Genomic DNA, 57,255 nt, shown 5'->3' with positions numbered 1-57,255 from the left:
CCGAAAATGATTTCCTGAATCCCGGTGGCACCGGTAGCGCGAACGCCTTCAACAGGGCCAGGGTCAATCGCTTCGACGGCTTCGGAAAACAGCTTGGCGAGCACGCCAGTGGTATGGACGAATAACGCCAGTACCCCGGCAAAAGGCCCGAGCCCAACGGCTACCACGAACAGCATGGCAAAGACCATTTCATTGATAGCGCGGCTGGCGTCCATCAATCTTCGAACCGGTTGGTATACCCACCAAGGCACCAGATTTTCAGACGATAAAATGGCGAATGGGATAGCCAGGATAATCGCCAGAAAGGTTCCCCAAACCGCGATCTGCACGGTTGTCACCATCTCGCTGACGTAAAAGCGCCAGGAGGTAAAATCGGGAGGAAAGAAATCACCTGCGAAAGTTGCCATGTTTTCTGCGTCGTTCCAGAGCGACGCAGGCCTCATCTCCGCGCCTTCCCAGGACCAGGCCATCACAGCCAGGAAAAGCCCCCAACCGAACAACTTGATCCAGCTATGGCGAGGCAGGTTGGCGGGTGCTTTTGTTGAGACTGAAGCCGTTTGCATAAGACAGATATCCGGTTGAATGTCGCCAGCAGGCGGACCGGAGGTTAGACCTCCGGCGTATTCACTCTTAGTTGGTTGCGGCCTGTTTTTCTTCGATCGCGGCTGCACGGCGGTTAAGTGCTTTGAGCTCGCTTTCGATAACGGCGATGCGGCGAGATTTTTCGTCGGCATCGAGATGCTCTTCCGCCTGCAGACTGGCTTTCTGTTTGAACAGGGCAAGCTGGCGAATCGGAATCAGCTGGTCGTTCGAGGAAACCTTGAACGGAGCCCACTGGAGGTCTGCCAGAACGGCCTTTTCAGACTCATTCTCAGTTCCATAGTTAAAAATGAAATTCCTGACTTTGCTCTTGACGTTCTCCGGGAGGTTCTTGCGCCAGACCAGTGGGTCGGCCGGGATCAGGGGCGATTTCCAGAGAATCTTCAACTGCTCAGCTTTCTGCGGGTGAGTTTCCTGAAGGCGTGAATAGCTCTCAGTGTTGAAGGTCGCAACGTCAACCTGCTTGCTCGCAACTGCCAGGGCATTGGTTTCATGGCTGGAGTTCAGAGTGCGTTTGAAAGCGCTCTTGGCGTCAACGCCATTGGCAGCAAACACGTAATAGCCTGGCACCAGGAAGCCGGATGTAGAGTTGGGATCACCGTTACCAAACGTGAGGTCCTTGGCGTTGGCGAGAACGTCCTCAACGGTGTTCAGGTCTTTGTTATCTCGATGGGTAATGAGCAGCGACCAGTAGCCCGGATTGCCGGTTACATCGACCGTTTGGGCAAAGATTTCGCCTCCGGCACGATCAACCGCTTCCATGGCTGACTTGTTGCCATACCAGGCCACGTCAACTTTATCGAACCGCATGGCCTGGATGATGCCGGCGTAATCGGGCGCAAAAAAAGCGTTTACTTCCATACCCAGCTGATCGGACATGTCGTCCAGGAACGGATTCCACATGGTCCTGAGGTTCTGGGAGGACTCCGTTGAAATAATGCCGAAGTTCAGGGTTTTCATTTCTTCGGCCTGAACGCCAGCGGCGGCGGTTAGCGATGCTGCGATAGTCAGGCCACAAATCCATTGTTTAATCATGATGTTCCTCGTTTCGTGGTTGGGTTAATCAGGACTTATTGCTACTGCGCCATGGCGAGGCCTTCCACGGGTGTGGCGAGCACACAACGGGGTTCAGGCAGGCTATGGTTATTGAAAGAGGTGGTGCCGTAGATGTTGTTCAGTAATGCGGGAGTCAGTTCACCAGCGGCGCCATCGTAGTGAACACGCCCTTGCTTCAGAGCAAGAATTCGATGGCAATAGCTGTGTGCATAATCGATCTGGTGCAAAGTCACCAGCACAGTCTTGCCGTCCTGCTGGTTGATATCTTCAAGAATATCCATGACGCACCGAGCAGACTCGGGGTCAAGCGAGGCGATGGGTTCATCCGCGAGAATGATATCCACCTGCTGAGTCAGAGCTCTTGCGATAGCAACCCGCTGCTGTTGACCGCCAGAAAGACAAGAGGCCCGCTTATGGGCGTGATCATCCATTCCGACCCGCCGCAGCGACTCCATCGCCAGCAATTTTTCCTGTTCGAAAAAAAGGCCAAGCGTGCCGCGCCAGACCGGCACTCTTCCCAGCAAACCCATCAGCACGTTGTCTAGCACACTGAGGCGATTCACCAGATTGAACTGCTGAAAGATGTAACCAATCCGGGCCCGTGTGTGCCTGGCACGCCGGCTCAGCTTTCCTGCAAGCTGCAAAGGCTCACCCAACACCTCGACACCGCCACCGGTCTGATCCCCTTTTACAAGCCCTGACACATGTCGCAGCAACGTTGACTTTCCGGAACCAGAAGGGCCAATAAGCCCCACCATTTCGCCTTGATCAACATTGATGCTGATATTGCTGAGTGCTGCGCCGTCTTTGCCGAAGGTCTTGCTCAGGTTATGGATGCGAATGACAGGCCCCATGACGTTCCCTCTGATTTGTGGTCATCTTGTATAGACATCCTGTCGATGTCAGATGACAGAGGGGAGTCACTGATGTGACGATTTTCTTAAAGTTATGTGGCAGGATCGGCCAGATTTATGTGAATAATGACCGTCTGATTTTCTTGCCGTTTATGCCAAACTCAGACGTCCAATAACGACAATACTCACAACAGAGCCTGTTCATATGAGCGAAGCCAAGACCCACTATCGGACCTGCAATATCTGCGAAGCCATGTGCGGCCTGGAAATCAAACACCAGGGCGGAGAGATACTGTCGATCAAGGGCGACAACAACGATCCGTTCAGTCGTGGTCATATTTGCCCCAAGGCGGTGGCCCTTCAGGATTTCTACAGGGATAAAGACCGCCTGAAAACACCCCTCAAGCGCACAGCAGATGGCTGGCAGGAGATCAGCTGGAACGAAGCCTTCGCCGAAATAGCCACCCGCTTCCGCGACGTTCAGCAGGCCCACGGCAAAGATGCGGTCGGCGTGTACCTTGGCAATCCCAACGCCCACAACTTCGGCAATGCCATCATGCTGCCGCGGTTTTTCAAGGCACTGGGTACCAACAATCGTTACAGCTCCGCATCCGCCGATCAGCTGCCCCACCATGTGGCCTCCAATTACATGCTCGGTGCCGGCATGCTCATTCCCATTCCGGACATCGACCACACAGATTTCATGCTGATCATCGGAGCCAACCCGATCGTCTCCAATGGCAGCCTGATGACGGCACCGGGCGTGGGCAAACGCCTGAAGGCGATTCAGCAACGGGGCGGCAAGGTGGTGGTGGTAGATCCCCGACGCACCGAGACCGCCAAGAAGGCCGATCGGCATCTGTTCATCCGCCCGGAAACAGACGCCCTGTTCATGCTCGCCCTGGTGCACACCCTGTTTGATGAGCAGCGCGTGAATCTTGGCCATCTCGAATCCCGTATTCACGGGCTGGATAGCTTGGCGGAGGCGGTGAAGCCTTATTCACCGGAAACCGTAGCCGATGCCTGCGGCATGGAAGCAACGGCCATCCGGGAGCTGGCACGCGAGATGGCCACAGCCAAAAGTGCTGTGTGCTACAGCCGGATGGGTGCCTCCACCCAGTCTTTTGGCGGCCTATGCCAGTGGCTGAATAATGTGCTGAATATTCTCACAGGAAATTTTGATCGCCGGGGCGGCGCTATGTTTCCCCAGCCTGTTTTCGATCTGGTGCGGGATAAAAAAGGCAAACCCAGCTCTTACGGCCGCTATGAGTCCCGGGTAAGAAAGCTGCCCTACTTTAACAACGAATTCCCGGTCGCCACCCTGGCCGATGAGATTCTGACACCCGGCGAAGGCCAGATTCGGGCCATGATTACCGTCGCCGGTAACCCCGTGCTCTCCGCCCCTGGCGGGATGCGTCTGGAAGAGGCGTTTGATGCGCTGGAGTTCATGGTGTCTGTGGACATCTACCTGAACGAAACCACCCGCCATGCGGACATCATTCTGCCGGCCACAACCGGCCTGGAAGTGCCCCATTTCGACGTATTCTTCAATTCCTTTGCGGTGCGGAACACAGCCAAGTTCTCCGAGCCCATGTTCGAGAAATCGCCCGATCAAAAACATGACTGGGAAATCCTTCGGGATCTCGCCCTGCACCTGACCGGGAGGGAAGACGACGGAGTGACGCCGGAGATGATGTTGGACGCCGGCCTGAAGCACGGTGCATACGGCGCGCAAGGCATGAGCCTGGACAAACTGAAAGACAATCCACACGGCTTGGATCTGGGGCCACTACAGCCTTGCCTGGAGCAACGAATTCAAACCGAAGACGGACTCATACGAATCGCGCCCCAACTGTATCTGGACGATCTGAAACGCCTGGACGAATCGGGATTTTCGAGCCGCGAACAGGATTGCGACTATCCGTTTTCCATGATCAGCCGCCGGCTGCCCCGCAGTCACAATACCTGGACCCAGAATTCCCATCGGTTAGTCAAAGGCAAAAACCCATGCACGGTTCAGATGAATACCGCTGATGCCCAAAAGCTGGGCCTTACCGACGGGCAGAATGCGCTGGTCGTCTCCTCCACCGGTAAAATTCAGCTGCCTGTGGAATTCAACGACGATATGTTTGAAGGGGTAATCAGCATCCCTCAGGGCTGGGGCCACAACCGGGCCAACACTGCCATGACCGTTGCGGAATCGCAGCCGGGTGTCAGCATGAACGACATCACTGACTCACAGCGCATTGATGCCTTGACCGGCAACGCGGCGTTTAACGGTACGCGGGTAGCTGTGCGGGTGGCTTAAGCCGCAATGGAAAAGGTGATCCATGTGAGACCATCTTTCTCAACGCCTTGTTAACTTTTCACAAATCAAGATTTCTGGTTAAAACCTCTGCGGATATAATAATCCGTTTTGTTCGATAAAGATCAGGGTCTTTTTCATTGTCAGCGTACCCTACTGGTTCTCCAGCGCCTGTATTTACGAACCAGGAATTTTCTGGCGTGCGATCAACCAATAGTTTTTTGAAATCAGCAGGTTTAATACCTAGTGCTTTAGCCGCTGCATTGTATGTACAGCGAATTTTGGATTTCTTCAGGTAATCTCGGATGATGATAATTTTATCTAGCATTAAAAGGTAATTCCTGGAAAGTTAACGCTTTTGTTTAGCGGCGCACATGTAGCGCAGCGAAATGGGCGTCCGGTGAAGGTGCCAAGGCCGCAGCGAAGCGGAGGTTTTGGTACCGATGATGGCTTTGTCACAACTCGTCTCGTCTCAGTGAAGCTGACTAAAGACTTTCGGGTGCTACTCGGCAATGCCGTATAATATCAAGGCCGGATCAGAGAATGCGCCTCCCCTATTTCCGCCCAATGAGTAATGCGTTGTTTATCCCCATCCCAGAAGTATTTCAAGTGCGGCCCTTGCACAGGAATGGACACAGTTTTCGGTTTAAACGCAGCGATACACTCACTGCCAGGATGTCGGACGCTATTATACAGCAGCCCATTCGATCCCTTGGTGCGCCAGCGGCGAGCAAACTTCTGGCTTAACGCGTAATCATCAGCGTCCGGATTATGCAGATCTGCGAACTCTGGCCCCCGGATGTCGTGCATCTCTAATGCCACGCAACCAACATAGGCTCTCATGGTGAGCTCGATGGATTCTTCATTGGCGGCCGCCATCTCACGCTCTTTGTGAAAAACGGTCTCCCGGATAGCAGCCTCAAGACTGCTGGCTGCATAGTAAGCTCCAAAGTGCCTGTCAGAAAAACGGCTTCCAAAGCCAATGTGCGTGAACGATGCCATCACCGGTGTACTGCCGGGCCCGCTGATCCGGTCGCCCGGTTGCACCAGTTCGATATCCCCAGCTTCGTCACGCAGCCGAGGATTTGTCATACCCTCAATCTCAAACGCCAGTTCATATTCGTCAGGTTCGAAGATGCGCTCGAAAAGGTCTATGGGCGGGTAATGGCTCGGAATGATGCGGTATGCCTCCCACTCAGGAAGGTGCAGCCGAGGGGTGGAGAACATTACCGCCCCCGCTTGGCGTCGAAATATTGGCGGGCCATCATCAGGTTCATCATTGAACCTTGCGTCATGAACTCCATGGCGGACTTGCCGCAAAACGGTACTTCAGACGTTTTCAGGCGGATTCTGCGATTGGCCCGTTCATGAGTTGGGTACAGCAACTGCACGGCCTTGTATATACCAAGGATGTAACTGATGCGCTCCATTGTATCATTGGAGAGCTTGGTGGGGTTGAGTTTTGCGTAATTATAGAGCGTTGTCCTGGATGGGCCACCAAGAAGCCTGCTGCGCTCTTCGGCACTACACCTCCACTCCTCCGTTACCCTGAAGAATCCCTTTAATGCCACGCGCCCTTTCTCAGCCTCGCGGTCACCTTCTGTGCTTCTACGCTCTACGACAGCCGTCATGGTGCACCTCTCAACATACTCTGTCCATATGTGATCAATATAGCATATATAGTACAGATGTTAACAGAGATGGCATTTCCAGTCGGGATGGCATCGCCCGCTTCCAAAGCTACCAATGCCTCGAAAAAATCATCCATCAGCGCGTTATTCAGAGCATTGCAAACCTCCGGACAATTAAGCCGAATCAGCGCTGCAGTCTCACGAAACTTAATCAATATATCGACTTATCTCATCATATATTACAAAGTAAATTATTATAAAAGAACCATAACTACTTGTAATAATTATTATTGAGATTAGGCCTTGAGATCACTCACTCGATTATTTAAAGCAACATGTTGACACATTATTTAAGTGAGGCGTATCTTCAAACGGAATGTAAAAGACCGGCTTCGTGCAGTCTGATACCAATAACAACAAATCGGACACAACAGGTGAATCAGATGGAAACAGGCATCTCGCTCAACCCGGAACGCCGTGCCGCCATGGTTCAAAGCGGCGCCTGGAACGATAAGCTAATCACCGACTACCTGGACGACGCGGTGGCAAACACGCCCGAGCGCGAAGCGATCATCGGTTACCAGGTCACCGAAGACTCCCGTATCGCACTCACCTACCGCGAGCTGAACGACCGGGTCACCCGCATGGCCGCCGGCCTCGCCGGTCTGGGTATCGGGAAAGGCGATGTGGTGGCCTGCCAGCTGCCCAACTGGTGGCAGACGACGGCCCTTCACCTGGCCTGCATGCGTATCGGCGCCATACTCAATCCGCTGATGTCCATTTTCCGCGAGCGGGAGTTGCGCTTCATGCTCCGCCTCGGCGAAGCCAGGCTCATGGTTATCCCCAAGGTGTTCCGGGGTTTCGATTACGAAGCCATGATGGACGGCCTGGTGGAGGAGCTGCCCAAACTGGAAACGCTGCTGGTGATTGGTGGCGAAGGCAATCGCAGTTTTGAGCAGCGCCTGATGGGTACCGCCTGGGAGGAGCAACAGGACACCGCAGCCCTGTTCCGCGAACGCAAACCCTCCGCGGATGATGTCATCCAGATTCTCTACACCTCCGGCACCACCGGCGAACCGAAGGGGGTGATGCACACCTCCAACACCCTGTTCTCCAACGTGCGCCCCTATGCCGACCGACTGCACCTGGGATCGGGCGATTCCGCGCTTATGGCCTCCCCCCTGGCGCACCAGACCGGCTTTCTCTACGGCATTATGATGCCCATCTACCTCGGCTCCACCGTGATTCTTCAGGACATCTGGGACGCCGAGTACGTGTGCAAAGTGATCGCCGCGGAGAAACCCGCCTTTACCATGGCGGCCACCCCATTTCTGGCTGACCTGGTCAAAACAGCCCCCAATCATGAGGGCGAACTCGATTCGCTGCGCATCTTCGTCTCTGCGGGTGCGCCAATTCCCAGCGCGGTGGTCGAGCAGGCCGGCAAGGTTCTTAAAGCGAAGATCATTTCTGCCTGGGGCATGACGGAAAACGGCGCGGTTACCATGACTTGCCCGGAAGATCCCCCCGAGCGTGCCAGCCAGTCAGACGGCAAGACCGTGCCCTGGATGGAAGTGAAAGTGACCGACTTTCAGGGCAACGACCTACCCACGGGCGAGGAGGGAAACCTGCTGGTCCGAGGTGCCAGCCTGTTTGTCGGCTACCTCAAACGCCCTGAACTCTATGGCGTGGATGAAGACGGCTGGTTCGGCACCGGTGACCTCGCCCGCATGGACAAGGACGGCTATATCCGTATCACCGGCCGCACCAAGGATGTCGTCATCCGTGGCGGTGAGAACATTCCCGTTGTTGAGGTGGAAAACCTGCTCTACAAGTTCCCCGGCATCGTCGATGTGGCTCTGGTGGGCTGCCCGGATGAGCGCATGGGCGAGCGCCTATGCGCCTACGTGACCCTCGACGATAACGCCACGGACGTCACCCTGGCCGAGGTTAAGAACTACCTAATTCAACAACAACTGTCCAGGAACTACCTGCCGGAATACCTGGAAGTGATCGAGGCCATGCCCCGCACTGCCTCCGGCAAGATCCAGAAATTCAAGCTGCGGGAACAGGCCAAAGAGGTTCATCTGGAACCAGCAAAGCGCAGCTGACCTTTGAGTCAGACACACAGGAGCAAAGAACTATGAAAGGTCTTAACGGAAAAACCGTCATCGTGACCGGCGGCGGAGGCGGTATTGGCCGCGCGGTCTGCCGGCGCTTTGCCGAGGAAGGCTGCCGGGTAGCGGTACTGGACCGTGACGAGAATGCAGCCCGGGAAACCGCAGACCTCATCTCCGGGGCCGGTGGCACAGCCAGAGCCTACACTGCGGACATAACCGATTACGCCGCCATCATCGACACCGTGGCAGCCATCGAAACCGACTTGGGCGTACCCACCGTGCTGGTAAACAACGCCGGCTTCGACCGCTTCATGCCATTCCTCAAGACCGAACCGGGCCTCTGGGACCAGCTGATTGCGGTCAACCTGACCGGTGCTCTGAACATGCACCATGTGGTGTTGCCGAAGATGGTGGCTGCCGGCGGCGGAAAAGTCATCAATGTGGCTTCCGACGCCGCCCGGGTCGGCTCCTCCGGTGAGTCGGTCTACGCCGCCTGCAAGGCTGGGTTGGTGGGCTTCAGCAAAACTGTCGCACGGGAACTGGCCACCAAGAACGTGTGCTTGAACGTGGTCTGCCCCGGCCCGACCGATACCGCCCTGCTAAAGGGCGTGGCAGAGAGTGCGCCCAACCCGGAGAAGCTGCTGGAAGCTTTCCGCAACGCCGTACCCATGAAGCGCCTGGCCCAGCCAGAAGACTACCCCGGCATCATCGCCCTGCTCGCCAGCGACGACGCCAATTTCATCACCGGCCAGGTCATCAGTGTGTCCGGTGGCCTGACCATGGCCGGCTAAACGCACGCTTTCACGACGACGGAGAAACCATCATGACTTACGAAGACATCCTCTACGACGAGACCGACGGCGTCGCCACCATCACCATCAATCGTCCGGATCGCTACAACGCGTTCCGCGGCCAGACCTGCATGGATCTGATTGATGCCTTTCACCGTGCCGGCTGGAACAAGGATATCGGCGTTATCGTATTCACCGGTGCCGGAGACAAGGCGTTCTGTACCGGTGGCGACCAGAGTGCCCACGATGGCCAGTACGATGGCCGCGGCCTGATCGGCCTGCCGGTGGAAGAACTGCAGCGACTGATCCGGGAAGTACCAAAGCCCGTGATCGCCCGGGTAAACGGCTTTGCCATTGGTGGCGGCCACGTGCTGCATGTGATCTGCGACCTGAGCATTGCCTCCGAAACCGCCATCTTCGGTCAGGTTGGTCCCAAGGTGGGATCTGTGGATCCCGGCTTCGGAACCGCTTACCTGGCACGGGTGGTTGGTGAAAAACGCGCCCGGGAAATCTGGTACCTGTGCCGGAAGTACAGCGCACAACAGGCGCTGGACTGGGGCCTGGTCAACGCGGTCGTACCGCCAGAGGAACTGGATCAGGAAGTGCGGAAATGGTGTGACGAAATCCTGGAGAAGAGCCCGACGGCCCTGACTATCGCCAAGCGCTCATTCAACGCAGACAGCGACAACATAGCCGGCATCGGCGCCCTCGGCATGCAGGCTCTCAACCTGTACTACGACACAGAGGAATCCAAAGAAGGCGTCAGGGCTTTCAATGAAAAGCGCAAGCCGGACTTCCGAAAATATTACAAGTAACGCTTCGATAGCCCGGAGAACACCATGAATTTCGCATTCGATGAAGAACAAAACGCGATCCGCGAGAATGTCGCCCGATTCAGTGCTGAAATTCTGGCTCCGGGCTATCGCAAACGAGATCAGGAAGGGGTGATCGAGCGCTCGGTCATACGACAGATGGGGGAGATAGGCCTGCTTGGGGGGGAACTTCCGGAAGAATTCGGTGGCAGTGGCCTGGATTGCGTCACCATCGGGCTGATCATTGAGGAGATCTCGAGGGGTGATTTCAACGTGGGTTACATCCCGCTGCTGGTCTCCCTGAACGGCCAGATCATTGCCAGCCATGCTGCGCCGGACCTGGCGAAGGAGTGGCTGCACGGCATGATCACTGGCCAGAAGGTAGCCTGCATTGCCCTGACCGAACCCCACGGCGGCTCAGACGCTGCCAACCTGCGTCTGAAAGCGGAGAGAAAAGGTGATGTGTTCGTGCTCAACGGCGAGAAGACCTCGATCTCCATGGCCGACCAGGCCGACGTGGGGGTCGTATTCGCCCGCACCGGCACTGTGGAGCAGCGGGCTTCGGGCATCAGCGCCTTCCTGATACCCATGGACACGCCGGGCATTACCACCACGCGGTTTGAGGATAATGGTCAGCGGGCCATCGGTCGCGGTTCGATCTTTTTCGACAACGTCGAAGTGCCCGCCAAGAATATGATGGGCGATGAAGGCAAAGGCTTCAAACAAGTGATGCAGGGTTTCGATTACAGCCGCGCGCTGATTGGCCTGCAGTGTCTGGCAGTGGCCCAGCAATCCCTGGATGAAACCTGGCAGTGGCTGACTGAGCGTACCGCCTTCGGCCAGAACCTGTCCGCCTTCCAGGGCCTGACCCATCCGTTGGCGGAATACCAGACCTACGTTCATGCCGCCCGCATGCAGTGTTACCATGCGCTCTGGCTCAAGGACAACGACCTGCCCCATAACGCGGAAGCCGCTATGAACAAGTGGTGGGGGCCCAAGCTCGCATTCGATGTGGTGAAACAGTGCCTGCTGGCCCATGGCCATACCGGCTGGGGCGAAGACCTTCCCTTTGCCCAGCGCCTGCGAGATGTTTTGGGCTTGCAGATAGGTGACGGCACCGCGCAAATCATGAAAAATATCATCGCACGCGAGTATTTACCCAAGTGATGCGCCCCGACTCCGCCGTGATACAGGGCGCAGTTGCCAGCGAGCTCTGTGCAGAGAGCGATGTTGACCATACAGGAGACCAGATGATCGTCAACGAATCCGGAGGCATACCTAACAGGCTGTTCTTCCGACTGTTTCAGACCGGGAACATTCTTCAACGACAGGTTCAGAACGAAATGGGCATCAGTGCCGTGCAATGGGCAGTATTAGGCGCCCTGTCACGGGAGGGCTATAATGAAGGCACATCGTTTAACCAGCTAAAGAATTATCTGCATGTCAGCCGGCAGAGTCTGGACGGGGTGCTCAAACGAATGGAGCGGGACTATCATGTGGTACGCGTCCCCGACCCTCAGGATCGGCGCGCCCGGTTGGTGGTGTTAACCGATTCGGGCCGGGAGTTCTGGGAGCAACTTCAGGGCGCCATTGCGGACTTCTATCAACAGGCTTTGCAAGGCTTTAGTTTTGATGACGGAGTCAGCCTGCTGCATCTGCTCAAAAAACTGCAACACGACATGACCAACATATCTTTACCCTTCGGGAGAAACCCGGACTGAGTTACTGAGCGATACCAGCAAATATGAGGCGACTCCCAATCTGTTATGCAACCGTTCTTTACGACTTTTTGGAGCACAGAAAAATTATATCAATCAAGTCGTTACACGGTTCAGCTCAACTGCTCCTGGATGTTACGGGTGGCGTTACTCAGATTGTCGAAAGGATGCATCGTACGATTGCGAGGGAAGTTAACCCGCTGAACCGGCTACGCGACATCGCGGGCGCACCGCCAGAGGAGCGGCGGGGCCGCACTTACCAGGTCATTCAGTCGACCACGTCTATGCTGCAGCACGGACTGCATCAGTCACTCGATAAATTCTCAACGGAAGAAGAGCCCTTACATTCCCCGCAAAGCGTGAAAGTCGCAGCTGCGTTGAACGGAGTATGCGGCGATCACCTGGAAGCCAGCAACAATCCTCTGGCGATTACCATGCATTTCTACAACAGCCATGGCGAGAAAGTTCTGCCTGGCTCAGAAAAGGTCGGTGCCATGATTCCGAATGCCAGCCCACGTATCGTGGTATTGGTTCACGGCTTATGCCTCTCACATGAGTACTGGAAAGGGCACAATGAAGGGAACCTGGGTACAGAACTGCAGCGTGCACATGGCTTCACTCCGCTGTATCTCAATTACAACACAGGCAGACACATTTCCTGCAATGGCAAGGAGTTGAGCAAGCAACTTCAGGCGTTAGTTGAAGCCTGGCCGATTGAAGTCGAGGAGCTGACCCTGATTGGCCATAGCATGGGTGGGCTCGTTATTCGCAGCGCCTGCTGGTACGGCACCGAACTCGGCCAGTCCTGGACGGGCCTGTTGAAAAATGCCCTTTACCTTGGCTCACCTCACCATGGCGCAGCCCTGGCCAAAGCCGGGAATCTGTTGACCTTCGTTATGAAGAAGTTCCGCTACGCCAGTCCGTTTGCTCTGGGCGAGCATACCAGCGCAGGCATCAAGGACCTGCGACATGGCAATTTGCTGGACGATGATTGGGAGGGCATTGATCAGGATGACTTCCACCCGGACTATCGCAAGCCGGTTCCACTGCGAGAAGGAACCCGACACTACTTCATAGCCGCAACTATCGGTAATAACGTATCGGATTTCAAAAGCATGATGGTGGGTGATCTCCTGGTCCGGCTGGATAGCGCCAAAGGGCAACACTCTGATGATTTGAGAAAGTTGTCCATACGCCCGGAAGACTGTCGCGTGTTCGCAAAGCTAAACCACCTGGACCTCCTCGACAACAAGGTGGTGCACGATCAGATACTGGAGTGGTTGGTCTGAATAACAGACCAATAACCCAAAGCAATCTCGGGAGCTACATCGTGCAGGCACCGTCTCACCCAACTTCCTTCTATGCAGCTTCCGCCAATGACACACGGATACGGCCGCCGCTGAAGGAGAATATCAAAACCGATATTTGCGTCATCGGTGCCGGTTACACCGGCATGTCGACCGCCCTGCATCTCGCCGAAAACGGCTATAAGGTTACTGTTCTTGAAGGCAGCCGGATTGGCTTCGGTGCATCCGGCCGCAACGGTGGCCAGATCGTTAACAGCTACAGCCGTGATGTGGATTTTATCGAGAAACACTACGGCAAGCACGTCGGCGCTGAAATGGGCCGAATGGCCTTCGAAGGTGGTCGTATCCTGCGTCGTTTTGTCAAGCAATACGATATTGAATGCGATCTCAAACCGGGCGGAATCTTTGCCGCCTGCAATGCCCGTCAGTTCTCCGAGCTTCAGGCAAAAAAAGCTCTATGGGAATCTCACGGCCACGAGGGACTGCAGCTACTGGACCGCGATCAACTCAACGTGTACGTAGGCTCCAAACGCTATGTCGGTGCCCTGCTGGACCATACCGGTGGTCATTTTCACCCTCTGAACCTGGTACTGGGAGAAGCGGCAGCTTTCGAATCGCTCGGCGGCACTATTTACGAGGGGGCGGCTGCCATCAGCATCCAGGAAGGCGCGAAGGCGATTGTTAAAACTGAATCCGGCAGTGTTACGGCGGACTATGTTGTGGTTGCCGGAAATGCCTACCTCAACGGGCTGATCCCGAAGCTCGAATCCAAGGCCATGCCGTGCGGGACTCAAATCATCACCACAGAGCCGCTTTCCGATGAGGTCCAGAAGCGATTGCTTCCAAAGGATAACTGCGTGGAAGACTGCAACTACCTGCTCGACTATTTTCGGCTGTCTGGCGATGGCCGTCTTATCTATGGCGGCGGTGTGACCTATGGCGCGCGCGAACCGGACAAAATCGAGTCTCTGATCGTGCCGAACATGCTTAAAACCTACCCGGAACTGAAGGGCGTCAAGATCGATTACGCCTGGACAGGCAACTTCCTTCTTACTCTGATGCGCCTGCCCCAGCTGGGCCGTATCGGCAGTAACGTGTTCTATGCCCAGGGTTACAGCGGTCATGGCGTGACCTGCTCGCACCTTGCCGGAAAGGTACTCAGCGATGCCATCCGCGGCCAGGCAGAACGTTTCGACGTGTTTGCAGGTCTGCCCCAGTACAGCTTCCCGGGCGGGCGCTTGCTCCGCATTCCGCTCACCGCCATGGGAGCCTGGTATTACAACATGCGCGATCAGCTCGGCGGGTGATCCAGATTCACAACAGCCCCAGGTAAGCTTCATATTCTACGTCGGTAATGCGCTCGTTAAGCAGACGCTGCTCCTGCCGTTTGGCAGCAGTGTAGACACGCTGAAATTCCTCACCGAGATACTCGCGCAGTACCGCGCTATTCTCGAAAGCGTCAGTCGCATCCTCCCATTTATTGGGCAACATCATAGACTCATCGATCTCCGAGTAGGCGTCGCCTTCAACCGGATCAGTCGGCCCAAGGCCGTTCTCAATGCCGTAAAGAGCACCTGCGAGCACCGATGCCAGAACCAGATAGGGATTGGCGTCGGCACCTGCCACCCGATGTTCAATTCTACGAGCAACGCAGGGACTCTCGGGTATCCGCAGCGCTACTGTCCGGTTCTCGTATCCCCAGCTCGCAAACATGGGAGCGTGAGCCCCAGGCATGAACCGACGGTAGGAATTCTGATTGGGCGCAAGAGTCAGCATGGTGTCGGGCATGGTTTTTAACATGCCCGCCACAGCCTGTTTCATTATGGTGCTGCCCTGCTCAGTGCCATCATCAAAAACATTCTGACCCGCTTCGTCCAGCAGGCTGAAATGAACATGAAAGCCGTTTCCACTCTGATCGGCATAGGGCTTGGCCATAAACGTTGCGGCATAACCATGATTCCGTGAAACGCCACGGACCAGCCGCTTGAACAGGATTGCCTGATCCGCAGCAGACATTGGATCGTCAACATGGTTGAGGTTAATCTCGAACTGGCCGGGGCCCATCTCCGCAACAATGGTATCCGCGTCGATGCCCTGGAGGTCGCAGGCTTCACGGATATCAGCAAAAAAAGCAGAAAACCCATCCATTTCCTCAACTGCGTAACCCTCGGTGTTGGAAAGCCGCCGCCCTCCGTCGGCCAGCAGCGGCGGAATCGGGCGTTGTGTAGTCTCAGACTCGCCATCCATCAGATAGAATTCCAGCTCGGTCGCCATCACCGGGCGCAGACCCCGGGCCCTGAACCTGTCTACAACGCGCTTGAGTACCTGCCGCGGGTCCGCCTCGAATGCTGAGCCGTCCGGATTAAACATCATCGCCAGGATCTGCTCACGGGGGCTTTCTGCCCAGGGCACGGGGATAGCTTTATCACTCACTGGCAGACAAACTCCATCGCTGTCCCCGGTTTCAAAAACCAGCCCGTTATCAAGAACGTCAGCCCCCCAGAAATCAAAGCCGACAACGGATCGAGGCAGTTTTACACCTTCCTTCATGACCTTTTCCATCGCGGTGGAGGGGATCCGTTTTCCACGTAAATTACCGTTCAGGTCGGTAATAAAGAAGTCGAACTCAGTGTTTCTATTAGCTGTCATATGCATCTCGTGAGATTACCGGCATGTCTATAAATGCCCGGAAAACAAACCCCTTAATAACAGCGATGTAGAGGGCTGCGCATTTTTTGCTATCCAAGCAGCAGGATAGCCTTGTGTCGGTTTCACAACCAGACCCGTGGATCCTTTTTCCAACATCAAACAACAATAAGGGCGCGGACCATAACATTCGTGTTCTGGCCCTCGTACCTGTGTTGCTGTCCTATGTAACTTTACTTTACGTCCGTCTAAACTAGGTTCATGAGACTACCAAAACACTCCTCACTGTTGTTCACAGGGCTGATAGCGCCATCCATCACAATGACAGCGTACGGCCAGCCGGCAGCCGATATAGTCGTTACGTCGCCCATTATTGAACGCGCGCTATACGAAACTCCCGCCGCCATGTCTGTGGTCGAGCAAGACTCTATTCGTGAGGGCCAGCCCCGGTTAAAACTGGATGAAACTCTGGGGCAAGTTCCAGGCGTCTTTCTGCAGAATCAGGAGAACTTCGCCCAGGGTGAGCGCATAGCCATCCGTGGATTTGGAGCGCGGGCACCTTTTGGGGTTCGCGGCATTACCATTATGGTTGATGGTATTCCCTTCACACTGCCGGATGGTCAGGCACAGCTGGACGCCATTGATCTGGACAGCGCCGAGCGCATTGAAGTTATCCGGGGGCCGGCCTCAGTTCTGTATGGTAACGCAGCGGGTGGAGTGATCAGCGTAACCACGGTGGATGGGCGCCGTAAGCCCGATGGAACATCGATTCGCGTCACTGGCGGAAGCGATAGCTTTGGCAAGGTCTCAGTGAGCAACAGCCAGAACAACGGCCTCTGGTCACACAGCGTAAGCGCTTCAGCACTTAACTATGACGGCTATCGCGATAATGCCAAGGTAGAAAAATACCTTTTCAATACCAAACTACGCCGGGAGCTTGGTAACGACCGTTCGCTGACGGCCATCATAAACCTGCTGGAGAACCCGCGCTCTCAAGATCCTGGCGCACTAACTGCTGAGCAGGTTGAAACCGACCGATCTCAGGCAGGGCGCTTTACCGAGGAATACAACACGGGGCAAACCGTCGATCAGCAAGTACTTGGTCTGCAATACCAGGATCTTTCTGCGGGGCCGGGTGAATTCCGCACCAAAACGTTCTACATGCGCCGGAACTTCGAGCAACAGCTGCCCTACCCAGGTGACAGCCGCATCGACTACGATCGGGACTATTTCGGGGCAAGCGCCGATTATCGTCAGTCTCTTGAGTTCGCCGGGCTTCCGTTTCGCTATGTCGCGGGAGTGGAGGCACGGGAGCAAAGGGATGATCGTACCCGCCGGGAAATGAGCTTCAACGGCGACCTGCAAGGCCTGACTGCAGACGAACTGCAAACGGCGACCGCTCTGGGCGCGTTTGCGCAAAGCGACCTGAATCTTACCAACCAGTTGATCTTATCCGTTGGCGGTCGTTTCGACCAAATTCGCATGAAGGTCGACGACGATTTTGCCTCGGATGGAGACCAGAGCGGGAACCGCACGTTCCGGGAATGGAGCGGTTCTGCAGGCTTGAGCTTTCATTATCTGGCATCTCACCAGGCATACGCCAATATTAGTACTGCATTCGAAACGCCCACCTTCTCGGAGTTTGCTAACCCATCAGGAGTGGGCGGGCTCAATCCGGAAACTGAACCACAAAAATCTCTCAATCATGAACTGGGACTGCGTGGTGAGTTAGATACCGGCATTGATTATGACCTCACACTGTTCTGGGTTGATGTGCGCGATGAATTGATTCCCTATGAATTGACCGGCCCGGATGACCGGACCTTCTATCGCAACGCCGGGGATACAACCCGCAAGGGTTTCGAGGCTGCCGCCGGTTGGCTTTTTTCACCGAGCTGGCGCGCAGAAACCGCACTCACGCTGGCCAGCTACACGTTTGATGAATACCGTTCGGGAGGCGACGTTTACGATGACAACCGGTTACCTGGCCTGCCTGAGCAAGTCTGGTCCAACCGCCTGACATGGCATGGCCTCGGTGGCCCGTTTGCCACACTGGAGACCCGCTATATCGGCGACATGGTGGCCGACGATGCCAATAACGTAAAAGTCGACGACTACTGGCTGGTAAACCTGCGTGGCGGGAACACCTTATACGCCGGTAGAAATCTTCTTTTGAAAGGCTTTGCCGGCGTTCGCAACCTGGGCGATAAGGATCACTTCGCCAATGTGCGCATTAATGCCAGCAATGACCGGTACTTTGAGCCGGCCTCAGGGCGCACCTGGTATGCAGGGCTCGAGTTCATTTTCTGAAGCCCGAGCCGTTCTCGACAAAGCCACTGCAACGCGCGCCTGTTTCGGGCGGGAAAAGCCCGTTACCAAAGAGTTTTTACGAACGTCTTTGACAAACAGCTAATAACAGGCAAAGGTTCAGAGGTATAGCATGGCCGAAAGCCAAGGAGCGTTTGAGACGTATTCAGTGCGTTGGGCTCTCTAATCGGATACACCGTGGGATTTTCGCGAATGACCTTTGCACGCATTGCCGGCACTGGCTCTTACTTGCCAGAGAACATTGTTACCAACAAAGACCTCGAAAAGATGGTTGATACCACGGACGAATGGATCCGTGATCGCACCGGTATCGAGCAACGACATATTGCTGTTGAGGGCCAGACCACAGTAGATCTTGCGGAACAGGCCGCTCTGAACGCCATAGCGGCCGCCGGCATTGATGCCACCGACATTGACCTGATTGTTTTTGCAACTTCCACTCCGGACAAGATTTTCCCGAGTTCCGCCTGCATTCTGCAAGCCCGGCTGGGCATTCATGGCTGCCCTGCTTTCGATATTCAGGCCGTGTGCAGCGGTTTTGTCTATGCCCTGTCGGTCGCCGACAAGTTCATAAAAACCGGGAGCAGCAAAAAGGCGCTGGTTATTGGTGCAGAAGTGTTTTCCCGGATCATTGACTGGTCGGATCGTGGCACCTGTGTGCTGTTCGGGGATGGCGCCGGCGCCGTGATTCTTGAGGCACATGAAGAAACCGGCATTCTCTCCACGCACATTCACGCAGACGGCCAGTACGAAAAACTCCTCCACGTTCCCTGCGGTATCGCTGACGGCTACGATCAGGTAAAAGCCGGGCTAGCCTTCGTGGAAATGAAAGGTAATGAAGTCTTCAAAGTGGCCGTGAATACGTTGGGCAAAATTGTGGACGAGACTCTTGCTGCCAACCAGATGAAAAAGTCTGATATCGACTGGCTGGTGCCCCACCAGGCCAACCTGCGGATCATTTCTGCCACCGCAAAAAAACTGCATATGTCGATGGACCAGGTGGTCGTTACCGTCCACAAACATGGCAACACGTCCGCGGCTTCAATCCCCCTGGCACTGGACGTCGCCGTCCGCGATGGTCGTATCAAGCGTAACGAGGTCATCATGCTGGAAGCGTTTGGGGGCGGCTTTACCTGGGGATCCGCCCTGCTCCGGTACTAAGCCCTCAGAAGTAATCGAACTCAAGGTGCTGGTAGACACGCCCTGCGTTTTTGCCAGCCAGTTCCTCAAATGTGTCCAGGTACGCCCACTGTGACTGGTCGATGTTGTATGCCTCGTCCAGACCACCGCCACTTTCAAGAATCTCGATAACTGCACTTCTGAGAAACACCAGATACCCTCGGGTTTCCCGAGCGACCATGTCCAGCGTAGTTGGTTCGCCGTGTCCCGGTATGACAGTTTCGGGGTTCAGTTCACTCATCTTGTCGAAGGACTCAATCCAGGCGCCGGTATCCGTATCATCAAAAACAGCCAACAAGCGCTGGTGGAATCCCAGATCCCCGGTGATCAACAGTTTGTCCTGCGGTATCCAGAGCGCAATATCCCCCGGTGAATGGCCCGGGCCAAAATAACGCAGCTCGATTTTCACATCGCCCATATCCAGATCATATCGATCCGAAAATCCGATATCCGGAACGGCGACGTAGGTGCCCTCGGCCTTTTCCTTATTCCGGTTTTCCATGGCTGCCAGCTTGATCTCGCCATGCTCCCGGAACTCTTCGATCGCTGACTCATGAGCAATGATCGGCACTCCCTGATCCCGCCAGTAACTGTTGCCCAGCATGGCGTGCCCCTGGCCGTTTTCATTCACCACGTACTTGACGTCTTTGTCGGTCACGCTGTGGATTGAGTTATGAAGAGCCTTGGCCAGAAGGTAGTTATCGCCCCCATTCATCACCACCACGCCTTTTTCCGTAATGATGAAACTGAGGTTGTTATTGTGGCCGTTATTTTCGTAAGTCCCCGGTGCCGTCTCACCAATGGCGGAATATACACGGTCTGATACTTTAGTCAGCTGAAGCTCGCCCGGGACACCGGCCTCTCCGGCACTCACCAAAATCGGGACAAAAAGTATCAATCCTGAAAGCACATTGCGTAGTGACATTATCCGCTCCCTATACAGCGCCAAAATTACTCCGGTGACTGAAACACCGCCTGCGATAGTGCCGAATCGTCCGGAAGACCAACGATCTTTCGGACCTCACCGCGTTCATCGCGGTATAAAACCGAAGGTGTCGCCGATACTGCCAGCGCCTCCATGAGGCGGTTGTTATTCTCGATTTTGATTCGGAGTGATTCCGGAATCCTATCCGGAGTTTCAAGCCAGTCCCTTGGAAACTGACTGTCGTGAAAATCAAGCTGAGCCACTGGATCCTCTGAGGCTATAACACTTGCCGCCTTGGCCAGGCTGGACGGCTGAATCACACCAACCACAATGTGCCTCAGCTGGATCCCACGCTTCAGAAAAGCCCTGGCCTTTTCTCTGAACACAATGCAATAGCCGCAATTGGGGTCGGTGAAAACGTAGACAATTCGTTTTGCATCTTCGGGTCCTTCAGCAATCCATGTCGCGTGTTCCAGTTTCGCCCAAGCAGCTGTCAGATCCATTTTGGGCAACCAGGCGCGAATATGTTCGGCACTCAGGTCCTGACCAAAGCCGTCCACCATTTTGCCGATAACAACATGCTCGCCATCCGGCATGAGGTACAGCGAAACCGGATGACCATTTCTGCGTCCAACGTAGCCCTCCAGACCACCCGGGGCATTAAACCTGGCTTCAATCTTCAACCCGTCATCAATCAAGACCTGCACTGCGTCCGGGTATTGACCAAAGGCCACCCCAGGCAAACATACAAAAAAGAAAATAACTTTAAGAACATCTCGCACTATATTGTTTTCTCTGTTTTTTGTTACATCAATGGTAGTTAGAGTGGCGCCATTTCCAGGTCCATTTCAACGGCATCTACGCCTGCCTGGGCACACATTTCATCGGTTTCTCCGGACGGGGCTCCACTCACGCCCACACCTCCAACCGTCTCACCGCTCGCCTGTATTGGAATGCCCCCGGCGGACAAAAGAACCTTCTCAAGCTTGCCAACGGAAAATGGCCCAGTGAAACGATCTTCCATGGCGGATGTCTTGTTGCTGAATGTCATGGCGGTGTAAGCCTTTCGGTAGCTGACTTCCAGCGCGAGGTCCATGGCGAGCACATCACGCAGCACCACTTGTGGGTGCCCTCCGCGATCAACCACAGTGACAGCAACCTGTACGCCCTCCTGCCGGCATGTATCAATGGCGGTTTTGGCAATGGTCAGAGCGGTGTCCATGGACAAGCGCTTGATTTCAATCATCACCGGTTGGTCTGTCTCCGCCGCATTGGCCAGTCCCGTTGCTGAGAGTGCTGCTGTAAGCATCAGTGTCGATAGATTGAAGCGCATTGTTTGTTTCCTTTAACAGGCCCAGTGCATCAGGGGCGAACCAAAACATATCCTTGTTCAACTCTCTCAAGAATATGGGCAACACCTACTTGCACAGGCAGACTTTGAGGATGGAGTTCAGGCCTTTCGCCTGACGTTCTCGCGATAGTGTCTATGGTATTCATACAGACTGAGAACCGGACCCCCTGAGCTATCAGGCTGGTAATCTGCTCCCGATGCTTGTTGTCGGCATAGAGCAGTCGCACTCCGGGGCCAAAGGCTGAGATCTCGATATCAATCAGGTCCAGGTCGTAATGTTCCAAAAGGTTGGCGGCCACACTCAGGACGATCGCTTGTTTTTCCGGCTCGTCGTCGCTCAACTGGAGTATCAGAAACTTTTCGGCAAACGGCTTCTCCGGGTTTATCGGCTTGTCCGCGTGGCCGTTCATGCCGACTGACAATAGGGCCAAAAAGATCAGCCCTCTCAGAGTTGCCCTTGGTAAATTCCCGGCAATTCTCATGACGAATAGTCTTCCAGACCCGGGTTATCCTCTACATTTTTAAGGCGGGGCGTATTGAATTTGGTAATTCGGACCGTTTTCTCAGATCTCAGGTAATCAGCGACCACATCCCAGATCGGCCGACCAGGCGCCTTCGAGTTAACGGTCGCCCAACCGGCCACTTTATACATTTTGTCGGCCCTAATGAGCTCTCCGCTATCCAGGCGCATATCGGAAATCCGGCCATTCATGTTGGCCGTCGGATCGCAGGTGTAGTCCATACCACCCACCCTCACCATGTCGCCACCCTGCTGGTAGTAGGGATCTTTGTTGAACAGGTTATCTGCCACATCTTCCATGATCAGTTTCAGGTCGGAACCGGACATTTCACGAACATAGGTTTCCGGATAAGTAATCGCAGTGGCGTTCATTACATCGTCCATCGTGATCGCATCTCCCGGCAGAACCGTGGTGCCCCACCGGAACCCCGGTGACAGAGAAATCTGTGCATCCAGAACCTCCCTCTGGGCATCACAGATCACCTGATCCATGGTTCCGTTGAAGTTGCCCCGCCGGTAAAGCAACTCATCCGAGACGGCGAGTTTCTCACCGAGCTTGTCCATGTAAGGCGCCCGGACTTCCTGGATAAAGCTGCTCATCGATGCGTCTGGCTTGATCAGATCCGAAAAAACCGGCAACAGTTTGTATTCGTACCCCCGAACTCCGCTATCTCCGATATCCAGATCCAGCACAGCTACATACTTGCCATTGGTACCGGCGTTACTGACCAGGGTCTTGCCGCCAGAATTCTTCACAACAGTCGGCTGCGGCACGGCGTCGTGAGTGTGGCCGCCAAGAATTGCATCGATACCGCTTACCCGGCTGGCCATCTTAAGATCTACATCCATACCGTTATGGGAAATAACGACAACGGCATTCACCTTTTCTGTTTCCCGGATTTGGTTAACCAGCGCCTGCATCTCGTTTTCCCGAATACCAAAGCGCCAGTCAGGAATGAAATAGGAAGGATTGGCGATCGGTGTGTACGGAAAGGCCTGACCAATAACCGCGACACGCTTTCCACCGAGCTCACGAATCGAATAAGGCTTAAAAACGCGGCCACTCGCCTCGTCAAAGGACTCGGCACCCATAAACATGGCTTCGTCCGACAGGAAGATGTTCTGGGCCAGAAACTCGCCCTTGAAACCGTTTATGTTTTTCCGGATTTGTTCTTCCGGGTAAGTGAATTCCCAATGCCCCGTCAAGATGTCGATACCAAGACGATTACTGGCTTCCACCATATCCTCACCCTGGGTCCAGTACGCGGTTCCCGATCCTTGCCATAGATCCCCGCCATCAAGCAGCAGCGAATTCCCGGGGCCTGCCTGCTCTCGCAATTGGTCGATGAGTGTTTTCAGATGGGCAAAGCCGCCAAGGCGGCCAAATTCCTGTGCTGCCTCTTGATAATTCAGATAGGTAAACGCGTGAGAACGCGAGGAATGCGCCGGAATCCCGAAGTGCTCGAGGAAATGCGAACCCACAAGATGGGGTACCTTGCCCTTACTTGGGCCAATCCCGAGATTCACATTAGGCTCACGAAAGTACACCGGTAACAACTGGGCGTGGATATCCGTCAGGTGCAGCAAGCGCACATTGCCGAACTTCGGTATGTCGTACAGCCCCTCTCCCCCTTTCGCCAGAGCAAGTTTCGGGGCGAGGCCGGCAATGGCAGCTGCCTGCATGGCTAACAGAAAATCTCTGCGGGAAATCGACACTGTCTTTTCCTCTCTTTGTCGTTATTGGAATCGACTGGCATACCCCACGCCTGGATCAGAGCCGCAGACACAGGGTAAAGCTGCCATTTCCGGAAAGCTCTAACCGCCTATTGCGACATTGCGCCAGACCTTTCCCTGTTGCTTACGCTGGGCCACGGACTCTTCCGCCAGTCTCAGCGCCTCGCTTGCCATAGTTTTCGCTCTCTTGTAGTCACCGCTTTCCGCAGCGGAACTGGCAGCTTTTAGCCGATCCGAGGTCGTGGTCCACTGGTAAGTTCCTGAATCTTTATGGGTGCTCTCAGCCTTCGAGTAGATCTCTTGAAAATCTTCTTTGGGGCCTGCCTGGACGGAAAGCGTTAACCCCATGACCACAATTGCACCGAATGTCGGTAATAGTTTGTTCATTTCGATTCTCCCAACTCCATTCCCGATTATGGACGGGTGGCCGGGCCAACCACTGGCAGGCCGTTGCTCATGTAGGTCAGGAAGTACTCAAGATTTCTGTACTCCGTGCCTTGAGCCGGTAATGGCTCGGCGCGAACGTTGTTATTGCACCCGGCGAAACGCCGATGCAAAGTGCCCAGCTCGCCCCACTTGGAACGGTGAACCGGGAAGTTCGACGGTTGCCCCAGCGTCGGCGACAGCAAGTCTGCACGTATCCAGTTGCCGGCGTTCTGTACGTGGCAGCTGGCGCAGGAAAAGTTCAGCTGCCCCCTTCGGCTATAATAGAATTCCTTGCCATCCTGATAGGCCGCCAGGGCCGCAGGCTCATCCGGAACCTTGATATCGAACTCTTTACCTTGAGAGGTAGAGGCCATGTAGGCCGAGATAGAGGCAATGTCACCTTTCTTGTATCTAAGGGGCTTCTCACCGTTGTCCTCCCGACAGCGGTTGATGGCCAGCTCAAGCGTGATAACTTCTTTCTTCTCCGTATCAAAGTAGGGATAGTTCTGGCGTACACCGATGCCGCCATTTTCAAAACAGCTCGCGTAGGACTTGCCATTGGCAAAAGCGGTCTCGAACATCTCTTTACCGTCCGCTACCGCGAACTCATAGGGTGGAAAATCCTGCAGCGATTCCCATTGGGACCGTCGATCGTCATCCAGTGCGTACTGGCCGTTGACGAATTCCTTGAACGGAACATCGGGGAACCTTTGCTTGAAATACTCAACCACTTCTTTCCGGTCTTCTTCCGGCGAGCTTCCCGCCAGTGCCTGTGGCACGACCAGTGCTGCGCCCAAGGCGACCAGGATGACTTTTGCTTTAAGCATGTCCAATCCTCCTCTGCGGCGGTACAACCCTCCCCCGGGGCCCTGACCGCCAGCAACCGTTAGCCTATCGTCGCTGTGGTTGAATCACTCTCACCTTTATTATCCACCCAGCTGATTGTGAGTTTGTCTCCTTTCTTGGCACCCTCGAACCGGCACTCAAGAAATGGATCCTTCGAAACAGCCGGTCCCCAGTGGGCAACAAACACGTCTTTATCGTTGTGGTTAATGGTCAACACCTGGATGAAATGAGCGGGAATCACATTTCCGGCGGAGTCCTTAACGAACCCCGAATCCATTGGATGCCGAACCAAGGCCTTGAGCGACGTTACTCCGCCGTTTTGTACTGCGCGAACTCTGATACTGGAAGCCATTCTTTCTCTCCTGTCCTGCTAGCGATCAGCCACCGCAGCCGCCAACGGTCACTTTCACATTCTTGGTGGCCTTGTAGGCCTTGCCGTCAGAAATAACCACCGCCACGACATCCGTGGTCTCGGCCATCTTCAGCCGGTTGGATACAAACGGTAGCGTGCCCTCCGGGATCTTGAACGACGCCGCTAAAGCATTCGGGTTCTCCGCAACCAGCAGTGCAATACCTGTCACGTTTGGCAGTGTAGTTTCGACCGTTACCGGCACTACGGCACCGTTCTGGGCGATGGTTGGCAAGTCCACAGAAATCTTGTCAGACTCTTCAGCGTCCATTCCATACAGTTCAGAAATTGTTTCGTCGACGCCGGGCGTGCGGAACGCTTTTTTCGGCCAGTCTGCTGCGCTGGGGGCCATAGCGGCCTCAACTCGAAACGGTACAATTCCGGAACCCAGTGCAAAGCCGGCAACACCCACGCCCAGCACTCCTTTCAAAAAGCCTCTTCGTCTTTCGTCAATCACGGCAACTCCTCCTCCGCTATTTAAAGCGTGTACAAATAATCGACAACCCGGTTGATCTCTTCTTTACTCAGGATCGTGTGACGCCCGAATGGAGGCATCACCGTCACCGGATTAAACTGGGTTTCGTCCCAGAGTCGTTTAAACAACACTTCCCGGTCTGGAAAGCGCGTTTCCATATTCGCCAGAGCCGGGCCAATATTACCGGTCAGTTTGCCGTCATCCATCTGATGGCAGGCCAGACAATTCCCGTCCGAGCGGCTGAATGCCAGCTCTTTGCCACGATCAATGTCGGCCTGGGTCGACTCCGCAAACGCCGACGGTGTAGCGCTCAGTGCAAGTGTGGTTAAACACACGAAAATTAACCCTTTACGCATCACTCAATCCTCCTCGGCACGTTTTAATTGGTCCCGCTTTTTCAGTCATTACTCAGTAAGCCCTTCGTCGAGCGGGCCAGTCGTGCTTGGTGTCAGGTTCTTGCCCACTGCCGAATCTTTAATCTCCACCTCACCCCTGCAATCTTTCATGCAGCGTTCATTTTGGATCCGTGGGCGCGGGTCTTCCCAGATAAAGCCATCTTCGTTGGGCATTTTTACCTTGGGCAATGTGTCCTTATTGGCGACAAAATCTCCGTCCACGATGTAGTTCAAGTTGAGAACATAAGCTGTCAAGGCGTACACCTGATCGTCAGTCAGAGACTGCGGCGCAAAGAACGGCATGGCCCTGTGGATGTAATCCCAGAGAGTGCTGGCATAAGGCCAATAGCTACCCACCGTCTTTTCCGGGCGATCTTGCGCCAGGCTCCCATCGCCGCCGGCTAGCTTGGGAAACCGCCCCATACCTTCTCCGAAGGCGCCGTGACAGGATGAGCACTGGGTTTCGAAGACATTCATGCCATCGTCCACAGAGCCGCTGCCTTCCGGCAGTCCTGTTCCATCCGGACGAATATCAATATCCCACCCGGCAATCTGATCCTCGGTTGCGGGCTCGCCATAGCCGTAGTGCCCGGCTGGTTCGGCATGACTAACCACGGCCAGCGTGACTAACAGCACCCCGGAACCGAAACCGATCAAGACTCGCGCCGTTTTTTCAAACCTGAACATTGTTCACACTCCCATCCGGCTTCACCTGCCAGGTCTGGATCGCATTCTTGTGGTAAATAGAATTGGTGCCGCGAACTTCTTTGAGCTGCGTCAGTGTGGGCTGCACATAACCGGTTTCATCGATTACCCGGGACTGCAGCAAGGCGGGATTGCCGTCCCATTTCCACTCAAGGGAGAATCGTGTCAGTGATTTCGACATCACCGGCTCTCGCAACTGCGCCTGTTTCCAGTTGCGCCCGCCATCTACTGAAACATCCACTGCCTTTACCTTGCCGCGCCCACTCCAGGCGATGCCTTCGATCTGGTAAATACCACTGCCACGCAGAGGCATTTCCGGGCAAGGAGAGGTAATAACCGACTTGGCTTCCATGACCCAGGTGAACCCATGCGCCGTGCCATCCGACATGAGGTCGGTATACTTGGAGGTTTCTTCCCGTTGCATCCATGGCTTGTCGCCGACTTCCAGACGGCGCAACCACTTCACATGGGTGTTGCCTTCCCAGCCTGGTACCACAAGTCGTATCGGATAGCCCTGTTCCCGTCTCAGTGCCTCGCCATTCTGGGCATAGGCCACAATCACATCGTCCAGGGCTTTTTCCATCGGAATGCTACGTGTCATCGCTGCCCCATCGGCGCCCTCAGCCAGCAGCCATTTGCCTTCCGGCTTCATGCCCACGTCCTGCAACAGGGTCGAAAGCCGGACGCCCGTCCATTCCGCACAGCTCACCATGCCATGGAGAAATTGAAGAGAATTCAACTGCGCACCGCGCCATTCCATCCCTCCGTTTGCGGGGCATTCAATAAAGTTGATCTGCGAGACGCTTGGAAATCGCTGCAGGTCTTCCATGGTGAGAATGATTGGCCGCTCGACGAGACCGTGAATCATCAAGCGATGCTGTTGGGGATCCACTTCCGGACGCCCCGCATGGTGGCGTTCGAAGAACAAACCGTTCGGCGTGATAATGCCTTTCAGGTGTTGAAGCGGCGAAAAGCTGATCGAAGACGTCTTCTCAGCGGTAAGCCAGGGAACGTTCCGTCTGATCACGTCTTTCTCGAAGGGAGAAGGAACACCGTAAGGGTCCGTAACAACTCCGGGCCCGAGGGTACGGGTCCAGGATGGAATCTCTGGCGGATATTGAGTTTCTGTGGCACCGAGTCGCGGAGAAAGACCCGCCAAGGCTCCTCCAACCATGGCACCACCCGCAGTGAACAGGCCATTTCTCAGGAAACGCCGGCGTTCATTCGAGGGTAAACGTTCTGACTCTTCAAGAGCGATTCGGGAAACGTCCTGAGTAAGCCGGCGGAGCTTGCCGAACATATTGTCATCCTCCTTCGATGCCCTCTTCGGGGCAGTCGACCGGCATCCAGTGTTCAGACTGAAAGGCGGACTTGTTGTTTGTGTTATAAGGATATAACTTATTTATAGACACCTAAGATGCAGGTTACAAGTTCTTTTTCAGTACTCTTTCATTCGACTGAAAGCCCGGATTTTCCGGTTAAACCTTGTCAAAACACAAAAATTTCAAACAGTCCATATGGTTACAAATCAACCAAAAATGCTAAGAGGGACGAAAAATGAGCTATTTCACCAGTAAAATTGTTGGTTTTTTGCTCACCCTGGCCGGGGGATCGATTGTTTTCCCGGGAATGGTTCTGGCCGAATCTGATTCGCCCTACCCGGACATCTCAGTCCCTTTTGGCCCGGAATCGGTAAACGCTGATAATGTTTACTATTTTAAAGGTCAGTCTGGAGTACCCAGTGGAGCCAACGAGGGCTTTACCTCGAATGCAGGATTCGTGATAACCGAAGATGGAGTGGTGGTCTTTGATGCCTTGGGAACACCGAGCCTGGCCGCCGCCATGATCCGGGAAATACAGAAGCTGACTGACCAGCCCGTGATCCACGTAGTGGTCAGTCATTACCACGCCGACCACATATACGGCCTTCAGGCATTCCGTGAATTGACTGATGCCGATATCATCGCTCAGGAAAGCTCCAACCTTTACATCACCAGCCCTGACGCTAGACAACGCCTTGAGCAACGACAGCAGGCTCTGGGCCCCTGGGTTAATGAAAAAACGCGGGTGATTCCGCCGGATGTCACGTTCAAGGATGAAACATTCCTGGAATCCGGTTCGTATAAGTTCAGCATCTACCACGCAGGACCCGCCCATGCGCCGGACGACAGCATGATGATGGTTGAACCCGGGGGTGTGCTGTTTTCGGGAGATATTATTCAGAACGGCAGGGTCCCGTTTCTGAACAGCGACGAAGTTGATACCGGAAACTGGATGAAGGCTATCGAAAAGGTCCGGAAACTGGAGCCAAAGGTACTGATACCCGGCCACGGGCGTGCTTCCCCGAACGCAATGGAAGCTCTGGATTTTACTTACAATTACCTGTCATTCGTGCGCAGTAAGATGAAAGACGCCGTGGAAAACTGGGTGCCTTTTGAGGATGCCTATCAGCAAACAGACTGGTCCAGCTATGAGTCGCTGCCGGCTTTTGATGCATCAAACAAGGCGAATGCCTATCGGGTTTACCTGGACATGGAAAAAACTGCTCTCGGGAGTGAATGACCACTACCGGGCCGGCTCACGGCCGCCCGGTTGGTAGGCTTTTATCTTGAACTGAGACGGATACAACAGCACCTCAATGCGTCGGTTTTTTCGACGACTGCCTGCATCGATTTCCTCAACCAGCGGTCGGGTATCCGCAAAACCCACTGCCTGCATACGGCTGGGATCGATACCGGCCTCTCTCAACACGCGCACCGCTGACGCAGCCCGTGACGCCGATAACTCCCAGTTGGTTGGATACAAACTCTGCAAGGCAGGAGCAATGGAGCGGCTGTCGCTGTGCCCCTGAATACTGATCAGGTGATCCGGAAAGCTTTTCAGTGCCTCAGCGAGCAACGTCAGCGTGTGCCGGCCGGCTTTACCGATTCTGGCAGAACCGGAATTAAACATGATGCTCTCCGGCAACTTGATCACGGTGGTGCCATCTTCCAGCCGGGACACCAGATTTTCCTTTTCATGACTCAGGGATTGCAGCCGCGACTGAAGGTTATCGGTTGCCGCTTTTTCCTGCGCCATCCGGGCTTCCAGCTCGTTGATTGTCTCAGCGGCAGACTCGCTGCGAGCTTGCTGAAGTGCGAGCTGCTCACGTGCCTGTTGGTATTGCTCGGCAACAGACTGACGCTGACCGGTCGCTTGCGTTAACTGCGTCGTCAGATCGTCAATCTGGTTTTGGGCGCCACCTTGTTTTGCCAGTACAGCGTTCAGGTCCGACGTCAGTGCGTCGCGTAGCTGGGATAAGTTCTCAACGTGTTTGCTGGCTGCAGCCAGCTGCGCCTTATGAGCAGCGATCTGATCCCGGCTCTGTTTGAGCTGACTACCCTGCTCGGCGACCTGCCCCTCCCGTTCGGCCAACGCCGCAAGGGCTGTTTCCAACTGGGCCTTGAGCTTCTCAACCTGCTGTTGCGCAGTCTGCAAGTCGGCCTTGGTCCCTGCCACCGTCTGACGCAGGCGGTTGAGTTCGGATTCCAGTTTATCCGCACTGCTGGTGCGATGTTCGAGCCGCGCCCGAGCCGTCGTCAGCGCCTCCTCGTTTTGTTGCAGTTGGCTACGCAAATCTTCCGCATTGGATTCAGCGGTCGAGCGTGCATCGGTCAGCTGCGTTATATCCGACTGCAGGGATCGGTAGCCGTATAGTCCCAGCCCGCCTGCCAGAATCAGTACCACTACCAGTCCACTGTTTACCCAACCTCGGCGCGACATCACTCACCCTGCCTGTGTTTTATGACGACATATCGGTAAGTCTAGCAGAGTCTATTGAACAGCATTGAGGGGTAATCAGGACAAATGTTGTGTCAGGCACGCTCCATTCTGTACACTGTATTTTCATACAGTATTACGCACATTCACTGCGAGGAATGACCATGGCGGTACAAGCAGTCTATTTTTCCGATAGGGACGGCCTGGATATGGCACTAAAAAACCCTGAGACCATGCTTTTCACATCAAAAGCAGACGCCGATGCCAGAGATAAAATACTGGAACTGGCGGAAGAAATTCAGGTTTTCCTGGCCCGGAAAGTTGAGGGCCTGGGCGATGACATGGCCGAAAAATGCGCCATGGCCATCGCCGAGGACAAAGATCTCTTTCAGAGAGCTCTGAAAAAGCCCGAACTCCTGAACGCTGCTCAGGAATAACCTGAGCAGCTGTGCCATACCCCCTTATCAAACCGCTCCTGCTCACCCCCGGGAAGCATTCTGTGCAGCCACAGCCACTGATTGCGGACTAACCGTGCAACATCAGGCTGGCGGTCAACAATTGCTTGAATGCGCTCCCTGGGGGCATCAATCAAAACGGTGAGACGAAGCGGTTCATGGCGCCAGTAGATGCCATCGTGCACGGACTGTAATGGCAGGCCAATACGCAGATCTGTTCCGTTCCCTTCAATAACACCAAGGTTTCCGCCAACCACGGAGTGCAGCAGCTTGTTCCCGGCGCCATAAACTTCCGGTGCCGTAACCGACGCGAAATACTGAAGGTTGATCCAGTTTGCCACCATCATGGGCGCCGACATCAGCGCCTCCAAAACCTGGCCCTCGGTGTCCAGATCAGGATCATAGTCATGCAGAAACACTCTGCCCGACAGATTCTTTCCCCGGGTTAAATCCCGCTTTGCGAAAATAATGGCGGCATTATTTGCAAGGCCCCACTCAGGCCGAACCTCTGACCAATCCACAGCTCTCTGGTGCATAGCAACCAGCAGTTCTTTGTCTTCAAGCCCATTGAGCTTCAGCGGTGTTGCCCTTTCCTTTCTTGCCTCTCGTCCGGCACTCAGAAACGAGGCCTGCAGTTCCAAAAGCAATGCCCGGTGAGAAGCTGGCACAGACTCCTGATCAAACAGCGTTACCTCATCCGTTACCGTGCAGTGCTCTGCCGCAACCGCCAAGGTAGTGTCCGGTATGTGAATACCCTCTGCTGCAAGACCTTCGCGTACCTGCAAGTCATTAAAAAGTGCAGCTGCCAGCCGTGCGTTCACACCACCGCTCTGGCCACCGCAGGCACCGCAGGCCATACCTGCATGATTAGGGTTATTGTCTGTTTGTGTGCCGTGGCCAACGAACACAAGCAAGGGAGCAAAGTTGCGAGTCAGGGACATTCCCTGCAGAAAACCCGCGACCAGCTTAACCTTCTCTGGTACTGCCAGAGGGTCGCCTCCGAGATGGTGTACCAGAGTGCCTTTTAACGAGCCCGGCTTTACGGGCTTTCCGACATTCTTCTGATGAATACTGTCTTTGAAAAGCTTCCAGGCCCATGCGAGGCCCGTGGTCTCCACCAGGGTGAAGGTCGAAAGGCTGCTGTACTTGGCATTGCGCACGGATTCCCTGGTTATTTCCCGTTGATCAAGCTCGCGATTCAGCGCGTTATCACCTTCGGAACTGCCCTCAGTGTCAATCAGCCGGTACGCCGGTGCCAGCAGCCCGGGTAATCGCTGGACCTCTGAAAAGGGGCCGTGGCTCTGATGTGAAACAGGCAAACCAAAGAAGCCGGCAAACCCCAATGTGCGCACCTGAGGGCTGTTGTTCTCCAGATGGCGCCTCATCACCTCGGAGCGCACGTCGATACAAAAAACCGCCTGAATATCAATTTCAGTCTCTGAAATCTTGACGTCGGATTCTTTGCCAGGGCGCTCACGAATTATATGCATGAGCGCCCGCTGATACCCGATCTCATAGGCACGCTGCCAGATCCAGAGCAGCTTTTCTTCCGGGTCGTTCGCAGCATCCAGACCACCGGAGCCATCGGCGCCGCCTCTTTGCAGAGTCCGGCGAACTTTCCCCCACGCCTCTGCCCTCGCCGCAATCTGGTCAACCGATGCACATTCAAGTGCAACAGACTCCCACACCAGCAAAGCGGAAAGCAGGGACTCTCTTGCTTCGGAGTCATCTCCAGCAAGGCCTGCGCGCCAGTCCACGCCGCTGCTCCATGAGGCCCAGCCAAGCACCCGCATCAGCAGATTATGGCAAAGCACCTCCAGTTCGTCAGCGCTCAGGTTAATCAGGGCTACAGCTTTTTCTACGGCCTGTAACCGGGCCTCAGGAAATGCCTTGAGCTGTTCGCGAGCTCCGGCAATACCCGTTCTGTAGTCCAGCGAAAGGTCTTGCCGCGCGGCTTCAAGCCAGAATTCAAAGAACCCACCTTGGCCGTCTCGGCTTCCGGATGCCGACCAACGGGCCTGGCGTGCGTCAAAAAATGCGCCACAAAGACGTCCGATTTCATCGCACACCGCATCGGAAGCCTTAACGCCTTCTGCGCTTTCCGGAAACACATCAAGAATCGAGAAGCGAAAGGACTCCCCAGCCTGTTCGCCACGCTTCAGCAGATCGAACAGTGGCTGAAGGCCGGATTGTATGCCGCTCTCGTCCAGGCTCTCCTGCAAGTCCGAATCAGAAATCCTGCCACCCTCCCAAGCCTCACGGTAAAACGCTGCCGGCATAAGGAAGGAAAAGTTGGCTCTTTGCTCCAACATGCGCTCGGCGCGCTTTACCGGCAGATCACGAAGCCCCCAGAAAGGGTTAACAGCAATCCAGCTGTCTAGTGGCCAGATCGGCGCAATCAACTCACAGGCCCGTGTTATGGCGCTCTGAAAACCACTATCGTCCATAACGGTTGCGGATACAGCTGCGCTGGAATCCATCATGATCTCTTCTCCATGGTGAACGGATGATGGGGAATTCTCTTGAGCATGCCAGGGGCGTTCAGTGCTTCAGACGCCAGGCGGTGGGTAATCCGGTCAAGCATCAGTTCAAGGTAAAGCCCCTTGCTGAAGTGACGCCACAGGTTGCTCGTAAACCGGTTACGACCACCGTGCAAGATCAGCCCTGAGACCGTGACCAGCGTAATCATGAGCGCCAGCGCGATAGCATAAGCGACCAGAGGTGTATCGAAGTTTGTGTGCACAGGCACCGCCGGCCCGACCAGAGCATGCAGCACGCCATAAGCGGGAACCAGAAGCAGGGCAAGCAAGGCAATGCGGGTTTTTGATGCAATCGTCGCGCCCGCCGGCACTGCAATCACCGCGCTTGAGACCGCAAGCACCAGTAATGCACCAAACACCAGGTTACTCTCAACCAGGCCGGGAGCCTGCAACAGGATGAGTGCTGCGATACCACCGGTCAAAAGCGCCCAAAGCAGGCCCGAGGAAGAACGCTGCTGGGCAAAGATACCAACCGCAGACGCTTTGACAGTCCTGCCAGAGGCAAGAAACGAATGCGCTTTATAGAGTGAGTGGGCCAACAGGTGTAACAGTGCAAGTGTGTAGGCCCCCATTCCGATCTCGAAAAGCATGAAGCCCATCTGCGCACAAGTAGACCAAGCAAGTGCGTGCTTCACTGAATACTGGGTCATCATGGTGAGCACCGCGATAACCGCAGTAAGCCCGCCAATGGTCAGCAGAATAAGGTGACCGGCCGTGAAGCCTTCAAAGACCGGGAAAAGACGCAGCCAGAGAAATCCACCCAGGTTGATGACACCCGCATGCAACAGGGCAGATACCGGAGTCGGCGCTTCCATAACTCGCAATAGCCAGCCGTGAAACGGAATTTGAGCGCACTTGAGAATGGCAGCCAGAGCAAGTGCTACCGATGCAAGCGTCAGTGGGAGTGAAGACGATGGCGCAGCGCTTTGTGCCTGGATCATATCCGGCAGATAGAAAGTACCGTGATGGATATACAGCAGAACCACACCGGCGACCACGAGCGCATCCCCTGCCCGGCTGACAATGAACTTCTGCACGGCTGCCATCCGCGCCTGCGGTCTTTCAGGGTAGAGAGTTAAAAGATTATGCAGGGAAATACTGACTCCTACCCAGGCACCGGCCAGAACCAGCAGGTTGTTGGTCATAACCAGAATCAGAACACAGGCTATCGTCAGCAGAAACCATGGCAGGAAACGCTCACGGCCGGGGTCGCCACGCAGGTAACGCTCCGAAAAACGCAGAATCACCCAGCCTACAAAGCCCACCATCACCGCCATCCAGGCGGCCACGCCGGTGGGGAAAAGACCAAACCAGCGGCCAGGCACGGCCAGCGAGCTGTTAGAGGAGCCGCTCTGGAGATCAAACAGGAGCACTGCCGAAATCAAAAGCGTGGTACCCATTGAGAACACCAGCAGTTTTTCCGCCAGGCGCCAGCAGTGGTTCAACTTCAGCGGGTTGCGGGTCCAGGCGCTGAAGCCAGCAAGCGTCAACAAAGCAGCAGGTGCCGCCAGCCAGGCCAGCAGAAACAGTGTTGATAAAAACAAAGCGAGATCGTTCATGGGTGCCTTTCTCCTGATTTCTCTTTACTTGCTTCCCCATGTACTTTGCCGACAATAGACTGATATAAAAAATGGTTTATACTGAACTTAATGTTCTCTTTTTAAGAACGATCTGAAGAGCTCTGAGCATGAAGCTTAACTACCACCATCTTTATTATTTCTGGATGGTTGCCCGCACAGGCCACCTCACCCAGGCAGCAAATGCACTGCATATTTCGCAATCAGCGCTGTCCGGACAGATACGCAAGTTGGAAGCTAGTCTTGGGCATGATCTGTTTATCCGAGAGGGCCGCCGCCTCAAGCTATCCGAGGCAGGAAGAATGGCGTTTTCCTACGCCGAAGAAATATTCCGTCAGGGAGAGGAGCTTGCTGCAGTATTTGCGTCCGGTACACAGGTAAACCGGGAGGTGCTGCGTATCGGAGCCGTGGCAACGCTATCCAGGAACTTTCAGGAAGCGTTCCTGCACCCGTTACTGGGGCGGGAAAATCTTGAGTTCAGCCTGCAAAGTAGTGATATTGACGAGCTACTAAGGCGCTTGTCCGCCCACAGGCTTGATCTGATTCTTTCCAATCAGCCAGTACGCGGTGATGAAGCCAACCCCTGGCGCTCCCGGCTGATCTCAAAACAGCCTGTAAGCATTATCGGGCCCCCGGAATCCGGCCAGAAAGTGACCTTTCCCGACTTTCTCGAGGGGCGCAGCCTGATCGTTCCTGGCGCTGACAATAATATCCGGCAAGCCTTTGACCAGCTGTGTGAATACCACAAAGTGCGCCCCAGGCTGGTTGCAGAAGTGGATGATATGGCCATGATGCGATTGCTCGCCCGGGATTCGGGGCACTTCGCCGTTTTACCTCCGGTGGTGGTGCGGGATGAGCTCAGAAACGGGGATCTTTTTGACTACGGAGCTCTGCCGGGAGTCTACGAGGAGTTCTATGCAATCAGTATCCGCCGCCAGTTCGAAAGCCCGGCCCTGCGCGAGCTGCTCTCACAGCCGGTCGAAGACTTTATGATGCGCCCCCTGAATTGATCATTCTGACCATCAACTCTGTCGTAAACAGCCATGACTCCGGTCACAGCAGATACGTATACTGAACAAGTCGTCATAAATACAATAAAGGTCGGATCACCCGGTATGACTCAGCAAAACAACGTTACGCAGCCATCGATCATCATAATCGGAACGGGATTTGGCGGCCTCGGCATGGCGATTCAGCTAAAAAAAGCCGGCTTCGGGAATGTCACGTTGCTGGAAAAAGCTGGCCGCGTTGGCGGTACCTGGCGAGACAACACGTACCCCGGCGCAGCCTGTGATGTTCAGTCACACTTTTACTCCTATTCTTTCGAGCCGAAACACGACTGGTCCCGAAAATTCGGTCTGCAGCATGAACTGCTCGGCTATATGGAGCACTGTGTTGAAAAATATGACCTCGGCGAACAGATTCGCTTTAAATGCGAAGTCGCTGACGCCGTGTTTGACGACGTCCGCAACCTCTGGACGCTAAGGCTTACCGACGGTGAAACGCTGGAAGCGCAAGTGGTCATAACGGCAACCGGCCAACTGAACCAGCCTGCGTGGCCCAATATCGAGGGCATGAGCGATTTCGAAGGTGCCTGCTTTCACTCGGCCCGCTGGAACCATGATTACGACCTCAAGGACAAGCGCGTTGCGGTTATCGGCACCGGAGCAAGCGCTATCCAGTTTGTCCCTGAAGTTGCCAACAAGGTTAACTCTCTCGCCCTGTTTCAGCGCTCGGCCGCCTGGGTTCTGCCAAAGCCAGACCGGCCGTTCAAAAACTGGGAGCAAGCCCTGTTCAAGGCCATTCCCGCTTGGGACCGGCTGTACCGCTATCTGATTTACTGGAAGAACGAAAGTCGGGGGCTGGCATTCACGCGCTTCCATCGCTTGCTGGACATCTTTGCGTGGCAAGCAAAGAAGGAAGCCAGAAAACACGTCACTGATCCGGAAAAACTCAAGCACATCATTCCGGATTATCAGATTGGCTGTAAGCGAATTCTGATTTCCAACGATTGGTATCCGGCCATTAACCAGCCCAACCTGGATCTTGTCACGGACCCGATCGAAAAGATTGATAGCACCGGCGTTCAGACGCTATCCGGCAGGCATTACCCCGTTGACGCCATCATCCTTGGTACCGGCTTTCGTGCTTCGGAGTTTCTGTCACCGATTCGTGTAACCGGGCGTGGTGGTGTAACGCTGAACGAAGCCTGGCAGGATGGCGCTGTTGCATTCAAAGGGATTACGGTCTCCAGCTTCCCAAACCTGTTTATGCTCTACGGACCAAATACCAACCTGGCCCATAACTCGATTCTCTACATGCTGGAATCCCAGTTCCAGTATGTACTTGGCTGCCTGGAGGCCCTGCAAATGCACCCAGGCAAAGCCATGGATGTACGCAAAGATCGCCTGGAACAGTATTCCAGTGTTGTTCAGGAGGGACTTGAAGGCAGCGTGTGGAGCTCCGGGTGCTCCTCCTGGTACCTTGATGCCAACGGCAAAAACACACTGAACTGGCCTGGCTTTACCTTTTCGTACCGTTTTTCTACGCGCCATGTGGATACAGCGGACTATCAGTTCCTTGATCCTGCCGGGTAATATCTGTTTGCATCCGCCATACATTCATAGGATGATTGGTTGATCAGATAAACGGATGATAGGTTAATGCTGAAAAAAATCCAGAAAGGCTCTCTGGTGGAAACCGCGATAGAAAGCCTGAGACACGCCATAGAAACAGAACAGTGGCTGGTGGGCGACAAACTGCCTGTGGAATCGGATCTCTCCGAGGCTTTGGGAGTGAGCAGGAACACCGTACGAGAAGCCGTGCGAGTACTGGCCCACGTGGGAATGCTGGAAACCCGGCAAGGAGACGGCACCTATGTAAGAGCGACCCGCGATGCGGGGGAAACCCTCAAGCGCATCGCCCGTACCCAGCTCACAGACCAGCTGGAAGTCCGGATCATGCTGGAAACGGAAGCGGCAAAGCTGGCGGCACAACGGCGCACCGAACAGGACCTCCGGTCTATGACCATGGCACTTGATGCAAGGGGGAAAGCCGATGCCAACCTCGAGGCTCGTATTCATCACGATGAGGCGTTTCATCACGCGCTGGTAGCCGCATCCCACAACTCGGCACTGGCGGAGCTTTACGATTACTTCTCCCACGCCATCACGCAGACGATTGAACGCACAGAAAATGACGCAGACTTACCGGAGCCCTCTCAGGAAGACCACGAACTGCTTCTGGCCGCCGTGCGTCGTCAGGATTCGGTAAAAGCCGAAAAGCTTGCCCAAAACCTTCTTGCGCCCAGCCTTAAGGCTCTTCGGAAGTGAGGCTCCTGATTATGAAGTTCAGGCCAGACACCTTTACTGTTCTGCTACTTGGCGCAATTGTCCTGGCTTCATTTCTGCCAGCTACAGGCGCTGCCGGAAATTTGCTGGCAAGTGCCGGAACTGTAGCCGTCGCCCTGCTCTTCTTCTTCCATGGCGCAGCGTTATCGCGGGAACAGATCGTTGCGGGTGCATCGCACTGGCGGTTGCACATACTGATCACTGCACTAACGTTCGTGTTCTTCCCCCTCGTAGTGCTCCCCATTAACGGCATAAGCAGCTTTGCCCCATCGTGGATGCCGGCAGACCTGGGGCTTGGCTTTCTGTACCTGGGGGTATTGCCCTCCGCCGTTTCCTCATCCATTGCCTATACCGCTATAGCCAGAGGTAATGTACCCGCGGCTATCTGCAGTGCCGCTGCATCCAATGTGTTTGGCATGATGCTGACGCCCTTCCTGCTATTATTGCTCGTCAGTTCTGCAGGAAGCGGAGATTTTGCAGTGGGCGAAGCCCTGAAAGATATCGTCTTGCAGCTGCTGCTGCCGTTTGCGGTCGGCCACGCCATGCGCCCCATTCTGGGAGGCTACCTGGCACGCAACGAAGGCCTTATGGCGCGGTACGATAAATGTGTTATCTGGCTTATCGTGTACTCTGCTTTCTCACATTCTGTGGCAAGCGGTCTCTGGCAAAATCTGCCGGTGAAAGCCATTGTTCTCACAATACTGCTATGTATCGGGCTACTGGCATTGTTTATGTTTTTCGCGAGGTTTCTGGTGCGGCGGTTCGGGTTCAGTCTCGAAGACGAAGCAGCGGTTGTTTTCTGCGGCTCTAAAAAGAGCCTGGCTTCCGGATTGCCCATGGCAAAAGTGCTGTTTTCCGGGCACCCCGGGTTCGGCATGATTGTTTTACCAATTATGTGCTACAACCAGGTTCAAGTAATTCTCGGCGCCATTCTGGCCCAGAAATACCGGGAACAAATCGCTGAGTCCAAATCTACAGAAACAGAAGCGCAGTGAATGGGCGGCGGTTTCAACCGCCGCCCATACCGCCAAACAGAGTGGCGAGTATAACAAGCCCGATAACCCAGCCAATAACAGCTGGCCAGAAATTGACCATTTGTGGAGACTCTGAACCTACACCCTCTGCTGCCACGCCCGGCTCCGGATGGCTGACCTCATCTTCCTGGGCTACGACATCCTGAAGGCTGTTCCAGTCAAACCATTCCGACAAGAAGTGCACTACCGGCGCTGGAAAGCTGCCGTTTTCGGCCATCGGATGAAGCTGTGGTTCCAGTTGCCGGCCGATTTCCCGGCGCAGAGGCAATTGATCAGCCGGCGGCTCACAGAGTATCGCTTTCCATATACCCGCATCCCGCGTCCTGCCGGAATCGTTCAGAAGCGCCTTGATTTGAATTATCACTTCCCGGACAACCTGGCTCTCCGAGGCGTCCAGCTCGCGACCAATTTCCCTGCCATTCATATCAGGCTTACTCCCACCCTTGTGATTGATTACATTTTTGAGAGACAAATGACGTGTCGTCAAATACGATAGCGAAAACATAGCTTCGCTTTTAACTCGGCAATTATAGAACGACACCTATGCCCGTTACGAATTTCAAAAAACACAGTCAATGGCGTTCCGATTCTTCTTGCGCATTGGGTTTTGTAGCGACAGGGTTTCTGGGCTCTATGCTGCTTAGCCCAGCGCCGGCCGCTGCCCAGTCGCTCTCCGACGAACCTGATCAGGTTGGCTTCTACGGATTCAACGACGAGATACCAGAAGTACTCACGACCACCCGACTGCGTCAGCCTAAAACAAGGGTTCCCGGAACGACCACGGTTATCGATGGCGAGATGATTCGTGATCTGGGCATTATGAGCCTGGTGGAGATATTTCGTCTGGTTCCGGGCATGGTGGTGGGAGAGGTAGGCAGCAGCACGCCGGTCACAACCTATCACGGCACAGTGCACTATGAACAACGGCGCATGCAGGTACTGGTCGATGGCCGGACCGCGCACCGCGCCACCCTCTCTGATATGGACTGGCAAACCATGCCAGTCCCGCTCGAACTCATTGAAAGAGTCGAGGTAAGCCGGGGACCGAATTCAGCGGCCTATGGCATTAATGCCTTTCTGGGAACAATCAACTTCATTACCCGCAACCCGGCAGACACACCTGGTACAGAGGTTCGCGTTGTTCGCGGTTCCAGAAACTACGTCCGCACCTTTGCTTCCGTTGGCGATGTCAGCGAAAGCTACGACTGGCGGTTAGCGTTCGAAAAGCGCAAATTCGGCGGTTTTGATTATCAGATTGAGGATCGGGAGCGGGTACCTTTTAACGACGGCCATGACATCAACGTTTTTAACTATGACTCCCGCCTGAAGGTGAACTCCGGTTTTAACGCAGATATTCGCGTTGGCGTCGTTGATGGAATAAACGAAGAAGATGTTTATAAAAATGGCGAACTCGGTGCTACTGGCAACCCGGACATTGACGTGCGGGACTATTATCTCCAGACACAGCTTAACTTCACGACATCGAGAACCCATTTTTTCCACGTCCAGGTGAACTTCGAGAACTTCGATCGCAGACAGCGCTGGCCCATAGAAGTACCCGAATCAGTCGTAAATTGCCTCGCCAACGGTGCCGATGTATTTGACGACGCTAATAACTGCTTTCAATCAGGCGGTACCCCACTAACCGCCAATGTAAACTCAGACTCCGAAGACTCCAGGCTGGAATTCGAGCTTCAGGATACGTTGTTATTCAGTGATAACCTGAAGCTCGTCACCGGGCTGGGCTACCGCAAAGACACCTATCGCTCTGAGACGTTTTTCAACGGACGGGGAAACGACTATCAGTCGCGGGTATTTGGCAATCTGGAGTACACCCCTATCAACTGGCTTACCTTGAATGGTGGCGGTAACTGGGAGCATACGACAACCACCAATGAGGGCTATTTCTCACCTCGGCTTGCGGCAAATTTCACGCTTGGAAACAACCACGCGCTAAGGTTCGTGTATTCGAAAGCCGTGCGCACACCGGACGGTTTTGAGCAAAACCCGGATTACGGGTTTACATTGAGAGATGTCCGGCCGACACAATACGCTTCGTTCGAAGGCTATCGGGTAGAAAATACTCTCGTTACCCGGGGCGGAAAACTTGAAGAAGAGAACATTATATCGAGAGAGATCAGTTACTTCGGGCAGTTTCCTATGGATCGAGGTCAACTCTCTCTGGAAGTCAGGGTATTCAAGGACAAAATGCGAGATATGATTAGCGGTATCATCGGTTTTGAAGACTGGACGATCGACAATAACGTTGATATCGACCAGAAAGGCTTTGAAGTTGAAGCTGCCATGGAGTACCCCGGAACAACATTCAGAGTCAGCTACGGCTATCTTGACCAGGATGACTGGTACAACGGTCCGGAAATTTCTTCTGACGATGCTATCAACAAGGATGAAAAGCAGTACAAGGTAGACCTTCTGGGACGACTCTCGGCAAGGCACTCCGGTAGTATCGCATTAATTCAGAACTTACCGTTTGGCCTGAAAGGCTCCACCGCCTTTTACTGGGCAGATCAACTCAAGGAGTCCCGGTTTGAGCGCCTCGACCTTCGTCTGGCAAAATCTATTTTTCAGCCTCGTTATACGGCGGAGTTTGCTGTGACTATGCAGCATTACATGAATACAGATCCGGATATGAGCATTGATAATAATATCGAGGATCAAAATCAGCTCTTTCTGGAAGCAGGTATCCGCTTCTGACCTCCAATCAGGGAATGCTTCTGACCCGGGATGGTATGACAGAAAACGTCGTTTTATTTTGGAGGTGGGCTGCAGCCACACTCCTTCAGACTCTGATAGTAACGGCAATACTTGTCGGTACAGCGTCTGCGCAGGCACAGGATAATGATCATGCACCTGTTTATCTGGCAGGCTCGGGTAATGTCACTCTGGACCAGCATATAAAAAGCCTTCTTGAGAAATACCTCGGCAGCCAACGGGACCTGATTCTGGTTTCGGATAAACAAGCAGCGCTGATAGACAATGCCCCCATTGTAACGATCGGCCCCGGCGCATTTTCCCGCATTCGTCAGGCGAATCGCAACGCCCCAGTGCTTGCACTGCTGGCAGCTCAGGATTTTCTTGACGGTTTTGCAAACCGGTCACCGGGGCAAATTTCCGGAGTCTATTACGACATTCCGTTGCTCCGGCAAGCATTGATCGGAAAAGCTATTCTTCCACAGGCTGTCCGGATCGCACTGATTGCAACCACAAGTTCTGCTGAACTTTACGACGCCCTCATTGATCAGCTGCCCCAGTACGGCCTTGAGGCCCGACTATTCATCGTGGACGATGACAAACAACTCATACCGACACTCACCCGGGCGTTGAGTTACGGCGATTTTCTGCTGGCCGCACCAGACAACACCATATACAACCCCAGAACTATAAAACACGTTCTTCTGACCGCTTATCGCAGAAACAGGATCGTCATCGGCCCAAGCCAGGCCTATGTCAAAGCCGGTGCTCTGGCATCCGGCTATGCACCCTTCCCGGTCATGGCCGAGATGGCAGCCAGATATCTGCAGGAATTCTTTGAAACCGGAACATTCCCGCAACCGGATTATCCCGCCAGCTTTCGGGTAGAGATCAACCAACAGGTCGCCCGATCCCTCAATATTCCTCTGGCATCAAGGGAACAGATCGCCAAAGCCGTTGAATCGAAGTTAGAAAATAGAGGGGAGCAAGGCGATGAGTAAGTACACTAACGCCGGCACGCCGCTTTCCCACAAGCTCTTGCTGCTGGGCGCATTGCCCGCCATTGTAATGTTTATAACCCTGATCGGATTCTTTACCTCTGCGCGGCTGGAAGATGCCAGACGTGATCTTTCTGACAGTAACCAATTGTTGGCTGACAGCCTGGCATCTTCTCTCGAGTATGCCGTTGTATCCGGAAACACGCTGGCGCTGCAGGAAATTCTTTCTCAGTCCATCCGGTACAGCAAGGCGGACTGGATTCGCGTAACCGACGTGGTCGGCGAGCAGATTGGCCTGGTGGCGCATAACAATACCGAAACGCTTGAACTGCCGGGTGAGTTTAAGGTTTATGAAGCCGAGATTCTTCAAAAGCCACTGGCGTTTGAGACAGACAGGAAAACCCAATGGTTCGAGCCGGAATATGGATACGGATCAGGTGCACTGCGAGTCGGCACTGTTCAGGTGGGTGTCAGCGATAACGTTCTGGAGGCACGTCGCCAGGATATACTCTGGACGTCTGTTGCAGTCGGGTTTTCGGTGCTGCTGCTTACTATTCTGGTGATCAAGCACTCGCTTAGCTCAATCCTTTCGCCTATCCACCAGGTTTCCGGGCGCATCAGTCGTCTGATTGAGCGAGACTACCGGACTACCAGGATAGACATACGGCGTAACTCCCGGGACGTTATCACCATTGAGCAACAGCTCAACGAATTGGCAGAGCGCCTCGGCGCTCTGCGAGCATCACGAGAGCAAACACTCGCCGCCTCGGAGCTTGCCAGAGAAAAGGCGGAGATCGCAAGCAATACCAAATCCGAGTTTCTGGCAACCATGAGCCATGAGTTGCGCACACCTCTCAACGGTGTACTAGGCATGATTGACCTGACCCAGGAGGAAGCGCTTAGCCCCAGACAAAAGGATTATTTGCAAACCGCCCGACAATCCACTGAAGATCTTCTGACAGTCATAAGCGATATTCTTGACTATTCCCATATGGATAGAGGCGCGATCATCCTCGAACAGCAAGTGTTCGATCTGCGAACCCTCATCACAAATTGCGTTGCGTCATTCCGTCATGTCGCCGAAAAACAGGGACTGGCGCTGACGCTCAATTTTTGCGGCGACTGGCCAGAAGTGCCCCAGGTAACAGGAGACGCGCCGAGGCTTCGGCAGATTCTTGCCTGCCTGCTCGATAACGCGATCAAATTCACCAATGAGGGCTTTGTAAACGTTCGGGCAGGCTGCTTTGGCGTTGAAGATGGCTTCATTATTCTCAACTGTTCCGTAAGTGATTCAGGGACCGGAATCCCCCATGAACACCTCACGGACATCTTCAGCTCGTTCGAACAACTGGATGCTGGCGATGCGAGGGGCCTTGGCGGTTCGGGTATCGGGCTGTCTCTGGTGCAGCGTCTGGTTGAACTTCTTGGAGGACACATTCAGGTAGAAACAGACTCAGGCAAAGGCTCTTCATTCCGCTTTGAGCTGCCTCTGGAGCTGGCATCTCAGGCAGAAATACCTGAGACACCTGAAACAACGGAACAAGCCGAAGGCACCCTCTCTAAGAGGGCTCTGGTTGTTGAAGATAACCCGGTAAATAAGCGCATTGCAGTCGCGTTGTTAGACCGCCTTGGTTTTTACACGGACGCTGTCACAAGCGGCAAAAAAGCGCTGAACAAAGTGCGCACCAGCGATCCGGGTTATGACGTGATTCTTATGGATTGCCAGATGCCGCGAATGGATGGCTATGAAACAACACGTTATATCCGTGAGTGGGAAGTTGACAACGGCCTGGGCAGAACGCCTGTCATCGCCCTTACCGCCGATGCACTGCCCGGTACAGAGCACAACTGCCTTGAAAGTGGCATGGATGACTACCTGTCCAAACCAGTGCGAAAGGAAAATCTGCGGGAGGTTTTGGCGCGCTGGGTCAGTCTGACGACAGACTGATAGAGGGCCGATAGAAAGCTGAGCCCTTCCTTGGGCCCCTGTTCAGATCAGCCGACCGGCTCTCGCATTGTGACAAATTCTTCGGCGGATGTTGGGTGTATACCCATGGTTGAATCAAATTGAGCTTTGGTTGCACCGGCCTTGATTGCCACAGCAAGCCCCTGAGTGATTTCGCCGGCATCCGGTCCGACCATGTGGGCGCCAAGCACGCGATCCGTTGCGTCATCGACGACAAGCTTCATCAGGCAGCGTTCATCGCGCCCGCTGAGAACATACTTCATAGGCCGGAATTCAGAGCGGTAGATTCTCACGGCATACCCTGCTTCCCGCGATTCTTCTTCCGTTAGCCCCACCGTACCAATATTGGGCTGACAGAAAACGGCTGTAGGAATCGCGGTGTAATCCATCTCACCCTCACCATCCCCGAACAACCTGCGGGAAAGCACCATCCCCTGCGCGAGCGCCACCGGTGTAAGTTGTGGCGTACCGATAACATCACCAAGAGCCGTTACCGAAGGTACTGAAGTCTGGAAATAATCATCCACCACCACATGCCCGGAAGCATTAAGCTCGATACCCAGTTCGGTCAGGCCCAGGCCGTCTACCAGCGCCCTTCTCCCTGTTGCCGCCATAACAAGCCCGGTCTCCATAACGTCTCCGTTACTGAGTTTGACCCGGTAGTGGGAGTTCTCGGCTTCTACAGACTCAATCGTTACACCGAACTCAAGCCGGACGCCTTTTTTGCGCATTTCCTGCTCGGTAAACCGACGAACATCGTTATCAAAACCGCGGAGGAACAGATCGCCGCGATAAAGCAACGTGGTCTCAACACCAAGGCCAGCCAGAATGCCTGCAAATTCAACCGCGATGTAGCCACCTCCCCAGACCAACGCCTGCCTGGGTAGTTGCGGCAGATAAAACATCTCGTTCGACGTGAGGATACATTCCTTACCCGGAATGTCCGGAACCACCGGCCAGCTACCTGTCGCCACAGTTATGTGCGCCGTTGTGTATTCCTTATCACCCACAACAACCGTATTGGGATCCTTTATGGATGCAGTGCCTTCAATAATGGTAACGCCGGCGCTCTCAAGCAGGCGGCCATAAATGCCATTAAGTCGCTCTATCTCGGTGTTTTTATTGGCAACAAGCGTGGGCCAGTCGAAGCTGACACCGTCCATTGGCACATCCCAGCCATAACCCGCTGCATCTTCCAGTTCGTCTCTGACATGGGCCCCATAAACAAACAGTTTTTTGGGCACGCAGCCAACATTCACACAGGTACCGCCGAGATAGCGGGATTCGACTACCGCTACCCGGGCACCCCGCCCGGCTGACATACGCGCCAGGCGCACGCCGCCGGAACCGGCACCAATAACAATCAGATCATAATCCTGGCTGTCAGACACAGTGTCTCCTGTTGCTTGTTACAACGTTAGTTTTGATTGGCCGTTACCTTGGCTTCCGGATGGATTTCACGGAACAGTACGTGATCCTCAAAACCACCAAGTTTGATTTTCCCAAGGCTGCGAAAGCCTTCAGATTCGTAAAAAGGCAGATAGCGGTTGTTACCTGTATCCAGAACCAGACCCGTTCCAAGGGGGTTCTCCGCACAGAGCCTCTGAACGGCCTTGAGCAGCAGCCGACCATAACCGCGATTCTGGTATTTGGGATTAACTCCCATCAGCGGCAGCTGATGCGCCAGTGGCTGGGGCAACATTGCACGTATTTTCTCATGGTAGTCCAGATAGCGGCGGGTAGAGGCAAAGCCTGCCGTCAGCACCATGCGGATCCGCCAGCTGAGCTGATCCGCCAGATTCAGGCGCAGATCCGGGTCGCCGATGAACGCCACAGCAACCAGCGTATCATTGACCATGACACCGACCGCTTCCTGATCCAGATCAAAGTACAGATCAACCAGTTCACGCACGGTAGCCCGGACTCGCTGGTTATAGCCAGGTTTACGATGGTTGAACAAGTATTGAAACGTTGGTTCGTCCCGATACGCGTCATACAGAATCGATCTGGCTTCATTCAAAGCACTGACATCCAGGCGGACAATAACCGATTCGGGCTTGTTATCGCTATTCATGCTTCCTCTCCTGCATCTGTCCGGAGAGACAACCCCGGAACCCTGTTACTCGGAATCAGATCGCCAATGTTAAACGAACGGAGACCCTACCAGGCTCTCCAACACGATCAAGCGCGGCCTGGTCAATCACGACACCATGCTTACCATTGAGCATTTCAAGCCAGGCTGCAACCTCCGAATAGGGAACAGCTTCGAGCCACACCCGGATGGCACTCTCACCGCTGGGCTCGAAACGCTGCAGGGTAAGGCCAGATTCCCTTGCAGAACGAGTCACCAGTCCCATCAGCGCGCGGCCATCAGCGGGGACATCTGCTGATGTAGCTGCCACCCCAGCTCCATTGGTACCCAAGCGCCGGATAGCCGGCTCGTTTGACTGCAACCAGACGACAAGTTCTGAGGCGTTTTTCTTACTCGCAGCAGCCTGATCGTGAAAGCTCGCAACCGGGCTCCAGACCGCAAAATAGAGAATCCCAAGAAACACAGCAATAGCCAACATCGTAAGTGCCTGCTGATCCCGCCTGGGAAGCTGATCATACTGAGCAATCAGTTTGCCAACCGATGGCTGCTCTTTTAGTTTCGTCAACATGGCCCTACCCTCCGGATACCGTGAGGCGGCCACGGGCGCCGCTGGGTTCATTTACCACGGAGCCGATTTTGGCATCAAGCCCCTGGCCGGCGAGACCGTTGCGTAAAGCGCTAAGGCGATCATAGCTTTCTGCACGTACATCAACCACCAGCTCTCCACGAGACTGACTGTAATTGATGGAGTTAAACGTCACTGAGCCAGTGCTCGCCACCTTTGAATACTGCTGGCCCGTGTACTTCATCAGTGTGACAAAACTCACATCAGGGCCGTCTGAGCCTGCCATACGCAACTGCCCTTCAAGGACACGCCTTACGTTGCCAGCATGGGTTCTTCTATCGCCTGGAAAGGACGCCCGGTAAACCGACATTGCCTGCTGCTGCAAATCCTCTGCCTGTTGCTGGTAATAAAAGCCCATTCCGGCTTCCAGCGTCACCTGCACCACAAACCAGACAGCAGCTACGGCAATCAGTGGCTTCCAGGGTTTCAGGGGGTTTGCAGTGCTGCCTTTGACTGAGAAATCACGCTGGCACAGATTAATCGGGCGGCAAAGATGATGATGGTGAGCGTGGGCCAGCAACTCCAGCGGCATTAATTCCAGCGACTCTCGCCGAACAGAAAGCCGGCCAGGCACCATAAGCTCTCCAAGTAGTGCTTGCTGCTCTTCGAATTCCCTTTCAGTGCCGTAAACCACAACGGGTACTTCAGCGACGACATCCTCTGACGGAGGCATCGCCAGTGTGTGTGCGAACATTCCCAGATTGGCGGACCGCATGCTCAGCCACTCGCCCCGTTCGCTTCCCATCAGAGCGGACTCGCCATCCAGGCAAATTGACCATCCGCCTTCTGTCACCGGAAGCAGCGAGGCGTCAGGATAGATAGCATCGAGCCTGGTGTGTGACCAGCCGCGGAACAGCTCAAGCCATTGCTCCATCCGGCTGCGGTCAATCGCCGCCACCCGATAACCCTCGGCAGTGTGGGCGCCAAGCGCCAGGTGAACGCTGTCAATATCCTGTGCAATCTGCTCTTCAACAGCATAAGGCAAGGCCTGGTTGATGAAGCGACTTTGTTTCGCGGGGATATCAGCCACGCAGAACAGCGCCTCGTCGCCCGGAATGAGGCCTACCAGTAAAACATCCTCAAGCCCGTTCTGGCTGAGCGTCTGTTCAATCGTGCTCCGGAGATCGCTGCTGCCCTGTGCCTGGGCGTCACCGCCGGCATCGTAGAGCACCCAGTTAAATAAACGGGTTTCGGGGTCTTCTCCGTTCCCCGCAGCAGGAGACGAGGGTCGCACGTAAAGGCGATAAGACATGGTTATCCTTCCGAGATGGTATAGGGCTCTTTGGTAATGCGATTCTTTTGTCCAGTATCCCTGTGAACCGTCCGGACATTACCTTCCTGATTGCGGAAAACCGTACTCACCATATTTACAACACGGTTATCGTAGGTAATCCGTGAAACAACTTCAAAAAAACGGGTTTGCAACACTAGCCCTGCGGGCTTCAGGCCTAGTCCTGCAAACTCCGGGAGCGCCAGAAAGTCCTGAAGGTTCTCGAACGGCTCTTCCTCGCGCCTTTCAAGAATAGACGCAGCCTGAGCTGTCGTCAGCTCTTCATGCAATGACATCAACACTTCCGCTGTCGCCGTGTTTACATTAATGCCGATTCCGCTAACCGGCAAGGTGGTTACATGAGGCCGCATCGCCACGTAAATTTCCTCGGTCATGCCTTCAATCAGTCGCAGTTCCGATACGCTGACAAAGGGCTGATTCGCAGCCCGGAACCCGGGTTCTGCCATCAGGTACTGACCGTCTTCGGCACCGTAGGCGCTGACGGTTTCGTCGTTCGGGTCAATCCAATCCACCAACGCATCTACTGAAATACCTGTAATCCCGAGTGCTATCAGCAAGCGAACAAGACGGTCTTTGGTGACCGGGTCCACTTGGCCGGTGGCAGAAACCAGGTCATTGAGGTTTATCCGCCCACCCAGATCGTCTATCTGAACTTCTGCAACACCGTTGTCATCAAGAGGTAAAATGGCTGCATTCATCGCCCAGAATTCATCGAGGCTGTCGACCATCAGGCTGTCTTCTTTATCCTCTTCAAAATCCCGCACCAGAATCTGGCGGGCAAAGGCTTCTGCGCCCAGAGCAATGCTCTGCCCCTGCTGCTGAGCCAGATAATGCCCGGCTTTGAACACTCTTATACTTTGCTGCTGGGTCATACCGGATGCCAGCATAACGATCAGCGCCATGGCGAGCAGCACCATGATCAGCGCAACACCCTGCTGTTTTTTCGGGCACGAACCACAGGAGTAGGGAATCATACCGAGTTAGCCTCCCTGCCCTGTTGTGCCTTGAACAGAGCCCTGGTCGGCTGCGCTGGCACCTTCTTCATCTGTTTTGCTGCTGGCCTCGTTCAGCTGGTTCACCAGGCCCTGAGCACCCGACGGATCAAAGTCTGGCAATACAAAAGTGCGCACAAGCTCACCAAAAAGTTCGTGCTCCAGCGTGATCTCTATACCCAAAGGAAACGATATATCCGGGCGACTGCCGGGGGTCAGTGACGCCATTGCGTCATCAGAAGGCCATTCAGGCACCCAGCTGTTCTGTTCATTGAGAAACCGCACATCAAAGGCAGTAACACCCTCGAGCAGCAACAGATCCTGACTGTTGTCCTCCTGGCCCTGATCCAGAGTTGGCCAATACCGGCGCCGCAGTTCGCTGCCGGTATATTCCCAGCCAACCCGTTGCAGGCTACTCCGGCGTATACCCAGCGGATTACGCCATCCCTGCCGTGTTACCAACAGGGCAAAATCATCTTCACGACTGGTCAGTGCAGGTTTGAAATCACCGTAGATGTCCCGGACCGGCCGGTTGACTATCTGGGTGATGTCCCGCTCGAGAAGGAGCATCGCCCGCTGCAGACCGTCAAATTGTTCGGCAAGCTCATCAACCCGATCACGGGACAGGATTACGCCGCTCAACACCTGCCACACACCAATACCAATGACCGCAGTGATGGTAATTGCGACCAGCACCTCAAGAAGCGTAAAACCCCGCTGGCCCTTCATTTCTCTCATTTCTCACCCACGAAGGCGGAAAGCGTGTGCACTGGGTACGGTTTTGAACGGCCCTCACGGTAACGGGCCACTTTGACTTCCACACGCCGCATTTTAGGCTCGGCAGTCGCCAACACTTTTGTTGTCACTTGCCAACGGTAAGGACCATAGTCTTTATCTTTCGAGTTCTCGGAGATGCTAGGCAGGTTGTTCTCCAGCCGGATTTCATTAATGCGATTATCGGCGAGCCAACTCGCGAGTGTTTTGTCGCGGATTCGTTCGTAACTGGAGATATACTGGCTGCCAACCTCCGCTGCGGCCATTGCAATCAACCCGAATACCAGCAATGCGACCATCACCTCGATAAGCGTGAAGCCTCTTGCTGATCTCGCCAATTTTTCGGGTTTCTCCAGCCTCACTGGTCGTCTCCCTCATCACCAGGCTGGCGCCACTCGATTGGAGAGACCCCATCCGATGCCAGGATCTGCGTATAGTCTGTCTCACTGCCAACGGTAAATTCCAGCTCAAAAGGCGTGGTTTCTCCGCTGGAGAAAAACACCACATCCGGCCGGAGCTTGTCTTCGGTCGAAGCCAGGCGGGGGGCATCACTTTCAATGAACCGGGTGGTAACAAGCCATTCCGGAAACTTCCTGGCCCGGAATATACGCTCTCCCGAACCTTTCCAGTCGCCTGTTTCATCCTGAAAGGCTACAAAGCGATACCCGTTTTCTTCAAGCAGCAACCCGAGCTCCAGGTTATTGAGCACCGCCTGATCCGATGCTGTCTGCATCAGCAAATACAATTCCCGCACCTCGTTCTGCAGCTCCCGCTGCTGCGAGTTCCCACCCATGGTGAATACCGCCAGGGCCGCGAGCAGCCCGATCAGAACCAGGACAACCAGTATTTCAATTAGCGTGAAGCCGTTGCTGTTGCTCCCTGATCCCGCGCGCATCACAAATCAGTTGCCGATAGTCCAGAGGCTGATGTCTGCAGCATCGCCCTCGCCACCTTCCTCACCATCGGAACCCTTGGAGTAGAGGTCGTAAGGGCCTTCCCTGCCGGGACTCACGTATTGGAAATCGCTGCCCCAGGGATCTTGCGGGATAGTCTTCATATATCCATCCGGGTTCCAGTTTTTCGGCTCGGGGCTGCCGGTCGGGCGGGATTTTAATGCGTCCAGGCCCTGCTGGGTGGAGGGATAATGGCTGTTGTCCAGCCGGTAGATATCCAGCGCCTTGGAAATGTTGGTGAGCTGGGTTTCTGCCACGGTTACCTTGGCCTGATCGCTCCGGCCCATGATATTCGGCGCCACAATGGCCACCAACAGGCCGAGAATCACCATTACAACCATGATTTCGATCAGGGTAAAGCCCCGGCTGGATTGCGGCGTGTTCAGGTTTTTCATCGTCATTATGTCACTCGTTGTTGGCTTGAAAGGCTTTTGTCACAAAATACTAACCGACCAGATTGCTCATGTTCAGTATGGGCAGCATGATGGCCATCACAATAATCAGCACCACCACCCCCATTATCAACAGCATCATGGGCTCAAAAAGCCCGACAATGGCGGCTATTTTCGATTGCAGTGTATTTTCCTGCATCCTTGCGGTGCGTTCCAGCATACTGTCCAGCTCCCCGCTAGCCTCTCCACTGGCGATCATGTGTAGCATCATCGGTGGAAAATAGCCGGACTGATCCAGTGCCCGGTGCAAAGAGCCACCTTCACTGACTTTACGCGCGGCGTCCCTGAGTTCCTGGCGCAGATAGTCATTGGAAAGTACCTCTCCGGCAATTCTCATGGCGTCAACCAGCGGAACACCACTGGTAGTCAGTATGCTCAACGTACTGGCGTAACGGGCAGTATTAATGCCCCGGACCATTCCGGAAAACAATGGCAGGTGCAGCAGGCGTTTATGGAATCGCAGCCGGATAGCCGGCTTGGTGAGCGCAAAACGAAATGCCATCAGGCAGCCAACCAGCAGAATAAAGAGGTAGACACCGTAACTGGAAAGAAATTCCGACATCGCCAACATGGCTTGAGTCAACGCCGGGAGTTCCTGTCCCTGCTTCACGAAAACATCAATGATGTCGGGTACAACGTAAGTCAACAGGAACACCACGATGGCGATCGCGACAAAACTCAGAATGATGGGGTAGATCGCGGCAAGCTGGATCTTCTGCCGTGACTCCTGTCGGCTCTCTGTATAGTCGGCCAAACGGTTCAGAACCAGGTCCAGGTGCCCGGCATGTTCGCCCGCCGCTACAGTTGAACGGTACAGCCGAGGAAAAGCTTTGGGGAATTCGCCGAGGCTGTCCGCCAGCGTGTAGCCTTCCATCACCTTCGCTCGAATGGCGATCAACATACTGCGAGTGCGAGGCCGGGAGGTCTGCTGGGCGGTTGCCGAGAGCGCCTGCTCAATAGGGATGCCAGACTGAATCAACGTTGCCAGCTGGCGCGTAACCAGCGCAAGATCGGCGGAGGTGAGAGAACCACGTCCGCTAAGCGGGTTGCTGCGGCTCGGCTTCTGAACAGCAGGCTCAACCGCAAGTGGTGTAAGGCCTTTTTCCCGGAGCTGCTGGCGCACTGCGCGGGGCGCATCAGCCTCTACAACACCCTGTTTCTGCTTGCCCCTTGCATCCAGGGCTTTATATTCGTAGGCAGGCATAGGTTACTGGCCCCGGTGCGTTACGCGGAGCACCTCTTCCAACGTGGTGACGCCATCAAGAATCTTCCTGACACCATCCGCGTGAATGCTCGGGCCTTTAAGCCGCGCTTCCCGCTCCAGATCCAGTTCACCTGCGCGTTTGTGAATCAGCGCGCTGATCTCCTCGGTTACTTCAACCACTTCATAGATACCAATACGACCGCGGTAGCCGAGCTGGCTGCAATGCTCACACCCTTTCGCCCGATAAACGGTTGGTGGGTTAGCAAAATCCTGCTGCAGAAATTCACAGTGCTCTTCCGTGGGCGTGTAAGGCTCGCGGCATTCCTTGCACAACACCCGAACCAGGCGCTGGGCCACAATACCCACAAGGCTTGATGAAATCAGAAAGGGTTCAATACCCATATCCATAAGGCGGGTGATTGCGCCCACAGCCGTGTTGGTGTGCAGAGTAGATAAGACAAGGTGGCCGGTAAGACTGGCCTGAACGGCAATCTCAGCGGTTTCCAGATCCCGGATTTCACCAATCATCACCACATCGGGATCCTGCCGCAGAATGGCTCGCAAACCCCGGGCAAACGTCATCTCAACCTTGGGGTTAACCTGAGTCTGACCAATCCCCGGCAGGTTGTATTCAATAGGATCCTCAACCGTAAGGATGTTTCGGCTGCGGTCGTTTATCTCCTGCAACGAGGCATACAGGGTTGTGGATTTACCCGAGCCGGTAGGGCCAGTCACCAGTAATATGCCGTAAGGCCGATGAATGAGCTGGCGCAGGATTTTCAGGTCATCAGGTGCCATACCCAGAGACTCGAGGCGTATCGCGCCCGCCTGTTTATCCAGCAAGCGCAGTACAACCCTTTCGCCACCAGATGAAGGCATCGTAGAGACCCGGATATCCACCTCACGACCGGCCACCCTCAGCGAGATTCGGCCGTCTTGAGGCACCCGCTTTTCGGCAATATCCAGTTTCGCCATAACCTTGATCCGTGAAACCAGCAGCGGTGCCAGCGCACGTTTGGGTTGCACGACTTCCCGCAATACGCCATCAACGCGAAAACGCACAATCAGGCGTTTTTCATAGGTTTCGATGTGCACATCCGAGGCGCTGCTTTTTACCGCCTCGGTCAGAATCGCATTGATCAGACGAATAATCGGCGCATCGTCTTCCTGCTCCAGCAGATCCTCTGTTTCCGGAACAGAGTCAGCGAGCGAGGCCAGATCCATATCATCGCCAATACCTTCAACCATTTGCATGGCTTCGGCAGAGTCGTTTTGATAAGCAGCATTCAGCGCTTGGTCAAAGTGATCTGGATCAATAGTTGTAAACAGAGCTCGCCCTCCGCTTATCCGGTTGGCTTCGGCCAATGCAGAATGGGGAGCGCCAGGCCTGATCAGAATAACCGGGCTGCCCTCTTCCGAGCGGGTCAGAATGACACCATTGCGCTTCGCAAAGGTAAAGGGAAGACGACCCAGCGGAGCATCCTGCGGCTCAAGTTCGGTTTCTGTGGTCAAGGTTGTCCTCGTTCTTGTCAGGCAATCAGGGGGAAGGCTATCACAGGACATAGGCCCGCTGAATAACTCTGTACACTATACTGCCAATAAAAGCCCACAGTCTGATAACCTGTGGGCCTTTCGAAGGCTCGCTGGCGGCTGGCGAACGTGTATTCAGGACTATCAATGCTTTCTATCAATCGAAGTATTCCCCTCATTCTGGCTGTGGTTGCAGGGCTTACCATGGTGGCTGCTACCTCTTGGCAGGGCTATAGCTTCTGGCAGACCGAAAGCCAGCAAGCCGGCCAGAACGGCCAACCCGCGGCAAAACCGGTTGCACAAAAACCCAACGCTCCTTCTGTACCACTCGCCTCCCTGGATTTTTTTGGCACCGCTCAAGTGCTGGGGGCGGAGAAGCCGCAAGATACCGAGGACCTGCCTGAAACCAACCTCCGGATTTTTCTGCGGGGTGTTCTCGCAGCCGACGGCGACTTCCCAGGCAGTGCCCTGATCGAAGATGACAAAAGCAAAACCGAAGTCTTTATTGTCGGCGATGAGTTACCCGGCAACGCCAGGCTCCACTCCGTTCATCCTAACCGCGTTATTCTCGACCGCGCCGGCAAGCTGGAAAACCTGTATTTTCCGGAGCCTGATAACCGTTCTGGAATGACCTTCTCATCAGACGCCGACAATATTCGACAAGAATCTCAGCAGCAAGTCCAGGTGCCAGATATTACCAACCGACCTGTTCAGTCAACGCCTCCGGCAGCCAACGAGCAGGAGCGGCGGGAAGAAATACGCAAGCGCCTTGAGCAACTCCGGGAACGTCTGCGCACCAACGGCTAGCCTGTAATTGTCTCTGCGCGCACGGCCATGTCGGCAAATGACACCGTTAATGTCGCTATGGGACAATGTAAGCTTCGGATAAACCGATAGAATGTCGCCCGGTTCAATCAAAAACGGGAGTGTACTTTGATGCGACGTTGGAATGGCTGGGGCGATGAGCAGTTCAATCTGGAACTCCCGATACAGGGACGAAGCTTTCTCGTAGACCGTGTTGGTTCCGGTTCGCCTCTGAGTGATGTTTCTCTCGAGTCTGTCCTCGCCAAGGTTCCGGAAACCCGCCTGCTCGCTGACAGCACTGTTGATAAGCTGATTGACACTAACACCGAAGCCCGGGTACGACACGCCCGCGGCCAGAGCCTGCCGGACTGGCTGGCTATGCGCAGCGGTGAATTCGGAGTCTTCCCGGATGGCGTAGCCTGCCCCGAAAGCAGTCTCGACGTTCAGAAACTGCTGCAATATGCACAGGCCAGCGACATTGAGCTGATCCCATACGGCGGTGGCACCAGCGTTGCAGGGCACATTAACCCGCTTGCAAGCGATAAACCGGTGCTTACAGTGGACATGGGCGGAATGAACCGCCTCATAGATCTCGACCGGGAAAGCCAGATAGCCACATTTGGCGCGGGTACGCCGGGCCCCCTCGTGGAATCCCAATTGCGGGCTCACGGTTACACTCTCGGGCACTTTCCCCAATCGTTTGAACTCTCAACCATCGGTGGTTGGGTGGCCTCCCGCTCCAGCGGACAACAGTCGCTGCGCTACGGCAGAATCGAGCAGCTATTTGCCGGGGGCAGAGTCGAAACACTCAAAGGCACCCTCGACCTGCCGACCATACCGGCTTCAAGCGCCGGACCGGACATTCGCGAAATGATCCTGGGATCCGAGGGCCGAATTGGTCTGATCACCGAGGTAAAAGTGCGGGTCAGCCGCTTACCGGAACAGGAAAGCTTTCACGTTGTCTTCTTCCCGGACTGGGACCTGGCCCGCACCGCCTGCCGAAAACTGGTACAGAAC

The 57,255-nt window shown here is 54.7% G+C and carries 55 protein-coding genes (2 of these 55 cut by a window edge); 21 read left to right on the top strand and 34 right to left on the bottom strand.

Annotated features, from left to right (window positions below):
• From phnE to phnC, 3 genes are all read right to left on the bottom strand, one after another.
• Positions 1-563: the 5' portion of a phosphonate ABC transporter, permease protein PhnE gene (gene phnE / locus BUA49_RS13490; RefSeq protein WP_072798489.1), read on the bottom strand. The gene continues 235 nt to the left of window position 1, outside the view; only the first 563 of its 798 coding nucleotides appear in the window; its start codon is at positions 561-563; the stop codon falls past the left edge of the window.
• 67 nt (positions 564-630) lie between these two features.
• Positions 631-1,635 (bottom strand): phosphonate ABC transporter substrate-binding protein, encoded by a 1,005-nt coding sequence (phnD, locus tag BUA49_RS13485; protein WP_072798487.1) that lies wholly within the window; start codon positions 1,633-1,635, stop codon positions 631-633.
• A gap of 41 nt (positions 1,636-1,676) precedes the next feature.
• Positions 1,677-2,510, bottom strand: a complete 834-nt coding sequence (gene phnC, locus BUA49_RS13480) for a phosphonate ABC transporter ATP-binding protein (protein ID WP_072798485.1) — start codon at positions 2,508-2,510, stop codon at positions 1,677-1,679.
• A gap of 205 nt (positions 2,511-2,715) precedes the next feature.
• Here phnC and BUA49_RS13475 point away from each other — a divergent pair, with 205 nt between their 5' ends.
• A complete protein-coding gene (locus BUA49_RS13475; RefSeq protein ID WP_072798484.1) occupies positions 2,716-4,818 on the top strand; it encodes a molybdopterin-dependent oxidoreductase in 2,103 nt (700 codons plus the stop codon).
• 58 nt (positions 4,819-4,876) lie between these two features.
• On the opposite strand, the gene BUA49_RS13470 is transcribed toward BUA49_RS13475, so the two are convergent.
• The 3 genes from BUA49_RS13470 to BUA49_RS13460 all read right to left on the bottom strand — a co-directional run bounded on the left by BUA49_RS13470 (position 4,877) and on the right by BUA49_RS13460 (position 6,446).
• The gene (locus BUA49_RS13470; protein WP_072798482.1) at positions 4,877-5,143 is read right to left on the bottom strand and encodes a hypothetical protein; all 267 of its coding nucleotides are present in this window, start codon (positions 5,141-5,143) and stop codon (positions 4,877-4,879) included.
• 197 nt (positions 5,144-5,340) lie between these two features.
• On the bottom strand, positions 5,341-6,042 hold the full coding sequence (locus BUA49_RS13465) for an RES family NAD+ phosphorylase (RefSeq protein WP_072798480.1): 702 nt from the start codon (positions 6,040-6,042) through the stop codon (positions 5,341-5,343).
• Positions 6,042-6,446, bottom strand: a complete 405-nt coding sequence (locus tag BUA49_RS13460; protein ID WP_072798479.1) for an antitoxin Xre-like helix-turn-helix domain-containing protein — start codon at positions 6,444-6,446, stop codon at positions 6,042-6,044. The genes BUA49_RS13465 and BUA49_RS13460 overlap by 1 nt, the downstream gene beginning before the upstream one ends.
• 443 nt (positions 6,447-6,889) lie before the next feature.
• Here BUA49_RS13460 and BUA49_RS13455 point away from each other — a divergent pair, with 443 nt between their 5' ends.
• From BUA49_RS13455 to BUA49_RS13425, 7 genes are all read left to right on the top strand, one after another.
• Positions 6,890-8,554: an AMP-binding protein gene (locus tag BUA49_RS13455; RefSeq protein ID WP_072798477.1), complete on the top strand. Its 1,665-nt coding sequence runs from the start codon at positions 6,890-6,892 to the stop codon at positions 8,552-8,554.
• Between the two features lie 32 nt (positions 8,555-8,586).
• Positions 8,587-9,354, top strand: coding sequence for an SDR family NAD(P)-dependent oxidoreductase (locus BUA49_RS13450; RefSeq protein ID WP_072798476.1), 768 nt, complete (start codon positions 8,587-8,589; stop codon positions 9,352-9,354).
• Positions 9,355-9,386: 32 nt separating this feature from the next.
• Positions 9,387-10,169, top strand: coding sequence for an enoyl-CoA hydratase-related protein (locus tag BUA49_RS13445; RefSeq protein ID WP_072798474.1), 783 nt, complete (start codon positions 9,387-9,389; stop codon positions 10,167-10,169).
• 24 nt (positions 10,170-10,193) lie between these two features.
• Positions 10,194-11,333 (top strand): cyclohexanecarboxyl-CoA dehydrogenase, encoded by a 1,140-nt coding sequence (gene aliB / locus BUA49_RS13440; RefSeq protein ID WP_072798472.1) that lies wholly within the window; start codon positions 10,194-10,196, stop codon positions 11,331-11,333.
• A gap of 83 nt (positions 11,334-11,416) precedes the next feature.
• On the top strand, positions 11,417-11,887 hold the full coding sequence (locus BUA49_RS13435; RefSeq protein ID WP_072798694.1) for a MarR family winged helix-turn-helix transcriptional regulator: 471 nt from the start codon (positions 11,417-11,419) through the stop codon (positions 11,885-11,887).
• 164 nt (positions 11,888-12,051) lie between these two features.
• Positions 12,052-13,173 (top strand): esterase/lipase family protein, encoded by a 1,122-nt coding sequence (locus BUA49_RS13430; RefSeq protein WP_228704491.1) that lies wholly within the window; start codon positions 12,052-12,054, stop codon positions 13,171-13,173.
• Positions 13,174-13,214: 41 nt separating this feature from the next.
• Positions 13,215-14,498: an NAD(P)/FAD-dependent oxidoreductase gene (locus BUA49_RS13425; protein ID WP_072798470.1), complete on the top strand. Its 1,284-nt coding sequence runs from the start codon at positions 13,215-13,217 to the stop codon at positions 14,496-14,498.
• Positions 14,499-14,505: 7 nt separating this feature from the next.
• Here BUA49_RS13425 and BUA49_RS13420 read toward each other — a convergent pair whose 3' ends face one another.
• Positions 14,506-15,840, bottom strand: a complete 1,335-nt coding sequence (locus BUA49_RS13420) for a glutamine synthetase family protein (RefSeq protein ID WP_072798692.1) — start codon at positions 15,838-15,840, stop codon at positions 14,506-14,508.
• Between the two features lie 258 nt (positions 15,841-16,098).
• On the opposite strand from BUA49_RS13420, the gene BUA49_RS13415 reads away from it, so the two are divergent.
• The gene (locus tag BUA49_RS13415) at positions 16,099-18,147 is read left to right on the top strand and encodes a TonB-dependent receptor family protein (RefSeq protein ID WP_072798469.1); all 2,049 of its coding nucleotides are present in this window, start codon (positions 16,099-16,101) and stop codon (positions 18,145-18,147) included.
• Between the two features lie 210 nt (positions 18,148-18,357).
• Positions 18,358-19,326, top strand: a complete 969-nt coding sequence (locus BUA49_RS13410; RefSeq protein WP_072798467.1) for a beta-ketoacyl-ACP synthase III — start codon at positions 18,358-18,360, stop codon at positions 19,324-19,326.
• Between the two features lie 4 nt (positions 19,327-19,330).
• Here the strand turns inward: BUA49_RS13410 and BUA49_RS13405 are convergent, their stop codons facing one another.
• The 12 genes from BUA49_RS13405 to soxC form a co-directional block, all read right to left on the bottom strand.
• Positions 19,331-20,269, bottom strand: a complete 939-nt coding sequence (locus BUA49_RS13405; RefSeq protein WP_084063587.1) for an MBL fold metallo-hydrolase — start codon at positions 20,267-20,269, stop codon at positions 19,331-19,333.
• A 26-nt stretch (positions 20,270-20,295) separates the two neighbouring features.
• The gene (dsbG, locus tag BUA49_RS13400; protein ID WP_228704490.1) at positions 20,296-21,051 is read right to left on the bottom strand and encodes a thiol:disulfide interchange protein DsbG; all 756 of its coding nucleotides are present in this window, start codon (positions 21,049-21,051) and stop codon (positions 20,296-20,298) included.
• A 38-nt stretch (positions 21,052-21,089) separates the two neighbouring features.
• Positions 21,090-21,602, bottom strand: a complete 513-nt coding sequence (locus BUA49_RS13395; RefSeq protein ID WP_072798465.1) for a GlcG/HbpS family heme-binding protein — start codon at positions 21,600-21,602, stop codon at positions 21,090-21,092.
• Positions 21,603-21,631: 29 nt separating this feature from the next.
• Complete coding sequence (locus BUA49_RS13390) at positions 21,632-22,051, bottom strand: DsrE family protein (protein WP_139248788.1); 420 nt, start codon at positions 22,049-22,051, stop codon at positions 21,632-21,634.
• A gap of 47 nt (positions 22,052-22,098) precedes the next feature.
• Positions 22,099-23,856: a thiosulfohydrolase SoxB gene (gene soxB, locus BUA49_RS13385; protein WP_072798461.1), complete on the bottom strand. Its 1,758-nt coding sequence runs from the start codon at positions 23,854-23,856 to the stop codon at positions 22,099-22,101.
• A 99-nt stretch (positions 23,857-23,955) separates the two neighbouring features.
• The gene (locus BUA49_RS13380; protein WP_072798459.1) at positions 23,956-24,261 is read right to left on the bottom strand and encodes a hypothetical protein; all 306 of its coding nucleotides are present in this window, start codon (positions 24,259-24,261) and stop codon (positions 23,956-23,958) included.
• A gap of 26 nt (positions 24,262-24,287) precedes the next feature.
• Positions 24,288-25,127 carry a sulfur oxidation c-type cytochrome SoxA gene (gene soxA / locus BUA49_RS13375; RefSeq protein WP_072798457.1) on the bottom strand — a complete coding sequence of 280 codons (840 nt, stop codon included), beginning with the start codon at positions 25,125-25,127 and terminating at the stop codon, positions 24,288-24,290.
• A gap of 59 nt (positions 25,128-25,186) precedes the next feature.
• Complete coding sequence (gene soxZ, locus BUA49_RS13370) at positions 25,187-25,498, bottom strand: thiosulfate oxidation carrier complex protein SoxZ (RefSeq protein ID WP_072798456.1); 312 nt, start codon at positions 25,496-25,498, stop codon at positions 25,187-25,189.
• Between the two features lie 25 nt (positions 25,499-25,523).
• Positions 25,524-26,012: a thiosulfate oxidation carrier protein SoxY gene (soxY, locus tag BUA49_RS13365; protein WP_072798454.1), complete on the bottom strand. Its 489-nt coding sequence runs from the start codon at positions 26,010-26,012 to the stop codon at positions 25,524-25,526.
• Positions 26,013-26,032: 20 nt separating this feature from the next.
• Positions 26,033-26,386, bottom strand: coding sequence for a sulfur oxidation c-type cytochrome SoxX (soxX, locus tag BUA49_RS13360; RefSeq protein ID WP_072798452.1), 354 nt, complete (start codon positions 26,384-26,386; stop codon positions 26,033-26,035).
• A 48-nt stretch (positions 26,387-26,434) separates the two neighbouring features.
• Complete coding sequence (locus BUA49_RS13355; RefSeq protein ID WP_072798450.1) at positions 26,435-27,112, bottom strand: c-type cytochrome; 678 nt, start codon at positions 27,110-27,112, stop codon at positions 26,435-26,437.
• Entirely contained in the window at positions 27,099-28,430 is a 1,332-nt protein-coding gene (gene soxC / locus BUA49_RS13350) for a sulfite dehydrogenase (protein ID WP_072798448.1), read from the bottom strand. Before soxC ends, BUA49_RS13355 begins: the two co-directional genes overlap by 14 nt.
• Positions 28,431-28,687: 257 nt before the next feature.
• Here soxC and BUA49_RS13345 point away from each other — a divergent pair, with 257 nt between their 5' ends.
• On the top strand, positions 28,688-29,692 hold the full coding sequence (locus BUA49_RS13345; RefSeq protein ID WP_217650425.1) for an MBL fold metallo-hydrolase: 1,005 nt from the start codon (positions 28,688-28,690) through the stop codon (positions 29,690-29,692).
• A 3-nt stretch (positions 29,693-29,695) separates the two neighbouring features.
• Here BUA49_RS13345 and BUA49_RS13340 read toward each other — a convergent pair whose 3' ends face one another.
• Positions 29,696-30,892, bottom strand: a complete 1,197-nt coding sequence (locus BUA49_RS13340; RefSeq protein ID WP_072798446.1) for an OmpA family protein — start codon at positions 30,890-30,892, stop codon at positions 29,696-29,698.
• 161 nt (positions 30,893-31,053) lie between these two features.
• On the opposite strand from BUA49_RS13340, the gene BUA49_RS13335 reads away from it, so the two are divergent.
• Complete coding sequence (locus tag BUA49_RS13335) at positions 31,054-31,326, top strand: YebG family protein (protein ID WP_072798445.1); 273 nt, start codon at positions 31,054-31,056, stop codon at positions 31,324-31,326.
• Here BUA49_RS13335 and BUA49_RS13330 read toward each other — a convergent pair.
• Both BUA49_RS13330 and BUA49_RS13325 read right to left on the bottom strand, forming a co-directional pair.
• Positions 31,317-33,827: a YbcC family protein gene (locus BUA49_RS13330; RefSeq protein WP_072798443.1), complete on the bottom strand. Its 2,511-nt coding sequence runs from the start codon at positions 33,825-33,827 to the stop codon at positions 31,317-31,319. The genes BUA49_RS13335 and BUA49_RS13330 overlap by 10 nt on opposite strands.
• Positions 33,824-35,443 (bottom strand): NADH-quinone oxidoreductase subunit L, encoded by a 1,620-nt coding sequence (locus BUA49_RS13325; RefSeq protein ID WP_072798441.1) that lies wholly within the window; start codon positions 35,441-35,443, stop codon positions 33,824-33,826. The genes BUA49_RS13330 and BUA49_RS13325 overlap by 4 nt, the downstream gene beginning before the upstream one ends.
• Before the next feature lie 128 nt (positions 35,444-35,571).
• On the opposite strand from BUA49_RS13325, the gene BUA49_RS13320 reads away from it, so the two are divergent.
• The 4 genes from BUA49_RS13320 (at position 35,572) to BUA49_RS13305 (ending at position 39,806) form a co-directional block, all read left to right on the top strand.
• Positions 35,572-36,471, top strand: coding sequence for a LysR family transcriptional regulator (locus BUA49_RS13320; protein WP_072798439.1), 900 nt, complete (start codon positions 35,572-35,574; stop codon positions 36,469-36,471).
• A gap of 105 nt (positions 36,472-36,576) precedes the next feature.
• Positions 36,577-38,058, top strand: coding sequence for a flavin-containing monooxygenase (locus tag BUA49_RS13315; RefSeq protein WP_072798438.1), 1,482 nt, complete (start codon positions 36,577-36,579; stop codon positions 38,056-38,058).
• A 66-nt stretch (positions 38,059-38,124) separates the two neighbouring features.
• The gene (locus tag BUA49_RS13310) at positions 38,125-38,793 is read left to right on the top strand and encodes a FadR/GntR family transcriptional regulator (protein WP_072798436.1); all 669 of its coding nucleotides are present in this window, start codon (positions 38,125-38,127) and stop codon (positions 38,791-38,793) included.
• 11 nt (positions 38,794-38,804) lie between these two features.
• A complete protein-coding gene (locus tag BUA49_RS13305; protein ID WP_072798687.1) occupies positions 38,805-39,806 on the top strand; it encodes a bile acid:sodium symporter family protein in 1,002 nt (333 codons plus the stop codon).
• 13 nt (positions 39,807-39,819) lie between these two features.
• On the opposite strand, the gene BUA49_RS13300 is transcribed toward BUA49_RS13305, so the two are convergent.
• Positions 39,820-40,269, bottom strand: coding sequence for a hypothetical protein (locus BUA49_RS13300; RefSeq protein WP_072798434.1), 450 nt, complete (start codon positions 40,267-40,269; stop codon positions 39,820-39,822).
• A gap of 209 nt (positions 40,270-40,478) precedes the next feature.
• On the opposite strand from BUA49_RS13300, the gene BUA49_RS13295 reads away from it, so the two are divergent.
• From BUA49_RS13295 to BUA49_RS13285, 3 genes are read left to right on the top strand one after another with little or no spacing between them, the layout of a single operon-like run.
• On the top strand, positions 40,479-42,560 hold the full coding sequence (locus BUA49_RS13295) for a TonB-dependent receptor plug domain-containing protein (RefSeq protein ID WP_139248787.1): 2,082 nt from the start codon (positions 40,479-40,481) through the stop codon (positions 42,558-42,560).
• A gap of 35 nt (positions 42,561-42,595) precedes the next feature.
• Positions 42,596-43,558 carry an ABC transporter substrate-binding protein gene (locus BUA49_RS13290; RefSeq protein WP_228704489.1) on the top strand — a complete coding sequence of 321 codons (963 nt, stop codon included), beginning with the start codon at positions 42,596-42,598 and terminating at the stop codon, positions 43,556-43,558.
• Positions 43,551-45,503, top strand: a complete 1,953-nt coding sequence (locus BUA49_RS13285; RefSeq protein WP_072798430.1) for an ATP-binding protein — start codon at positions 43,551-43,553, stop codon at positions 45,501-45,503. Before BUA49_RS13290 ends, BUA49_RS13285 begins: the two co-directional genes overlap by 8 nt.
• Before the next feature lie 47 nt (positions 45,504-45,550).
• On the opposite strand, the gene gorA is transcribed toward BUA49_RS13285, so the two are convergent.
• The 11 genes from gorA to gspE are packed head-to-tail and all read right to left on the bottom strand — an operon-like array spanning position 45,551 to position 55,416.
• Positions 45,551-46,912 (bottom strand): glutathione-disulfide reductase, encoded by a 1,362-nt coding sequence (gene gorA, locus BUA49_RS13280; protein WP_072798429.1) that lies wholly within the window; start codon positions 46,910-46,912, stop codon positions 45,551-45,553.
• A 26-nt stretch (positions 46,913-46,938) separates the two neighbouring features.
• Complete coding sequence (locus BUA49_RS13275) at positions 46,939-47,595, bottom strand: GNAT family N-acetyltransferase (RefSeq protein WP_072798427.1); 657 nt, start codon at positions 47,593-47,595, stop codon at positions 46,939-46,941.
• 55 nt (positions 47,596-47,650) lie between these two features.
• Positions 47,651-48,181 carry a type II secretion system protein GspM gene (gspM, locus tag BUA49_RS13270; RefSeq protein ID WP_072798425.1) on the bottom strand — a complete coding sequence of 177 codons (531 nt, stop codon included), beginning with the start codon at positions 48,179-48,181 and terminating at the stop codon, positions 47,651-47,653.
• Positions 48,182-48,185: 4 nt separating this feature from the next.
• Entirely contained in the window at positions 48,186-49,490 is a 1,305-nt protein-coding gene (gene gspL / locus BUA49_RS13265) for a type II secretion system protein GspL (RefSeq protein WP_072798423.1), read from the bottom strand.
• Positions 49,491-49,492: 2 nt separating this feature from the next.
• Positions 49,493-50,503: a type II secretion system minor pseudopilin GspK gene (gspK, locus tag BUA49_RS13260; protein ID WP_072798422.1), complete on the bottom strand. Its 1,011-nt coding sequence runs from the start codon at positions 50,501-50,503 to the stop codon at positions 49,493-49,495.
• A gap of 6 nt (positions 50,504-50,509) precedes the next feature.
• The gene (gene gspJ / locus BUA49_RS13255; RefSeq protein ID WP_072798420.1) at positions 50,510-51,259 is read right to left on the bottom strand and encodes a type II secretion system minor pseudopilin GspJ; all 750 of its coding nucleotides are present in this window, start codon (positions 51,257-51,259) and stop codon (positions 50,510-50,512) included.
• Positions 51,256-51,657, bottom strand: a complete 402-nt coding sequence (gene gspI, locus BUA49_RS13250) for a type II secretion system minor pseudopilin GspI (protein WP_267283715.1) — start codon at positions 51,655-51,657, stop codon at positions 51,256-51,258. Before gspI ends, gspJ begins: the two co-directional genes overlap by 4 nt.
• A complete protein-coding gene (gene gspH, locus BUA49_RS13245) occupies positions 51,654-52,190 on the bottom strand; it encodes a type II secretion system minor pseudopilin GspH (protein ID WP_072798418.1) in 537 nt (178 codons plus the stop codon). Before gspH ends, gspI begins: the two co-directional genes overlap by 4 nt.
• A gap of 6 nt (positions 52,191-52,196) precedes the next feature.
• On the bottom strand, positions 52,197-52,649 hold the full coding sequence (gene gspG / locus BUA49_RS13240) for a type II secretion system major pseudopilin GspG (protein WP_072798417.1): 453 nt from the start codon (positions 52,647-52,649) through the stop codon (positions 52,197-52,199).
• A 43-nt stretch (positions 52,650-52,692) separates the two neighbouring features.
• A complete protein-coding gene (gene gspF / locus BUA49_RS13235; RefSeq protein WP_072798415.1) occupies positions 52,693-53,904 on the bottom strand; it encodes a type II secretion system inner membrane protein GspF in 1,212 nt (403 codons plus the stop codon).
• A 3-nt stretch (positions 53,905-53,907) separates the two neighbouring features.
• Positions 53,908-55,416 carry a type II secretion system ATPase GspE gene (gspE, locus tag BUA49_RS13230; RefSeq protein ID WP_072798413.1) on the bottom strand — a complete coding sequence of 503 codons (1,509 nt, stop codon included), beginning with the start codon at positions 55,414-55,416 and terminating at the stop codon, positions 53,908-53,910.
• A gap of 165 nt (positions 55,417-55,581) precedes the next feature.
• Here gspE and BUA49_RS13225 point away from each other — a divergent pair, with 165 nt between their 5' ends.
• On the top strand, positions 55,582-56,241 hold the full coding sequence (locus tag BUA49_RS13225; RefSeq protein WP_072798412.1) for a type II secretion system protein N: 660 nt from the start codon (positions 55,582-55,584) through the stop codon (positions 56,239-56,241).
• Between the two features lie 129 nt (positions 56,242-56,370).
• Positions 56,371-57,255: the 5' portion of an FAD-binding oxidoreductase gene (locus BUA49_RS13220; protein ID WP_072798410.1), read on the top strand. Its footprint extends 732 nt past the window's final position; only the first 885 of its 1,617 coding nucleotides appear in the window; the start codon lies at positions 56,371-56,373; its stop codon lies beyond the right edge, outside the window.

The sequence above is a fragment of the Marinobacter antarcticus genome, assembly GCF_900142385.1.
In the GTDB taxonomy this organism is placed as follows: domain Bacteria; phylum Pseudomonadota; class Gammaproteobacteria; order Pseudomonadales; family Oleiphilaceae; genus Marinobacter; species Marinobacter antarcticus.
Note: the sequence above shows the minus strand (reverse complement) of the source record. Positions and strands in the feature narration are given on the sequence as shown.

Excerpts from the sequence above, each read along its gene's own strand:
- gspH (WP_072798418.1), bottom strand. The coding sequence starts at position 52,190 with ATGCGCGCGGGATCAGGGAGCAACAGCAACGGCTTCACGCTAATTGAA.
- BUA49_RS13225 (WP_072798412.1), top strand. The coding sequence starts at position 55,582 with ATGCTTTCTATCAATCGAAGTATTCCCCTCATTCTGGCTGTGGTTGCA.
- BUA49_RS13285 (WP_072798430.1), top strand. The coding sequence starts at position 43,551 with ATGAGTAAGTACACTAACGCCGGCACGCCGCTTTCCCACAAGCTCTTG.
- gspL (WP_072798423.1), bottom strand. The coding sequence starts at position 49,490 with ATGTCTTATCGCCTTTACGTGCGACCCTCGTCTCCTGCTGCGGGGAAC.
- BUA49_RS13380 (WP_072798459.1), bottom strand. The coding sequence starts at position 24,261 with ATGAACAAACTATTACCGACATTCGGTGCAATTGTGGTCATGGGGTTA.
- soxX (WP_072798452.1), bottom strand. The coding sequence starts at position 26,386 with ATGCGTAAAGGGTTAATTTTCGTGTGTTTAACCACACTTGCACTGAGC.
- aliB (WP_072798472.1), top strand. The coding sequence starts at position 10,194 with ATGAATTTCGCATTCGATGAAGAACAAAACGCGATCCGCGAGAATGTC.
- BUA49_RS13325 (WP_072798441.1), bottom strand. The coding sequence starts at position 35,443 with ATGAACGATCTCGCTTTGTTTTTATCAACACTGTTTCTGCTGGCCTGG.
- BUA49_RS13305 (WP_072798687.1), top strand. The coding sequence starts at position 38,805 with ATGAAGTTCAGGCCAGACACCTTTACTGTTCTGCTACTTGGCGCAATT.
- gspM (WP_072798425.1), bottom strand. The coding sequence starts at position 48,181 with ATGTTGACGAAACTAAAAGAGCAGCCATCGGTTGGCAAACTGATTGCT.
- BUA49_RS13340 (WP_072798446.1), bottom strand. The coding sequence starts at position 30,892 with ATGTCGCGCCGAGGTTGGGTAAACAGTGGACTGGTAGTGGTACTGATT.
- soxZ (WP_072798456.1), bottom strand. The coding sequence starts at position 25,498 with ATGGCTTCCAGTATCAGAGTTCGCGCAGTACAAAACGGCGGAGTAACG.
- BUA49_RS13445 (WP_072798474.1), top strand. The coding sequence starts at position 9,387 with ATGACTTACGAAGACATCCTCTACGACGAGACCGACGGCGTCGCCACC.
- BUA49_RS13275 (WP_072798427.1), bottom strand. The coding sequence starts at position 47,595 with ATGAATAGCGATAACAAGCCCGAATCGGTTATTGTCCGCCTGGATGTC.
- BUA49_RS13470 (WP_072798482.1), bottom strand. The coding sequence starts at position 5,143 with ATGCTAGATAAAATTATCATCATCCGAGATTACCTGAAGAAATCCAAA.
- BUA49_RS13395 (WP_072798465.1), bottom strand. The coding sequence starts at position 21,602 with ATGCGCTTCAATCTATCGACACTGATGCTTACAGCAGCACTCTCAGCA.
- BUA49_RS13405 (WP_084063587.1), bottom strand. The coding sequence starts at position 20,269 with ATGTCACTACGCAATGTGCTTTCAGGATTGATACTTTTTGTCCCGATT.
- BUA49_RS13310 (WP_072798436.1), top strand. The coding sequence starts at position 38,125 with ATGCTGAAAAAAATCCAGAAAGGCTCTCTGGTGGAAACCGCGATAGAA.
- BUA49_RS13460 (WP_072798479.1), bottom strand. The coding sequence starts at position 6,446 with ATGACGGCTGTCGTAGAGCGTAGAAGCACAGAAGGTGACCGCGAGGCT.
- soxA (WP_072798457.1), bottom strand. The coding sequence starts at position 25,127 with ATGCTTAAAGCAAAAGTCATCCTGGTCGCCTTGGGCGCAGCACTGGTC.
- BUA49_RS13315 (WP_072798438.1), top strand. The coding sequence starts at position 36,577 with ATGACTCAGCAAAACAACGTTACGCAGCCATCGATCATCATAATCGGA.
- BUA49_RS13410 (WP_072798467.1), top strand. The coding sequence starts at position 18,358 with ATGACCTTTGCACGCATTGCCGGCACTGGCTCTTACTTGCCAGAGAAC.
- BUA49_RS13430 (WP_228704491.1), top strand. The coding sequence starts at position 12,052 with ATGCATCGTACGATTGCGAGGGAAGTTAACCCGCTGAACCGGCTACGC.
- BUA49_RS13435 (WP_072798694.1), top strand. The coding sequence starts at position 11,417 with ATGATCGTCAACGAATCCGGAGGCATACCTAACAGGCTGTTCTTCCGA.
- BUA49_RS13330 (WP_072798443.1), bottom strand. The coding sequence starts at position 33,827 with ATGATGGATTCCAGCGCAGCTGTATCCGCAACCGTTATGGACGATAGT.
- BUA49_RS13450 (WP_072798476.1), top strand. The coding sequence starts at position 8,587 with ATGAAAGGTCTTAACGGAAAAACCGTCATCGTGACCGGCGGCGGAGGC.
- phnD (WP_072798487.1), bottom strand. The coding sequence starts at position 1,635 with ATGATTAAACAATGGATTTGTGGCCTGACTATCGCAGCATCGCTAACC.
- BUA49_RS13455 (WP_072798477.1), top strand. The coding sequence starts at position 6,890 with ATGGAAACAGGCATCTCGCTCAACCCGGAACGCCGTGCCGCCATGGTT.
- gspJ (WP_072798420.1), bottom strand. The coding sequence starts at position 51,259 with ATGAGAGAAATGAAGGGCCAGCGGGGTTTTACGCTTCTTGAGGTGCTG.
- BUA49_RS13420 (WP_072798692.1), bottom strand. The coding sequence starts at position 15,840 with ATGACAGCTAATAGAAACACTGAGTTCGACTTCTTTATTACCGACCTG.
- BUA49_RS13320 (WP_072798439.1), top strand. The coding sequence starts at position 35,572 with ATGAAGCTTAACTACCACCATCTTTATTATTTCTGGATGGTTGCCCGC.
- gspG (WP_072798417.1), bottom strand. The coding sequence starts at position 52,649 with ATGACGATGAAAAACCTGAACACGCCGCAATCCAGCCGGGGCTTTACC.
- BUA49_RS13345 (WP_217650425.1), top strand. The coding sequence starts at position 28,688 with ATGAGCTATTTCACCAGTAAAATTGTTGGTTTTTTGCTCACCCTGGCC.
- phnC (WP_072798485.1), bottom strand. The coding sequence starts at position 2,510 with ATGGGGCCTGTCATTCGCATCCATAACCTGAGCAAGACCTTCGGCAAA.
- BUA49_RS13290 (WP_228704489.1), top strand. The coding sequence starts at position 42,596 with ATGACAGAAAACGTCGTTTTATTTTGGAGGTGGGCTGCAGCCACACTC.
- BUA49_RS13465 (WP_072798480.1), bottom strand. The coding sequence starts at position 6,042 with ATGTTCTCCACCCCTCGGCTGCACCTTCCTGAGTGGGAGGCATACCGC.
- BUA49_RS13415 (WP_072798469.1), top strand. The coding sequence starts at position 16,099 with ATGAGACTACCAAAACACTCCTCACTGTTGTTCACAGGGCTGATAGCG.
- soxC (WP_072798448.1), bottom strand. The coding sequence starts at position 28,430 with ATGTTCGGCAAGCTCCGCCGGCTTACTCAGGACGTTTCCCGAATCGCT.
- BUA49_RS13335 (WP_072798445.1), top strand. The coding sequence starts at position 31,054 with ATGGCGGTACAAGCAGTCTATTTTTCCGATAGGGACGGCCTGGATATG.
- gspF (WP_072798415.1), bottom strand. The coding sequence starts at position 53,904 with ATGCCTGCCTACGAATATAAAGCCCTGGATGCAAGGGGCAAGCAGAAA.
- BUA49_RS13475 (WP_072798484.1), top strand. The coding sequence starts at position 2,716 with ATGAGCGAAGCCAAGACCCACTATCGGACCTGCAATATCTGCGAAGCC.
- BUA49_RS13355 (WP_072798450.1), bottom strand. The coding sequence starts at position 27,112 with ATGTTCAGGTTTGAAAAAACGGCGCGAGTCTTGATCGGTTTCGGTTCC.
- BUA49_RS13300 (WP_072798434.1), bottom strand. The coding sequence starts at position 40,269 with ATGAATGGCAGGGAAATTGGTCGCGAGCTGGACGCCTCGGAGAGCCAG.
- BUA49_RS13295 (WP_139248787.1), top strand. The coding sequence starts at position 40,479 with ATGCTGCTTAGCCCAGCGCCGGCCGCTGCCCAGTCGCTCTCCGACGAA.
- gspK (WP_072798422.1), bottom strand. The coding sequence starts at position 50,503 with ATGATTCCCTACTCCTGTGGTTCGTGCCCGAAAAAACAGCAGGGTGTT.